Source organism: Rugamonas sp. GW822-FHT03B10 (genome assembly GCF_058801745.1).
Genome location: NZ_JBXANP010000026.1, coordinates 1 through 50,484 on the forward strand (window position 1 = coordinate 1; position 50,484 = coordinate 50,484).

The 50,484-nt window shown below is 64.3% G+C and carries 47 protein-coding genes and 1 pseudogene; 29 read left to right on the forward strand and 19 right to left on the reverse strand.

Annotation, left to right across the window (positions count from 1 at the left end):
* The 5 genes and pseudogenes from AC1RQG_RS25400 to AC1RQG_RS25420 all read left to right on the forward strand — a co-directional run.
* A pseudogene (locus AC1RQG_RS25400) lies at positions 1-208 on the forward strand (hypothetical protein); the annotation flags it as partial.
* Positions 208-696, forward strand: coding sequence for a type II secretion system protein (locus tag AC1RQG_RS25405; RefSeq protein WP_493135795.1), 489 nt, complete (start codon positions 208-210; stop codon positions 694-696). The pseudogene AC1RQG_RS25400 and the gene AC1RQG_RS25405, both read left to right, overlap by 1 nt.
* Positions 697-701: 5 nt before the next feature.
* Positions 702-1,076, forward strand: coding sequence for a type II secretion system protein (locus tag AC1RQG_RS25410; protein WP_493135797.1), 375 nt, complete (start codon positions 702-704; stop codon positions 1,074-1,076).
* Positions 1,042-1,788, forward strand: a complete 747-nt coding sequence (locus AC1RQG_RS25415; RefSeq protein WP_493135799.1) for a type II secretion system protein — start codon at positions 1,042-1,044, stop codon at positions 1,786-1,788. Before AC1RQG_RS25410 ends, AC1RQG_RS25415 begins: the two co-directional genes overlap by 35 nt.
* Before the next feature lie 219 nt (positions 1,789-2,007).
* A complete protein-coding gene (locus tag AC1RQG_RS25420) occupies positions 2,008-2,487 on the forward strand; it encodes an FxDxF family PEP-CTERM protein (protein ID WP_493135801.1) in 480 nt (159 codons plus the stop codon).
* Between the two features lie 69 nt (positions 2,488-2,556).
* Here AC1RQG_RS25420 and murJ read toward each other — a convergent pair whose 3' ends face one another.
* Entirely contained in the window at positions 2,557-4,107 is a 1,551-nt protein-coding gene (murJ, locus tag AC1RQG_RS25425) for a murein biosynthesis integral membrane protein MurJ (protein ID WP_493135803.1), read from the reverse strand.
* Positions 4,108-4,395: 288 nt separating this feature from the next.
* Here murJ and rpsT point away from each other — a divergent pair, with 288 nt between their 5' ends.
* The gene (gene rpsT / locus AC1RQG_RS25430; RefSeq protein ID WP_182161499.1) at positions 4,396-4,662 is read left to right on the forward strand and encodes a 30S ribosomal protein S20; all 267 of its coding nucleotides are present in this window, start codon (positions 4,396-4,398) and stop codon (positions 4,660-4,662) included.
* Between the two features lie 192 nt (positions 4,663-4,854).
* On the opposite strand, the gene AC1RQG_RS25435 is transcribed toward rpsT, so the two are convergent.
* Together AC1RQG_RS25435 and AC1RQG_RS25440 are read right to left on the reverse strand one after the other, a co-directional pair.
* Entirely contained in the window at positions 4,855-5,169 is a 315-nt protein-coding gene (locus AC1RQG_RS25435) for a hypothetical protein (protein WP_493135808.1), read from the reverse strand.
* A 65-nt stretch (positions 5,170-5,234) separates the two neighbouring features.
* The gene (locus AC1RQG_RS25440; protein WP_493135810.1) at positions 5,235-5,807 is read right to left on the reverse strand and encodes a pseudouridine synthase; all 573 of its coding nucleotides are present in this window, start codon (positions 5,805-5,807) and stop codon (positions 5,235-5,237) included.
* A gap of 218 nt (positions 5,808-6,025) precedes the next feature.
* Here AC1RQG_RS25440 and icd point away from each other — a divergent pair, with 218 nt between their 5' ends.
* Positions 6,026-7,279: an NADP-dependent isocitrate dehydrogenase gene (gene icd, locus AC1RQG_RS25445; protein WP_493135812.1), complete on the forward strand. Its 1,254-nt coding sequence runs from the start codon at positions 6,026-6,028 to the stop codon at positions 7,277-7,279.
* A gap of 173 nt (positions 7,280-7,452) precedes the next feature.
* On the opposite strand, the gene cspE is transcribed toward icd, so the two are convergent.
* Positions 7,453-7,656, reverse strand: coding sequence for a transcription antiterminator/RNA stability regulator CspE (cspE, locus tag AC1RQG_RS25450; protein ID WP_008446468.1), 204 nt, complete (start codon positions 7,654-7,656; stop codon positions 7,453-7,455).
* A 323-nt stretch (positions 7,657-7,979) separates the two neighbouring features.
* Between cspE and clpS the strand changes: the two genes are divergently transcribed.
* From clpS to AC1RQG_RS25465, 3 genes are all read left to right on the forward strand, one after another.
* Positions 7,980-8,282, forward strand: a complete 303-nt coding sequence (clpS, locus tag AC1RQG_RS25455; protein WP_182156907.1) for an ATP-dependent Clp protease adapter ClpS — start codon at positions 7,980-7,982, stop codon at positions 8,280-8,282.
* Complete coding sequence (gene clpA / locus AC1RQG_RS25460; RefSeq protein WP_493135814.1) at positions 8,279-10,579, forward strand: ATP-dependent Clp protease ATP-binding subunit ClpA; 2,301 nt, start codon at positions 8,279-8,281, stop codon at positions 10,577-10,579. The genes clpS and clpA overlap by 4 nt, the downstream gene beginning before the upstream one ends.
* Positions 10,580-10,745: 166 nt before the next feature.
* Positions 10,746-11,366, forward strand: coding sequence for a serine acetyltransferase (locus tag AC1RQG_RS25465; RefSeq protein WP_493135816.1), 621 nt, complete (start codon positions 10,746-10,748; stop codon positions 11,364-11,366).
* On the opposite strand, the gene AC1RQG_RS25470 is transcribed toward AC1RQG_RS25465, so the two are convergent.
* Positions 11,285-11,794, reverse strand: coding sequence for a DUF6328 family protein (locus tag AC1RQG_RS25470; RefSeq protein ID WP_493135818.1), 510 nt, complete (start codon positions 11,792-11,794; stop codon positions 11,285-11,287). The genes AC1RQG_RS25465 and AC1RQG_RS25470 overlap by 82 nt on opposite strands.
* Positions 11,795-12,044: 250 nt before the next feature.
* Between AC1RQG_RS25470 and AC1RQG_RS25475 the strand changes: the two genes are divergently transcribed.
* Entirely contained in the window at positions 12,045-12,629 is a 585-nt protein-coding gene (locus AC1RQG_RS25475; RefSeq protein WP_493135820.1) for a LysE family translocator, read from the forward strand.
* A gap of 9 nt (positions 12,630-12,638) precedes the next feature.
* Complete coding sequence (locus AC1RQG_RS25480) at positions 12,639-14,105, forward strand: aminotransferase-like domain-containing protein (protein WP_493135822.1); 1,467 nt, start codon at positions 12,639-12,641, stop codon at positions 14,103-14,105.
* A 93-nt stretch (positions 14,106-14,198) separates the two neighbouring features.
* Here AC1RQG_RS25480 and AC1RQG_RS25485 read toward each other — a convergent pair whose 3' ends face one another.
* Positions 14,199-14,894 (reverse strand): VIT1/CCC1 transporter family protein, encoded by a 696-nt coding sequence (locus tag AC1RQG_RS25485; RefSeq protein WP_493135824.1) that lies wholly within the window; start codon positions 14,892-14,894, stop codon positions 14,199-14,201.
* A gap of 75 nt (positions 14,895-14,969) precedes the next feature.
* A complete protein-coding gene (prpR, locus tag AC1RQG_RS25490) occupies positions 14,970-16,709 on the reverse strand; it encodes a propionate catabolism operon regulatory protein PrpR (protein ID WP_493135826.1) in 1,740 nt (579 codons plus the stop codon).
* A 277-nt stretch (positions 16,710-16,986) separates the two neighbouring features.
* Between prpR and prpB the strand changes: the two genes are divergently transcribed.
* The 7 genes from prpB to AC1RQG_RS25525 all read left to right on the forward strand — a co-directional run bounded on the left by prpB (position 16,987) and on the right by AC1RQG_RS25525 (position 28,993).
* Entirely contained in the window at positions 16,987-17,874 is an 888-nt protein-coding gene (gene prpB, locus AC1RQG_RS25495; protein WP_493135828.1) for a methylisocitrate lyase, read from the forward strand.
* A gap of 70 nt (positions 17,875-17,944) precedes the next feature.
* Positions 17,945-19,099, forward strand: coding sequence for a bifunctional 2-methylcitrate synthase/citrate synthase (gene prpC, locus AC1RQG_RS25500; RefSeq protein WP_182161519.1), 1,155 nt, complete (start codon positions 17,945-17,947; stop codon positions 19,097-19,099).
* A 12-nt stretch (positions 19,100-19,111) separates the two neighbouring features.
* A complete protein-coding gene (acnD, locus tag AC1RQG_RS25505) occupies positions 19,112-21,706 on the forward strand; it encodes a Fe/S-dependent 2-methylisocitrate dehydratase AcnD (RefSeq protein WP_493135830.1) in 2,595 nt (864 codons plus the stop codon).
* Between the two features lie 79 nt (positions 21,707-21,785).
* Positions 21,786-22,976, forward strand: coding sequence for a 2-methylaconitate cis-trans isomerase PrpF (gene prpF / locus AC1RQG_RS25510; protein ID WP_493135832.1), 1,191 nt, complete (start codon positions 21,786-21,788; stop codon positions 22,974-22,976).
* A gap of 218 nt (positions 22,977-23,194) precedes the next feature.
* On the forward strand, positions 23,195-23,503 hold the full coding sequence (locus tag AC1RQG_RS25515) for a DUF485 domain-containing protein (RefSeq protein WP_493135834.1): 309 nt from the start codon (positions 23,195-23,197) through the stop codon (positions 23,501-23,503).
* The gene (locus tag AC1RQG_RS25520) at positions 23,500-25,164 is read left to right on the forward strand and encodes a cation acetate symporter (protein WP_493135836.1); all 1,665 of its coding nucleotides are present in this window, start codon (positions 23,500-23,502) and stop codon (positions 25,162-25,164) included. Before AC1RQG_RS25515 ends, AC1RQG_RS25520 begins: the two co-directional genes overlap by 4 nt.
* 190 nt (positions 25,165-25,354) lie before the next feature.
* Positions 25,355-28,993, forward strand: a complete 3,639-nt coding sequence (locus tag AC1RQG_RS25525) for an EAL domain-containing protein (protein WP_493135838.1) — start codon at positions 25,355-25,357, stop codon at positions 28,991-28,993.
* A gap of 22 nt (positions 28,994-29,015) precedes the next feature.
* Here AC1RQG_RS25525 and xth read toward each other — a convergent pair whose 3' ends face one another.
* Positions 29,016-29,780: an exodeoxyribonuclease III gene (gene xth / locus AC1RQG_RS25530; protein WP_493135840.1), complete on the reverse strand. Its 765-nt coding sequence runs from the start codon at positions 29,778-29,780 to the stop codon at positions 29,016-29,018.
* Positions 29,781-30,281: 501 nt separating this feature from the next.
* Here xth and AC1RQG_RS25535 point away from each other — a divergent pair.
* The 4 genes from AC1RQG_RS25535 to AC1RQG_RS25550 are packed head-to-tail and all read left to right on the forward strand — an operon-like array spanning position 30,282 to position 31,871.
* Positions 30,282-30,692 carry a phiTE_015 family protein gene (locus tag AC1RQG_RS25535; RefSeq protein ID WP_493135842.1) on the forward strand — a complete coding sequence of 137 codons (411 nt, stop codon included), beginning with the start codon at positions 30,282-30,284 and terminating at the stop codon, positions 30,690-30,692.
* A 5-nt stretch (positions 30,693-30,697) separates the two neighbouring features.
* On the forward strand, positions 30,698-30,886 hold the full coding sequence (locus AC1RQG_RS25540; RefSeq protein ID WP_182161535.1) for a DUF1653 domain-containing protein: 189 nt from the start codon (positions 30,698-30,700) through the stop codon (positions 30,884-30,886).
* Between the two features lie 4 nt (positions 30,887-30,890).
* On the forward strand, positions 30,891-31,376 hold the full coding sequence (locus AC1RQG_RS25545) for a CreA family protein (protein WP_493135845.1): 486 nt from the start codon (positions 30,891-30,893) through the stop codon (positions 31,374-31,376).
* Positions 31,377-31,418: 42 nt separating this feature from the next.
* On the forward strand, positions 31,419-31,871 hold the full coding sequence (locus AC1RQG_RS25550) for a hypothetical protein (protein WP_493135847.1): 453 nt from the start codon (positions 31,419-31,421) through the stop codon (positions 31,869-31,871).
* A gap of 69 nt (positions 31,872-31,940) precedes the next feature.
* Here the strand turns inward: AC1RQG_RS25550 and AC1RQG_RS25555 are convergent, their stop codons facing one another.
* The gene (locus AC1RQG_RS25555) at positions 31,941-33,434 is read right to left on the reverse strand and encodes a leucyl aminopeptidase (protein WP_493135848.1); all 1,494 of its coding nucleotides are present in this window, start codon (positions 33,432-33,434) and stop codon (positions 31,941-31,943) included.
* 111 nt (positions 33,435-33,545) lie between these two features.
* Between AC1RQG_RS25555 and lptF the strand changes: the two genes are divergently transcribed.
* The 3 genes from lptF to AC1RQG_RS25570 are packed head-to-tail and all read left to right on the forward strand — an operon-like array spanning position 33,546 to position 36,222.
* Complete coding sequence (gene lptF, locus AC1RQG_RS25560) at positions 33,546-34,679, forward strand: LPS export ABC transporter permease LptF (RefSeq protein ID WP_493135850.1); 1,134 nt, start codon at positions 33,546-33,548, stop codon at positions 34,677-34,679.
* Complete coding sequence (gene lptG / locus AC1RQG_RS25565; protein ID WP_493135852.1) at positions 34,676-35,845, forward strand: LPS export ABC transporter permease LptG; 1,170 nt, start codon at positions 34,676-34,678, stop codon at positions 35,843-35,845. Before lptF ends, lptG begins: the two co-directional genes overlap by 4 nt.
* On the forward strand, positions 35,845-36,222 hold the full coding sequence (locus AC1RQG_RS25570) for a sirohydrochlorin chelatase (RefSeq protein ID WP_493135854.1): 378 nt from the start codon (positions 35,845-35,847) through the stop codon (positions 36,220-36,222). Before lptG ends, AC1RQG_RS25570 begins: the two co-directional genes overlap by 1 nt.
* 52 nt (positions 36,223-36,274) lie before the next feature.
* Here the strand turns inward: AC1RQG_RS25570 and AC1RQG_RS25575 are convergent, their stop codons facing one another.
* From AC1RQG_RS25575 to AC1RQG_RS25605, 7 genes are all read right to left on the reverse strand, one after another.
* Positions 36,275-37,051 carry a glutaminyl-peptide cyclotransferase gene (locus AC1RQG_RS25575; protein ID WP_493135856.1) on the reverse strand — a complete coding sequence of 259 codons (777 nt, stop codon included), beginning with the start codon at positions 37,049-37,051 and terminating at the stop codon, positions 36,275-36,277.
* A gap of 113 nt (positions 37,052-37,164) precedes the next feature.
* Positions 37,165-37,935: a uroporphyrinogen-III C-methyltransferase gene (gene cobA, locus AC1RQG_RS25580; protein WP_493135857.1), complete on the reverse strand. Its 771-nt coding sequence runs from the start codon at positions 37,933-37,935 to the stop codon at positions 37,165-37,167.
* Between the two features lie 12 nt (positions 37,936-37,947).
* Positions 37,948-39,261, reverse strand: coding sequence for a sulfate adenylyltransferase subunit 1 (locus AC1RQG_RS25585; RefSeq protein WP_493135859.1), 1,314 nt, complete (start codon positions 39,259-39,261; stop codon positions 37,948-37,950).
* Positions 39,261-40,205, reverse strand: coding sequence for a sulfate adenylyltransferase subunit CysD (cysD, locus tag AC1RQG_RS25590; protein WP_493135861.1), 945 nt, complete (start codon positions 40,203-40,205; stop codon positions 39,261-39,263). The genes AC1RQG_RS25585 and cysD overlap by 1 nt, the downstream gene beginning before the upstream one ends.
* Before the next feature lie 43 nt (positions 40,206-40,248).
* Positions 40,249-40,965, reverse strand: a complete 717-nt coding sequence (locus tag AC1RQG_RS25595; protein WP_493135863.1) for a phosphoadenylyl-sulfate reductase — start codon at positions 40,963-40,965, stop codon at positions 40,249-40,251.
* An 11-nt stretch (positions 40,966-40,976) separates the two neighbouring features.
* Positions 40,977-41,567 carry a DUF934 domain-containing protein gene (locus tag AC1RQG_RS25600; RefSeq protein ID WP_493135864.1) on the reverse strand — a complete coding sequence of 197 codons (591 nt, stop codon included), beginning with the start codon at positions 41,565-41,567 and terminating at the stop codon, positions 40,977-40,979.
* On the reverse strand, positions 41,560-43,251 hold the full coding sequence (locus tag AC1RQG_RS25605; protein ID WP_493135866.1) for a nitrite/sulfite reductase: 1,692 nt from the start codon (positions 43,249-43,251) through the stop codon (positions 41,560-41,562). Before AC1RQG_RS25605 ends, AC1RQG_RS25600 begins: the two co-directional genes overlap by 8 nt.
* A gap of 256 nt (positions 43,252-43,507) precedes the next feature.
* On the opposite strand from AC1RQG_RS25605, the gene AC1RQG_RS25610 reads away from it, so the two are divergent.
* The 3 genes from AC1RQG_RS25610 (at position 43,508) to AC1RQG_RS25620 (ending at position 46,406) form a co-directional block, all read left to right on the forward strand.
* The gene (locus AC1RQG_RS25610; RefSeq protein ID WP_493135868.1) at positions 43,508-44,449 is read left to right on the forward strand and encodes a CysB family HTH-type transcriptional regulator; all 942 of its coding nucleotides are present in this window, start codon (positions 43,508-43,510) and stop codon (positions 44,447-44,449) included.
* A 40-nt stretch (positions 44,450-44,489) separates the two neighbouring features.
* Positions 44,490-45,140, forward strand: a complete 651-nt coding sequence (locus AC1RQG_RS25615) for a class I SAM-dependent methyltransferase (protein WP_493135870.1) — start codon at positions 44,490-44,492, stop codon at positions 45,138-45,140.
* A 192-nt stretch (positions 45,141-45,332) separates the two neighbouring features.
* Positions 45,333-46,406: a porin gene (locus AC1RQG_RS25620; protein ID WP_493135872.1), complete on the forward strand. Its 1,074-nt coding sequence runs from the start codon at positions 45,333-45,335 to the stop codon at positions 46,404-46,406.
* A gap of 89 nt (positions 46,407-46,495) precedes the next feature.
* Here AC1RQG_RS25620 and AC1RQG_RS25625 read toward each other — a convergent pair whose 3' ends face one another.
* The 3 genes from AC1RQG_RS25625 to AC1RQG_RS25635 form a co-directional block, all read right to left on the reverse strand.
* Entirely contained in the window at positions 46,496-47,671 is a 1,176-nt protein-coding gene (locus AC1RQG_RS25625; RefSeq protein WP_493135874.1) for a PAS domain-containing sensor histidine kinase, read from the reverse strand.
* A gap of 96 nt (positions 47,672-47,767) precedes the next feature.
* Positions 47,768-48,529 (reverse strand): LytR/AlgR family response regulator transcription factor, encoded by a 762-nt coding sequence (locus tag AC1RQG_RS25630; protein ID WP_493135876.1) that lies wholly within the window; start codon positions 48,527-48,529, stop codon positions 47,768-47,770.
* An 83-nt stretch (positions 48,530-48,612) separates the two neighbouring features.
* Positions 48,613-49,932: a sensor histidine kinase gene (locus AC1RQG_RS25635; protein WP_493135878.1), complete on the reverse strand. Its 1,320-nt coding sequence runs from the start codon at positions 49,930-49,932 to the stop codon at positions 48,613-48,615.
* Positions 49,933-50,484: the final 552 nt, after the last annotated feature.

A 50,484-nucleotide genomic window follows, 5' to 3' on the forward strand; every position in this document is an offset into this window, starting at 1 on the left:
GGCCGGCGCGGCCAACGTCGTCGCGCCGCAGCCTGGGCCCGCCGCCGTGGCCGCGCCTGCGCAGATGGTGTCGCCGCCGCCTTCGCAAGCGCAGCCGGGGCCACTGCCGCCGTCGGCCGCGCAGCCGGTGCCGGTGGCCGTTCCCGTCGCCGTGCCCGTGCCGGAGACGGCGCCGCCGGCCGTGCCGGCGCGCGCGCAGGGACAGTGATGGCTTCCATGCGGCCCGCGCGGCGCGGCGGCTTCACGCTGATCGAACTGCTGGTCACGCTGGCCATCCTTGGCCTGCTGGGCACCCTCGTGATCCCGGCCGCGCAGGTGACGATACAGCGCCGCCAGGAACAGGACTTACGCTACGCGCTGCACGAGATCCGCGAGGCGATCGACGCCTACAAGCAAGCATACGACGATGGCCGCATCGCCAAGACGATGGCCTCGAACGGCTATCCGAAGACGCTGGAGGTGCTGGTCGATGGCGTGCCCGATCTGCGCAATCCCAAGCGCAGCAAGATCTACTTCCTGCGCCGCGTGCCGCGTGATCCGTTCAATCCCGACACGGCCGCCAGCGACGCCGCGTCCTGGGGCAAGCGCAGCTACGCCAGCGAGGCGGACGAGCCGAAGGAGGGCGAGGATGTGTACGACGTGTACAGCACCAGTGAGCGGGTGGGCCTGAACGGCATCCCGTACCGCAAATGGTGAGCCGCATGAAGCGCGCGGCCGGCTTCACGCTGATCGAGCTGCTGGTGGTGCTGGGCATCGTGGCGCTGATGCTGACGCTGGCCGTGCCGCGCTACTTCCCCAGCATCGACAAGTCCAAGGAGATCGTGCTGGCCGATAACCTGCGCAACCTGCGCGGCGTGATCGACCAGTATTACGGCGACACCGGCCGCTATCCGGACTCGCTGGAACAACTGGTGGAGAAGAAGTATCTGCGCGAGATGCCCGTGGACCCGATCACGGACAGCACCACCACCTGGATCGTGCTGCCGCCCGAGGATGGCAGCAAGGGCGGGGTCTACACCATCAGGAGCGGAGCGCCCGGCAATGACCGCAGCGGCAAACCATACAGCGAGTGGTAGCGGGGCGGCCGCGCAGGGCGGCTTCACCTACCTGAGCGTGATCGTGCTGGTGGCCATCATCGGCCTGGTCACGGCCACCACGCTCAAGGTGGGCAGCGTGCTGCAACGCAGCCGGGCCGAGCGCGAGCTGCTCTACATCGGGGCCGCGTTCAGCGATGCGCTGCAAAGCTATGCGGGCGCCACCCCGTCCGGCCAGCCCGCGCAGCCGGCCTCGCTCAAGGATTTGCTGAAGGACCCGCGCTTTCCCGGCACCCGCCGCCACCTGCGCAGGATTTTCGTCGACCCCATCACCGGCAAGGCCGAGTGGGGCCTGGTGCGGCTGGGCGATGCCGAAGGCAAGGGCGATGGCAAGGGCGGCATCGTGGCCGTGTACAGCCTGTCGGACGCGCGTCCCGTCAAGGTCGGCAACTTCCCCACCCGGTTCCAGGCCTTCGAGGGCAGGGCGCACATTTCGGACTGGAAATTCACGTTGACGGGCAAGCCGGCCACCGCCGCGCCTGTGGCGCCCGCGCAACCTTCGATTCCGCTCAAGCAGGGCTACGGCCCGGCCAGCGGCCAGCCGGCCGCGTCGGCGCCCTCGGCGGCACCGTCCGCCGCGCCGTCCGCAGCGCCGGCCCCGGCGCCGCCCTCCGACAACGGCGCGCCGGTGGCGCCGGCCGAACCGCCTGCGGCGCCGGCGGAAGCGGCGCCGCAAGCGGCCGACCATCAATAACGTTCACGCGGCAGGTCCGTAAAAATCACCTATTGTCACGAAAGTAGTGCGCTATAGAAATGCTTTTCTCGCCATACGATATGTTGACAAAAAATAATCCAAAATGGAAAATTTACAAGATGAATTAGTGCAAATATGCTACTATTGCGAACAGCGGTACCCCATTAACCCATTGGTTGGCGCAAGCGCAACCAAGTTCATTTTTTAGGGATTTTCCTCATGAAATTGAAATATATCGTTGCAGGCTTGTTAGCCGCAGCCTCGTTCTCCGCTTCGGCCGGCGACCAGACCCTGAGCATCATCGCTGACGGTCAGACCCACGTTTTCACGGCCGACGTCGGTGATGGCATCCTGTCCGGTGGTCACGACCTGATCACCCTGGGCAACCTGGGCGCTGGCACCTACAACATCGGCCTGACCGTTTCCGGCCAGAACCTGAGCTTCGATGCCGTCAACTCCAACCTGAACGGCACGCTGGGCCAGACCTTGTCCATCGGCAGCCTGAAGTTCTTCGGCGTGGAATACAACGGCGTTGGCCCGTTCGTGCTGGACCTGGCAGGCACCGCTTATGCAGGCGCCAACTACAGCGGCACCTACAACGTGTCGGCCGTCCCTGAACCAGAAACCTATGGCATGCTGCTGGGCGGCCTGGCGCTGATGGGCGTCGTGGCCCGCCGCAAGGCCAAGAAGTCGGCTTGATACGCCGCAAGCTGCAATAAAAAAAACCCGCCGCGGCGGGTTTTTTTGCGTCCGGCGTCCGGCCGCGCCTCAGCGCGTGATGCGCTTGAAGTCGCGCAGGCGGAAGCCCATGGCCAGCAGGGCGCCGAAATAGACGGCGCCGCTGACGCCGATCACGAGCGCCAGGGCGCCGGCGCGCAGCAGCACGTGGTGTTGCATGCCCAGCCAGTCCACCAGGCTGGCGCTGTACCAGGCGGTCGCGCCCATGACGGCGCAGGCCAGCGCCACGCGCACGAAGAACCAGCCCCAGCCCGGCAGCGGATGGTAGATGCCGCGCCTGCGCAAGCCCGTGTACAGGAAGCCGGCGTTCACGCACGCGCCCAGCCCGATCGACAGCGCCAGACCGGCCACGGCGATGTAGGGCACGAACAGCATATTCATCGCCTGGGTGGCCACCAGCACGCCGACGGCGATCTTGACCGGGGTGCGGATGTCCTGGCGCGCGTAGAACGCCGGCGCCAGCGTCTTGACCAGGATGATGCCGAGCAGGCCGACGCTGTAGGCGATCAGCGGGCGGGCCGACATGACGGCCGCGTGGTCCGAGAACTTGCCGTAGTGGAACAGCGTGGTGATCAGCGGTTCGGCCAGCGTGGCCATGCCCACGGCCGACGGCAGCGCCAGCAGGAAGGTCAGGCGCAGGCCCCAGTCGAGCAGGTTCGAGTATTCCGCGGTGTCGCCATCGGCGTTGGCCTTGGACAGGCTGGGCAGCAGGATGGTGCCCAGCGCCACGCCCAGCATGGCGGTGGGGAACTCCATCAGCCGGTCCGCGTACGACAGCCAGGAAATGCTGCCCTCGGCCAGCCGCGAGGCGATGCTGGTGTTGATCATCAGGCTGATCTGGGCCGCCGACACGGCGAACACGGCCGGCCCCATCTTCTTGAGCACGCGGCGCACGCCGGGGTCGCCCAGGCCGGCGGCCGGGTTCAGCGACAGGCGCGGCAGCATGCCGATGCGCACCAGGGCCGGGATCTGCATGCCCACCTGCAGCACGCCGCCGACGAACACGGCGATGGCCATGGCGTAGATCGGTTGCGCCAGATGCGACTGCAGGAACAGCGAGGCGGTGATGAACGACAGGTTCAGCAGCACCGGCGTGAAGGCCGGTATCTTGAACTCGCGCCAGGTGTTGAGGATGCCGCCGGCCAGCGCCACGAAGGACATGAAACTAATATAAGGGAACATCAGGCGCGTCATCCACACGGCCGCGTCGAAGGCGCCCGGTTCGGCGCGCAGGCCGGTGGCGATCAGGTACACGAACACAGGGGCGCCGAGGATGCCGGCCACGCTCACCAGCAAGGTGGCCCACACCAGCGTGTTGGCCACGTGGTCGGCCAGCGTCTTGCTCGCCTCCTGGCCGTGCTGGGTCTTGTACTCGGACAGGATGGGCACGAACGCCTGCGAGAACGCGCCCTCGGCGAACAGGCGGCGCAGCAGGTTGGGGATGCGGAAGGCGACGATGAAGGCGTCGGTGTAGGCGCCGGCGCCGAAGGCGCGCGCGAACAGGGTTTCGCGCAACAGGCCAGTCACACGCGAGAGCAGGGTCATGCTGGAGATGCCAGCCAGGGTTTTGAGCAAGTTCATGGGCCGAGATTATAACGGTTGCAATAGTGCCCACGCGCATGGCGCGCTAGAATAGTTGGCGTTGGCGACCCCGGTTGGCTCGTGGCGTCATGCAATTTTCTGATTTTTTGAATTGCTCCGGTTGAAAAACATCGCTATAATCGAAGGCTGTACAGAATTCTGTTACGCAGACACTAATGTTTGGCAGGCAGTAGTTTGACTCACATGGTTCGGCAGCTGCACTGAACGCACCTGTTTGGCAAACAATAATGTTTGCAAACGCACTTTGACCCTGATTTAGGAAATTCCATGGCAAATACCGCACAAGCGCGCAAACGCGCTCGTCAAGCAGTTAAGCAAAACGCACACAACTCGTCCCAGCGTTCGACCCTGCGCACCGCGATCAAAGCGGTCCGCAAGGCCATCCAGGGTGGCGACAAAGCGGCTGCGACCGCTATCTTCCAGGCATCCGTGTCGACCATCGACAGCATCGCCGACAAGAAGATCATCCACAAAAACAAGGCCGCTCGCCACAAGAGCCGTCTGGCAGCTGCCCTGAAAGCACTGTCCGCTTAATTTCCTGCTGCTTGCGGCCGCGGCCGCAACAGGGAGTACAGCAAGAACCCGCCTGACCTCCGGTCAGCGCGGGTTTTGTCGTTTGCGCGCGCAGTTCATGCGCGATGGTGGTGCGCGTCGCAGTGTTGATGCGCCGGCGACGGGCGTAAAAAAAGGCAGGACGCGCCTGCCTTTTTGATGGAGCCGGAAAGATTACTTGGCGGCTGGTGCCGAGGCTTCAGCGGAAGCCGATGCTGCAGCTGCTTTCTTGGCTTTCTTGGCTTTCTTGGCTTTCTTCGCAGGCGCAGCGGCTTCAGCCGAAGCGGATGCCGAGGCAGCGGAAGCCATAGGAGCGGAAGCGGCAGCGGACGCCGATGCTGGTGCAGCGGCGAAAGCGGAAGCGGCGAACAGGGATGCAACCAGAGCAGCGATGATTTTAGACATTTCAGTTCCTTTGGCGGTTGAAGAAAACAGGGATTCAAGTGAATCTGCTCTCCTTAACGGGGCCGGGAAATTGTCGGTTGACATGATTTTTCAAAATAATTGCAGATTCTCTGAAAATTTTTTGTTGCACCGCATGATGACCGGCACGCTCAGCGTGGGTCCGCGCCGGTCAGTTCGGCCGGCGTCACGGCCCGCCATTCGCCCGGCATCAGCGGATGGCTGGCCAGCGAAATGGCGCCGATGGCGCTGCGCACCAGCCGCAGCGTGGGCAGGCCGACGGCCGCCGTCATGCGCCGCACCTGGCGGTTCTTGCCCTCCTGCAGCGTGATGGCCAGCCAACTGGTGGGCTGGTCGGCACGTTGGCGGATCGGCGGATTGCGCGGCCACAGCCATTCCGGCTCGGCGATGCGCACGGCCTTGCACGGCTGGGTGGTGAAGTCGCCCAGGTCGATCGGCGCCTGCAGCCTGGCCAGGCTGTCCGCGTCGGGCACGCCGTCCACCTGCACCAGATAGGTCTTCGGTTGCTTGTGGTCGGGGTGGGCGATGTCGTGCTGCAGCTTGCCGTCGTCGGTCAGCAGCAGCAAGCCTTCGCTGTCGGCGTCGAGCCGGCCGGCCGGGTAGATGTTGGGGATGTGCAGGTAGTCGGCCAGGGTCGGGCGTCCTTCCTGCGGCGAGAACTGGCACAGAACCTGAAACGGCTTGTTGAATAGTATCAAAGACATATTTATTTGAGGATCGATTGTGGTGTAGGCTTAGTCGCCGGCGACGAAAAAGCCATAGCGCCTGGCAAAATACTGGTGCATAATGTGAAACGCCTGTCTTATGTCTTATAGAAGACTGAGAAAAAACCGTTGTAAATTGGTAAGAAATCAGATTGCAGATCATGCCCTGGAAGCGCAACGACGTTGTCGCTTGCCGAGCGTCCACTTCGGAGAACACGATGTATCAACATATCAAAGTACCTGCTGACGGCCAGAAAATCACCGTCAATGCCGATTTTTCCCTGAATGTACCAGATAACCCCATCGTTCCCTACATCGAGGGTGACGGCACCGGCGTCGACATCAGCCCCGTGATGATCAAAGTGATCGACGCGGCCGTGGCCAAAGCCTATGGCGGCAAGCGCAAGATCAGCTGGATGGAAATCTACGCCGGCGAAAAGTCGACCTCCGTGTACGGCCCCGACGTGTGGCTGCCGGAAGAGACGCTGCAAGTGCTGAAAGATTTCGTCGTGTCCATCAAGGGCCCGCTGACCACGCCGGTCGGCGGCGGCATCCGTTCGCTCAACGTGGCGCTGCGCCAGCAGCTCGACCTGTACGTCTGCCTGCGCCCCGTGCGCTACTTCACGGGCGTGCCTTCGCCGGTGAAAGAGCCGGAGAAGACCGACATGGTGATCTTCCGCGAAAACTCGGAAGACATCTACGCCGGCATCGAGTGGGCCGAAGGTTCGGACAGCGCCAAGAAACTGATCGACTTCCTGGTCAAGGAAATGGGCGTGACCAAGATCCGCTTCCCGGAAACGTCGGGCATCGGCATCAAGCCCGTGTCGCGCCAGGGCACCCAGCGCCTGGTGCGCAAGGCGATCCAGTACGCGATCGACAATGACAAGCCATCGGTGACCATCGTTCACAAGGGCAACATCATGAAGTACACGGAAGGCGGCTTCCGCGACTGGGCCTACGAACTGGCCCAGAAGGAATTCGGCGCCGAGCTGATCGATGGCGGCCCATGGTGCAAGTTCAAGAATCCCAAGACCGGCCGCGAGATCACGGTCAAGGATTCGATCGCTGACGCATTCCTGCAACAGATCCTGCTGCGTCCGGCCGAGTACAGCGTGATCGCCACGCTGAACCTGAACGGCGACTACATCTCGGACGCGCTGGCGGCCCAGGTGGGCGGCATCGGCATCGCGCCGGGCGCCAACCTGTCGGACTCGGTGGCCATGTTCGAAGCCACCCACGGCACCGCGCCGAAATACGCGGGCAAGGACTATGTGAACCCCGGTTCGCTGATCCTGTCGGCCGAGATGATGCTGCGCCACATGGGCTGGACCGAGGCGGCCGACCTGGTGATCGACTCGATGCAGAAATCGATCGCCTCCAAGCGCGTCACCTACGACTTCGCGCGCCTGATGGAAGGCGCGACCCAGGTGTCGTGCTCGGGCTTCGGCGACGTGATGATCGCAAACATGTAACATCGGCGCGTCGGCGCGGTCCGCGCCGTACCGCCCGCAAGCCCCGTCCTCGCGAGAGGCGGGGCTTTTTGCTGGGCGCGGGGAGGGGACGTGACGCCGGCGCAACAACCGGCCCGGCGGCGGGACGAAAAAAAACCCCGCTGGGCGGGGTTTTCGACTTCCGTAGTGGGCGCTTACGCCGACTGGATGTTGGAAGCTTGCTTGCCTTTAGGGCCTTGCGTGACTTCGAACTGAACTTTTTGACCTTCTTTGAGGGTCTTGAAACCGTTCATGTTGATCGCGGAGAAGTGAGCGAACAAATCCTCACCGCCGTCATCTGGAGTGATGAAGCCAAAACCTTTGGAATCATTGAACCACTTAACAGTACCTGTTGCCATAAAAAGAACTTTCAAATAAAAACTGATCACACGAGCCATAAAGGCAAGAAGCTTCTTGCCCCCTCCTCACGCCTCACTTCTTATCAACTTGTACAGTTCTGCACAGAGTCGATAACGCATTGTTAGCGCGTGGATTTTTAAAGTCAAGCGCTTTCGAGGGGCTTTTGCTATTTTTAAGACAATTGGCACAAAAACAACTCTTGAATTCCACGCCCCGGGCGCCATCTGCGCGGGGATGAGAAAGCGCGTAAGATGGACAACAATTGGATATGCGCTGAGAAATGCGCATTGCATCAAACCCGAAAGCATTAGAATATAAGCGTATGGCAACCAAGCATGACACTGAAACCCTGCTGGAGCGGCAAACGCTGAAGCCGCCACCTCTCTACCAGGTGGCGCTGCTCAATGATGACTACACGCCGATGGAATTCGTCGTCGCCATCATCCAGGAGTATTTCAACAAGGACAGAGAGACGGCCACGCAAATCATGCTCAGCGTGCACCAGCACGGCAAGGGCGTGTGTGGCGTGTTTTCCAAGGACATAGCCTGTACCAAAGTGGAGTTCGTTTTAACGCATGCGCGCAAGGCAGGCCACCCCCTGCAGTGTGTGATGGAGGAAGTATGATCGCGCAGGAATTAGAAGTAAGTTTGCACATGGCGTTTGTCGAAGCCCGACAGGCACGGCATGAATTCATCACCGTCGAGCACTTGCTGCTGGCGTTGCTGGACAACCCGTCGGCGGCTGAAGTGTTGCGCGCCTGCGCCGTCAACATCGAGGACTTGCGCAAGACGCTGACCAACTTTATCGGCGATAACACGCCCACCGTGCCGGGCACGGGCGAGGTGGACACCCAGCCCACGCTCGGTTTCCAGCGCGTGATCCAGCGCGCCATCATGCACGTGCAGTCCGCCTCCAACGGCAAGAAGGAAGTGACGGGCGCCAACGTGCTGGTGGCCATCTTCGGCGAGAAGGACTCGCACGCCGTGTACTACCTGCACCAGCAGGGCGTGACGCGGCTGGACGTGGTCAACTTCATCTCGCACGGCGTGCGCAAGGACCAGGCATCGGAGAGCGCCAAGGCGTCCGAAGGCGTGGAAGAGGGCGCGCCATCCGATGGCCAGCAGAAGGAAAGCCCGCTCGACCAGTTCACCCAGAACCTCAACAAGGCCGCCGCCGAGGGCAAGATCGATCCGCTGATCGGCCGCGAGGACGAGGTCGACCGCGTGATCCAGGTGCTGTGCCGCCGCCGCAAGAACAACCCGCTGCTGGTGGGCGAGGCCGGCGTGGGCAAGACCGCCATCGCCGAGGGCCTGGCCTACCGCATCACGCAGAACGACGTGCCCGACATCCTGCAGCACGCCGTCGTCTATTCGCTCGACATGGGCGCGCTGCTGGCCGGCACCAAGTACCGCGGCGACTTCGAGCAGCGCCTGAAGGCCGTGCTCAAGCAGCTCAAGGACAACCCGAACGGCATCCTGTTCATCGACGAGATCCACACCATCATCGGCGCCGGCTCGGCCTCGGGCGGCACGCTGGACGCGTCCAACCTGCTCAAGCCGGCCCTGGCCAACGGCCAGCTCAAATGCATCGGCGCCACCACGTACACGGAGTTCCGCGGCGTGTTCGAGAAGGACCACGCGCTGAGCCGACGCTTCCAGAAGGTGGACGTGAACGAACCGACCGTCGAGCAGACCGTGCAGATCCTGCGCGGCCTCAAGTCGCGCTTCGAGGAGCACCACGGCGTCAAGTATTCGTCGTCGGCGCTGTCGACGGCGGCCGAGCTGGCGGCCCGCTTCATCAACGACCGCCACCTGCCCGACAAGGCCATCGACGTGATCGACGAGGCCGGCGCCGCGCAGCGCATCTTGCCGAAATCGAAGCAGAAGAAGACCATCGGCAAGACCGAGATCGAGGACATCATCTCCAAGATCGCGCGCATCCCGCCGCAGACCGTCAACCAGGACGACCGCAGCAAGCTGCAGACCATCGACCGCGACCTGCGTAACGTCGTGTTCGGGCAGGACCCCGCCATCGAAGCGCTGGCCTCGGCCATCAAGATGGCGCGCGCGGGCCTGGGCAAGACCGACAAGCCGATCGGCTCCTTCCTGTTCTCCGGCCCCACCGGCGTCGGCAAGACGGAAGTGGCCAAGCAGCTGGCCTTCATCCTCGGCATCGAGCTGATCCGCTTCGACATGTCCGAGTACATGGAGCGCCACGCCGTGAGCCGCCTGATCGGCGCACCGCCCGGCTACGTGGGCTTCGACCAGGGTGGTTTGCTTACCGAAGCCATCACCAAGAAGCCGCACGCCGTGCTGCTGCTGGACGAGATCGAGAAGGCCCATCCGGACATCTTCAACATCCTGCTGCAGGTGATGGACCATGGCACGCTGACCGACAACAACGGACGCAAGGCCGACTTCCGCAACGTGATCATCATCATGACCACCAACGCGGGCGCCGAGAGCTTGCAGAAGACGTCGATCGGCTTCACCACCACCAAGCAGGCCGGCGACGAGATGGCAGACATCAAGCGCATGTTCACGCCTGAGTTCCGCAACCGCATCGACGCCACCATCAGCTTCCGCGCGCTGGACGAGGAGATCATCCTGCGCGTGGTCGACAAGTTCCTGATGCAGCTGGAAGAGCAGCTGCACGAGAAGAAGGTGGAAGCCATCTTCACCGAGAAGCTGCGCAAGTTCCTCGCCAAGAAGGGCTTCGACCCGCTGATGGGCGCCCGCCCGATGTCGCGCCTGATCCAGGACATGATCCGCAAGGCGCTGGCCGACGAACTGCTGTTCGGCCGTCTGGTCACGGGCGGCCGGGTGACGGTGGACCTGGACGACAAAGACCAGGTCAAGCTGGAATTCCCGGAATCGGACGCCGCGCCGACGCCGCCGCCGGAGACGGTGGAAGTGGAATAATCTTTCCTATAAATGGCCATTCAGTTTCCGCCGCCCGGCCGGGCGGCGGGCTGAGTGGCCGTTTGCCTTGTGCACGGCCCGACCAAAAGCGGCCACCGGCGTACCATCTCCACCGATGCATGAAATGCTATAATTATTATGTTTTGAATAATTTTGCAGGGGACGCATGCCGACAGAGACGCCATTTCTCGCTGAACGCGAACGACGCGGAGTGCAATGGTTATTGCAGTCCGACACCTTTCGGAAGACCGGCGTAAGGCGCTGGTTTCAAGTTTGCAAGGGCGCGTTGCTCAACCGCACCTTGCGCCCCGTTTTGACTTTGCGTTTATGCCAGGCCCTGGCGGGCGGCCCAGCAGTCATCCGTTGGGCCCTGCCGTTGATGTTGCTCGTGCATCGATTCGCCACCCACCTCGCGGCAATGGACTTTCCTTGGCGAACTCAAGTTGGTGCGGGGTTGTGCATCACCCATGGCTGGGGGCTGGTGGTGAGCGAAGGGGCGCGGATCGGACGAAACGTGACGCTGTTTCATGGTGTGACGTTGGGCCGTAAGGACCGCATCGCTGCCGATGGCAGCCGCGTCGTAGGCTATCCGATTATCGAGGATGACGTCTGGATTGGTCCCCATGCGGTCATCGTTGGCGGTGTGACGGTGGGGCGTGGCAGCCGTATTGCCGCAGGCGTCTTCCTGACCGAGAGCGTGGCCCCTTATAGTCTGGTGATCGGTAATCCGGCGTCGGTCGTGAAATGCCCCTGCGAACCCGATGTCATGAACCCGGTTGTTGAATAAGCCCTTTGCTGGTGACGCCGCCGACGGGCATGAAGCGGGAAACCGAACCACAGTCCCAGCAACAGCGCCAGCGTGCCGGCGGCACCCGCGGCGCTGCCCCAATAGGATGGAACGACCAGGTAGAGCACCACAGCCATATCGAGCGACAGCCCGCCCGCCAACGGCGCCAGCGCGGCGCAGATCAGCCACGAGCACACGCTGACGGTGCGTTCCGACACCTGGTGCGATTCGACGATGCGATGATAGGCCGCTGGCGCCATCGCCAGCGCGATGGACAGCACCACCAGCGCCAATGCCAGCAGGTGGCAGATTTGCATCGCGTCGGGCAGGTCGAGGAAGCGCTGGTTGAACACGGCAATCGTCTGGAACCCGAACAGCGCCTGTATGCCGGGCAGCACCATGCGCGCCTCCTCGATCACGTTGCGCATCTGCTCTTTCAGCGAATTGGGTTCATATAGGCTTTGCATCGCGCCCCGGCTTCATTGGCCCGCACGATGCGCACGGACTCGCCTCTTTAGCTTAGGCCGCGCACGATTGAAGGCCAAGCTGTGACAGGCGTCCGCCGCTGTAGCAGTCGTTCGACTGATACAGCATGTGCTTGCAGGCGCCGCCTTGTGCCTTGTCCGTGCTGTGCGGCGCTCCTAGACTGGGGCCTTCTCAACGCTGCCACCGCATACCATGACCGAACTCCTTCCCCTGATGAGCTATTGCTTTGTGATGTCCGCCACGCCCGGGCCGAACAACGTCATGCTTGCCACCACCGGCGCCAATTTCGGCTATCGCGGTGCGCTGCCGGTGATCCTCGGCATCCAGGTCGGGATCTTCGTGCAGACCATGCTCATGTGCGTGGGGCTGGGCAGCGTGTTCGTCGCGTACCCGCTGGCGCAGCAGGTATTGCGGATCGCAGGCGCGCTGTACCTGATGTTTTTGGCCTGGAAGTTGACGGGCACCTCGGTGGCGGGAGCCAGCGCGCCGAGGGCCGTGTCGTTGATGCAGGCCGCACTGTTCCAGGCGCTGAACCCCAAGAGCTGGCTCAAGGCGATCACCATGGCCTCGGTCTTCATGCCCGCTCAGGGCAACATGTTCGCCAGCGCGCTGCTGGTGTCCGTGATCGGCACCATGGTCGGCATGCCGTGCAATGCCATGTGGGCACTGTTCGGCGTCTCGATCCGCAGCGTGCTGCAAGCGTCCCGCAACCAGCGCATATTCAATCTGACGATGGGGGCCGTCCTGCTGTTCCTCGCCGTGATGTTTTTACGCTAGACTTCCGCCATGCTCCCCATCGACCGCTCCTCGCCCATCGCCCTGTTCAAGCAGATCGAGACCGCTTTGCGCCAGCAGATCGCGCAACGCATCCTGCCTGGCGGGGCCAAGCTGCCGTCGATCCGTCAACTCGCCACGCAGCTCGCGGTGAGCACCAACACCGTGGTGGTGGCATATGACAGGCTGGTGGCGGCAGGCGTCATCGGCACGCACGGCACGGCGGGCTTCTTTGTCTGCGCAACACCTGACAGCGACCGCGCCATTCCCGACGAGGTGGCGCTGGAAGCGGGCCAGGAGCAGGAGCCGGTCTGGCTGATCCAGCAAGTCAACGACCAGCGGCCGGGTGTGATCCTTGCCAGCAGCGGCGCCTTGCCGCCCACCTGGCTGCAGGAGGCGCTGCCGGCGGCCGCCGTGCAACGTGGCCTGGCCCGCAGCGCGGCCGGCATGGCCTCGCGTTGTCCGCCGCAAGGGCTGGCCGAACTGCGCGAGCAGATCGCGCTGCTGTTGCGCGGCATCGGCATCGCCGCCGACGCCGGCCACATCCTCACCACGTTCGGCGCCACCCATGCCATCGATCTGATCTGCCGCACGTTCCTGCAGCCCGGCGATACGGTGCTGGTGGAAGACCCCGGCTATTTCCTGATGTTCGGCAGGCTGCGCCAGGACGGCGTGCGCCTGGTGCCCATCAAGCGCCGCCCCGATGGCCTCGATCTGGACGAACTGGAAGCCGCCTGCCGCGCCCACCGTCCGCGCCTGCTGTTCGTGCAGACGGCGCTGCACAATCCCACCGGCTGGAGCAGCAGCGCCGCCAACCTGCACAAGGTGCTGAACATGGCGCAGCAGTATGGCTTCCTGATCGCCGAAGACGACGTGCACGGCCATTTCCAGCAGGGTCACAGCGCGCGGCTGGCATCGCTGTCCGGACTGGACGGCGTGATCTACTACTCCAGCCTGTGCAAGGCGCTGAGCCCGGCCCTGCGCATGGGCTATCTGGCTGCGGCGCCCGCGCTGCTCAAGCTGCTGATGCGGACCAAGATCCACGCCATCATGACCTTGCCTGCGCTGAACGAATACGTGCTGCTGGAAGTGCTCAAGGCCGGCAACCTGCGCAAGCACCTGGACCGACTGCAACGCAAGATCATGGCGGCGCGCAATGCCAGCACGCGGCAACTGAGCGCGGCCGGCGTGCTGTTCGAGCAGCCCGGCGACGCGGGGATTTTCCTGTGGGGCACCATGCCCGAAGGGCTGGACGTGGACTTGCTGGTGCAGGACGCCTACCGCAACAAGATCCTGCTGATGCGCGGCGCCGCGTTCTCGGCCAACGACACGCCCGACCAGCACATCCGTTTCAACGTCGCCTTCAGCCAGCATCCCCGCGTGAGCGCCTACCTTGAGGAACGCCTGCGCGCGGTGGCGGGCGCGCGCTCAAGCCTGGCCCGCGCCAGCGGCGCCGCCAGCATCGCGGACAAGTCCTGAATGTCAGAGCAAGTTCGCAGGGTGTTGGTGTCAGGCGGCGGAATCGAGGTCGCTATCCCAACCGGGAAACATCGGCCCAAGACTTGCAGTGGTCTATACGACAGTACCGAGTAAAGTCCCTATTCCGGCGGATAGGGCCATCGATAAAGCGCTCCAAAAAGTGACCCTCGCGACGCCAGTGGTGATGCGTGCGCCACCAGCATAGGCCGCAAGGCCACCCAGCAGCGCCAGGAATACAAGCGACGCCACGACCACGCCAGGAATTAAGCCATAGGAGGGCAGTAACAGTGTCGCAATGAGCGGCATGAGTGCGCCAGCCGCGAAGCTGGCGGCGGAAGCGAAAGCAGCCTGAAGCGGACGTGCGCTCATCGATTCGGTGATGCCCAGTTCGTCCCGTGCGTGGGCGCCAAGTGCGTCATGCGCCATGAGCTGCTCCGCCACCTGCTTTGCGAGTGGCGCATCCAAACCGCGCGCGACGTAGATGGCAGACAGCTCGAGAAGTTCGCTGGCAGGGGTGGTATGGAGCTCATGCTTTTCTGTTTCCAGTGCGGCAGCTTCAGTGTCTGCTTGTGATTGCACCGAGATGTATTCACCAGTGGCCATGGACATGGCACCTGCCACGACACCCGCCGCGCCTGCAATCAAGATACTGGACTGGTTGGCGTGCGAGGCAGCGACGCCCAATATTAAGCTGGCCGTCGATACAATTCCGTCGTTCGCCCCTAATACTGCCGCGCGTAGCCATCCAATATTCTCAAGCTTGTGCTGTTCCCGGTGCACTCTGCGCATAGATGTCCTTTCGGCTGTGATTCATCTGGCAGCGTCTGCCAGGTGAATTCATGCTACTTCAACTTGACCGGTTTCTCATACTTCCCGGCCGCTCTCCGCGCGCAGCTTGCGCCACAGTGTGGTGCGGCTGATGCCCAGGTAGTCGGCGGCGGCGTCGCGCCGTCCGCCGAAGCGGGCCAGTACGGCCGTCGCCGATTCCGCCGGGATAGGTGAGGGTGTCGGGAGGGGCGCGGTGAACGGCGCGGCCGGGCCGGAGCCGGGCAGCACGGCATGCGGGACGGCGCCGTGAGCCGGCATCAAGGCCGGATGCATTGCCTGTGGAAGCATGGCGCCATCCAGCCCGCCTCCTGTTCCCGTGCGCGGCAGCAGTTCCGGCGCCACGTTCTGCACGAAGGTGGGCGTGAGCGCCTGCAACGGTTCGGCCGCCAGGAACAGGGCCAGCCGTTCCGTCAGGTTGCGCAGCTCGCGCACGTTGCCGGGCCAGTCGTACTGGCGCAGCAGCGGCGCGCAGGCCATGATCTCGGCGTGCAGATTGGGATGCGGCCGCGCACCCAGCGCCGCCAGCGCGTTCTTGAGCGACCATTCGGCCAGGCCGATCACGTCGTCCCCGCGCGCGCGCAGCGGCGGCAGCGACAGCCGCAGCACGGCCAGCCGGTAGAACAGGTCGGCCCGGAAGCGCCCGTCGCGCACGCGCTGTTCCAGGTCGCAGTGGGTGGCGCTGATGATGCGCACGTTGACGGCGATCGGACGCGTGCCGCCCACCCGCACCACTTCGCGTTCCTCCAGCACCCGCAGCAGCCGCGTTTGCAGCGTGAGCGGCATTTCGCCGATCTCGTCGAGGAACAGGGTGCCCCGGTTGGCCGCCTCGAACAAGCCCGCGTGGCCGCCCCGGCGCGCGCCCGTGAACGCGCCTTCCTCGTGGCCGAACAGTTCGGACTCCAGCAGCGATTCGGCGATGGCGCCGCAGTTGACGGCCACGAACGGCCGGTTCTGGCCCAGGATGCGCGGGCTTTCGCGGTGGATGGCTTGCGCCACCAGTTCCTTGCCGCAGCCCGTCTCGCCCTGGATCAGCACCGTGGCCGGCGACTTCGCGTACAGCACCACGGTCTGGCGCAGCGCTTCCATCGCGGCCGACTCGCCGCGCAGGTCGTTGATGCCATGCTTGGCGCGCAGCGTGTCGGCCACCACCACGCGCCGGCTGCGGTTCGCTTCGAGCTGGGTCAGGCGGGCCATCTCCAGCGCGTCGTCGAACGCCTGCCGGATCGAGGCGGCCGAGTAGACGAACACGCCGGTCAATCCCGCCTCCTCGGCCAGGTCGGTGATCAGGCCCGCGCCGACGATGGCCTGGATGCCGGCCGCTTTCAGTTCGTTGATCTGCGCACGCGCATCCTCCTCGGTGGCGTAGGTGCGCTGCACGATGTCGAAGCCGAAGGTGGCGGCGAATTCGGCCAGCTCCGGCATCGGTTCCTGGTAGGTGATCACGCCGATGCGCTCGGACACCCGGCGTGCGCGCGCCAGCGCCTGCATCACATCGAAACCGCTGGCCTTGGCGATCACCACCGGCACCGACAGCCGGCCTTTCAGGTAGGCGGCGTTGGAGCCGGCCGCGATCACGGCGTCGCAACGCTCGGTGGCCATCCGTTCGCGGATGTGGCGGGCCGCTTCGTCGAAGCCCAGGTTGATCGGTTCGATGGTGGCCAGGTCGTCGTATTCGAGCGTGATGTCGCGGAACAGGTCGAACAGGCGCGACACCGACACGGTCCAGATCACGGGCTTGTCGGTGTTGTCGAGGGGCAGGGGAGTGGAGTGGCGCATGCGGCCATTGTACGCCAATCGCGTTCCAATGTTTCACTGTGAAACGATTTGAAACGTGCGCGCAACGCCGCTGCAACGCCAGATGCTTGCATACTCAAGCATCTGGCGTCCAGGCCTGGCGCCAAGTGTTTGATTTTGCTGGGTTTTCGCTGCGGCGCGCCGCCCCGATGCCCGTTGGCACGTCCCTTGCAATACCTGTTCGCAACGCGCCAACGCGCAACTAGCCGCAAGCAACCGCAACCAACCGCAAGCACACACGCACAACGAAAGGTCTGACATGAGCCAATATTCCGCCGGTGCCGCATTCCGCAAAGCCGTACAAGAAGAATCCCCGCTGCAGGTGGTGGGCGCCATCAACGCCAACCACGCCCTGCTGGCCAAGCGCGCCGGCTTCAAGGCCATCTACCTGTCCGGTGGCGGCGTGGCGGCCGGTTCGCTGGGCCTGCCCGACCTGGGCATCACCAATCTGGACGACGTGCTGACCGACGTGCGCCGCATCACCGACGTGTGCGACCTGCCGCTGCTGGTGGACGTGGACACCGGCTTCGGTTCCTCCGCCTTCAACGTGGCGCGCACCGTCAAGTCCATGATCAAGTTCGGCGCGGCCGCCATGCACATCGAGGACCAGGTCGGCGCCAAGCGCTGCGGCCACCGTCCGAACAAGGAAATCGTCACCAAGCAGGAGATGGTCGACCGCATCAAGGCCGCCGTGGACGCGCGCACCGACGAGAACTTCGTCATCATGGCGCGCACCGACGCGCTGGCCGTGGAAGGCCTGGAATCGGCCCTGGAACGCGCCATCGCCTGCGTCGAGGCGGGTGCCGACATGATCTTCCCGGAGGCGATCACCGATCTGCCGATGTATTCGCAGTTCGCCAAGGCCGTCAAGGTGCCGGTGCTGGCCAATATCACTGAATTCGGTTCGACCCCGCTGTACACGGTGGACGAGCTGCGCGGCGCCGACGTGGGTCTGGTGCTGTATCCGCTGTCGGCCTTCCGCGCCATGAACAAGGCGGCCGAAAACGTCTACGGCGCGATCCGCCGCGACGGCACCCAGAAGAATGTGGTCGACACCATGCAGACCCGCATGGAACTGTACGAGCGCATCAACTACCACAGCTTCGAGCAGAAGCTCGACGCGCTGTTCCAGGCGCAGAAGAAGTAACCGCAGGAATAACAGGCATCGCCTTTCACCGCAATCGCAAACACAAACATAGAACATCTGGAGAGATCAAATGAGTGCTGAACAAGTCGCCACCTTCAAGCCCAAGAAATCCGTTGCCCTGTCGGGCGTGACCGCCGGTAACACCGCGCTGTGCTCCGTCGGCAAGACCGGCAACGATTTGCACTACCGTGGCTACGATATCCTGGACGTGGCCAACACCTGCGAGTTCGAGGAAATCGCCTACCTGCTGGTGCACGGCAAGCTGCCGACGGCCGCTGAACTGAAAGGCTACAAGGGCAAACTGAAATCGCTGCGCGGCCTGCCGCAGTCGGTCAAGTCGGCGCTGGAAGCGCTGCCGGCGTCGGCCCACCCGATGGACGTGATGCGCACCGGCGTGTCCGTGCTCGGTTGCACCCTGCCTGAAAAAGATGACCACAACGTGCCCGGCGCGCGCGACATCGCCGACCGCCTGATGGCATCGTTCGGTTCCATGCTGCTGTACTGGTACCACTTCAGCCACAACGGCAAGCGCATCGAAGTGGAAACGGACGACGACTCGATCGGCGGCCACTTCCTGCACCTGCTGCACGGCGAGAAGCCATCCGAGTCGTGGGTCAAGGCCATGCACACCTCGCTGATCCTGTACGCTGAGCACGAGTTCAACGCCTCCACCTTCACCGGCCGCGTCATCGCCGGCACGGGTTCGGACATCTATTCGGCCATCACCGGCGCCATCGGCGCGCTGCGCGGTCCCAAGCACGGCGGCGCCAACGAGTTCGCGTTCGAGATCCAGAAGCGCTACGAGAACCCGGACGAAGCCGAAGCGGACATCCGCAACCGCGTGGCCAACAAGGAAGTGGTGATCGGCTTCGGCCACCCCGTGTACACCATCTCCGACCCGCGCAACGTGGTGATCAAGGAAGTGGCGCACAACCTGTCCAAGGAAGCCGGTTCGACCAAGATGTTCGACATCGCCGAACGCCTGGAATCGGTGATGTGGGAAGTGAAGAAGATGTTCCCCAACCTGGATTGGTTCTCGGCCGTGTCGTACCACATGATGGGTGTGCCGACCGCCATGTTCACGCCGCTGTTCGTCATCTCGCGCACCTCGGGCTGGGCCGCCCACATCATCGAGCAGCGCATCGACAACAAGATCATCCGCCCGAGCGCCAACTACGTCGGCCCTGACGATCTGCAATTCGTGCCTATCTCCGACCGCAAGTAACAGGAAGCGAATATGAACACTCAATTCCGCAAGAACCTGCCGGGCACCAAGCTCGATTACTTCGACGCGCGCGCCGCTGTCGACGCGATCCAGCCGGGCGCCTACGACAAGCTGCCGTACACCTCGCGTGTGCTGGCCGAAAACCTGGTGCGCCGCTGCGATCCGGCCACGCTGAACGCGTCGCTGTCGCAGCTGATCGAACGCAAGCGCGACCTGGACTTCCCCTGGTTCCCCGCGCGCGTGGTGTGCCACGACATCCTGGGCCAGACGGCGCTGGTGGATCTGGCCGGCCTGCGCGACGCCATCGCCCAGCAGGGCGGCGACCCCGCCATGGTCAACCCCGTGGTGCCGACCCAGCTGGTGGTCGACCACTCGCTGGCCGTCGAGTGCGGCGGTTTCGATCCCGACGCGTTCACCAAGAACCGCGCCATCGAGGACCGTCGTAACGAGGACCGCTTCCACTTCATCGACTGGACCAAGAAGGCGTTCAAGAACGTCGATGTGATCCCGCCCGGCAACGGCATCCTGCACCAGATCAATCTGGAACGCATGTCGCCCGTGGTGCAGGTGAGCGACGGCGTGGCCTATCCGGACACGCTGGTGGGCACCGACTCGCACACCCCGATGGTCGACGCGCTGGGCGTGATCGCCGTCGGCGTGGGCGGCCTGGAAGCGGAAAGCGTGATGCTGGGCCGCGCCTCGTGGATGCGCCTGCCCGACATCATCGGCGTGGAGCTGAGCGGCAAACCGCAACCGGGCATCACCGCCACCGACACGGTGCTGGCGCTGACCGAATTCCTGCGCAAGGAAAAAGTGGTGTCGTCCTACCTGGAGTTCTACGGCGAGGGCGCGTCCGCGCTGACGCTGGGCGACCGCGCCACCATCGCCAACATGGCGCCCGAATTCGGCGCCACGGCGGCCATGTTCTACATCGACGAGCAGACCATCAAGTACCTGAAGCTGACCGGCCGCGACGATGCACTGGTCAAGCTGGTGGAGCAGTACGCGAAACAGACCGGCCTGTGGGGCGACACCCTCAAGGCGGCCGAATACGAGCGCGTGCTCAAGTTCGACCTGTCGACCGTGGTGCGCAACATCGCCGGCCCGTCCAATCCGCACAAGCGTGTGCCGACCTCCGAGCTGGCCGCGCGCGGCATCAGCGGCAAGGTGGAGAACGAGCCTGGCAAGATGCCCGACGGCGCCGTCATCATCGCCGCCATCACCAGCTGCACCAACACCAACAACCCGCGCAACATGATCGCCGCCGGCCTGCTGGCCCGCAACGCCAACGCGCGCGGCCTGACCCGCAAGCCATGGGTCAAGAGCTCGCTGGCGCCAGGCTCCAAAGCCGTCACGCTGTACCTGGAAGAAGCGAAGTTGATGGACGACCTGGAGAAGCTGGGCTTCGGCGTGGTCGCCTATGCCTGCACCACCTGCAACGGCATGTCCGGCGCGCTCGATCCGGTGATCCAGAAGGAAGTGGTGGAGCGCGACCTGTACGCCACCGCCGTCCTGTCGGGCAACCGCAACTTCGACGGCCGCATCCACCCGTACGCCAAGCAGGCTTTCCTGGCCTCGCCGCCGCTGGTGGTGGCCTACGCCATCGCCGGCACCATCCGCTTCGACATCGAAAAGGATGTGCTGGGCCACGATGCGCAAGGCAACCCTGTCACGCTGAAGGACATCTGGCCGTCGGACGAGGAGATCGACGCGCTGGTCGCCTCCAGCGTCAAGCCGGCCCTGTTCAACCAGGTCTACATCCCCATGTTCGCCAAGCAGGCCGACGATGGCGTCAAGGTCAGCCCGTTGTACGCATGGCGCGCGCCGAGCACCTACATCCGCCGTCCGCCATACTGGGAAGGCGCACTGGCCGGCGAGCGCACGCTCAAGGGCATGCGTCCGCTGGCGGTGCTGGGCGATAACATCACCACCGACCACCTGTCGCCGTCGAACGCCATCATGCTCGACAGCGCGGCCGGCGCCTACCTGGCCAAGATGGGCCTGCCGGAGGAGGACTTCAACTCCTACGCCACCCACCGCGGCGACCACCTGACGGCGCAGCGCGCCACCTTCGCCAATCCGACGCTGAAGAACGAGATGGTGCTGGAAGACGGCAAGGTCAAGGCCGGCTCGCTGGCGCGCGTGGAACCGGAAGGCAAAGTGATGCGCATGTGGGAAGCCATCGAGACCTACATGGAGCGCAAGCAGCCGCTGATCGTGGTGGCCGGCGCCGACTATGGCCAGGGTTCCTCGCGTGACTGGGCCGCCAAAGGCGTGCGGCTGGCCGGCGTGGAGGCGATCGTGGCCGAGGGCTTCGAGCGCATCCACCGCACCAACCTGGTGGGCATGGGCGTGCTGCCGCTGGAGTTCCAGCCCGGCGTGAACCGCAACACGCTCAACATCGACGGCACCGAGACCTACGACGTGGTCGGCGAGCGCACCCCGCGCGCCACCCTCACGCTGGTGATCCACCGCCGCGATGGTTCGCAGGTGAACGTGCCCGTGATCTGCCGCCTCGACACGGCCGAGGAGGTGTCGATCTACGAAGCGGGCGGCGTGCTGCAGCGTTTCGCGCAGGACTTCCTGGAATCGTCCAAGGCCGCGTAATGCGCGCCCAGGGCTGATCGTTCGGCACGGCAGGCGGTACGGCGACGTACCGCCTGTCTCTTTTTAGGAATACATCATCATGACCCACGTACCACAGATCAAAGTCCCCGCCACCTACATCCGTGGCGGCACCAGCAAGGGCGTGTTCTTCCGCCTGCAAGACCTGCCCGAAGCGGCGCAAGTGCCGGGCGCCGCGCGCGACGCGCTGCTGCTGCGCGTGATCGGCAGCCCCGACCCGTACGGCAAGCAGATCGACGGCATGGGCGGCGCCACGTCGAGCACCAGCAAGACCGTGATCCTGTCCAAGAGCAGCAAGGCCGACCACGACGTCGACTACCTGTTCGGCCAGGTGTCGATCGACAAGGCCTTCGTGGACTGGAGCGGCAACTGCGGCAACCTGTCGGCCGCCGTGGGCGCGTTCGCCATCAGCGGCGGCCTGGTGGACCCGGCCCGCATTCCGCAGAACGGCATGGCCACCGTGCGCGTGTGGCAGGCCAACATCGGCAAGACCATCATCGCCCACGTGCCGATCACGAACGGTGAGGTGCAGGAGACGGGCGACTTCGAACTCGATGGCGTGACCTTCCCGGCGGCCGAGGTGCAGCTTGAATTCATGGACCCGGCGGCCGACGAGGAGGGCGGCGGCGGCTCCATGTTCCCGACCGGGAACCTGGTCGACGACCTGGAAGTGCCCGGCGTGGGCATGCTCAAGGCCACCATGATCAACGCCGGCATCCCCACCATCTTCGTCAACGCGGAGGCGATCGGCTACACGGGCACCGAGCTGCAGGACGCCATCAACGGCGACGCCAAGGCGCTGGCCATGTTCGAAACCATCCGCGCCCACGGCGCGCTGCGCATGGGCCTGATCAAGGAACTGGACGAGGCGGCCAAGCGCCAGCACACGCCCAAGGTGGCGTTCGTGGCCGCGCCCAAGGACTACGTGTCCTCCAGCGGCAAGCAGGTGGCGGCGGCCGACGTGGACCTGCTGGTGCGGGCGCTGTCGATGGGTAAGCTGCACCATGCGATGATGGGCACGGCGGCCGTGGCCATCGGCACGGCGGCCGCCATCCCCGGCACGCTGGTGAATCTGGCGGCCGGCGGCGGTGCCCGCAACGCGGTGCGCTTCGGCCACCCGTCGGGCACCCTGCGCGTGGGCGCGGAGGCCAGCCAGGTGAATGGCGAGTGGAGCGTCACCAAGGCCATCATGAGCCGCAGCGCGCGCGTGCTGATGGAGGGCTGGGTGCGGGTGCCGGGCGACAGCTTCTAAGCGCTGCACTGCTTCACGCTGCACTGCACCATGGCGCCGCTGTTGCGGCGCTTTTTTTTCGTCTGTGTTTTCAGCGTTTTTTCGCCGGCGTAAATCTATTTGCATGATCCGTGTCATTTTGCTCATTTGGCGTTTCGGCGTAAGCGAACGGTAAGGGAGCGGGGCTAATCTGGATTCAGCCTGATATAAAGGCATCACAAAAAATGAAGGAGACTGCAATGCACGACGATTTGGTTCAAAAGATAAAGGCGGACCCCGGCTACCAGAAGCTGGTCTCGGTCCGTTCCCGCTATGGCTGGACGCTGACCTGGATGATGATGGCCGTGTACTACGGCTTCATCCTGTTGATCGCATTCGACAAGGAGCTGCTGGCCACCCGCATCGGCGACGGTGTGATGACCTGGGGCATGCCCATGGGCCTGTTCGTGATCATCTTCACGGTGGTCATCACCGGCATCTACGTGCGCCGCGCCAACGGCGAGTTCGACGAACATACTGCGGCCATCCGCGCGCGGGTGCAACCATGATGAACTTCAAACGCATGTTGGCCCTGCTGGCCATGCTGGGCGTGACCGGCGCCGCGCTGGCCGCCGGCGCCGACCTGGGCCAGGCTGAGAAGCAGCCGACCAACTGGACCGCCATCACCATGTTCGGCGCGTTCGTCATCTTCACGCTGTTCATCACCAAGTGGGCCGCCGCCAAGACCAAGTCGGCCTCCGACTTCTACACCGCCGGTGGCGGCATCACCGGCTTCCAGAATGGCCTGGCCATCGCCGGCGACTACATGTCGGCCGCCTCCTTCCTCGGTATTTCCGCCGCCGTGTTCCTGAACGGTTACGATGGCCTGATCTACGCCATCGGCTTCCTGGTCGGCTGGCCCGTCATCACCTTCCTGATGGCCGAGCGCCTGCGCAACCTGGGCCGCTTCACCTTCGCCGACGTGGCGGCCTACCGCTTCGCGCAAAAGCCGATCCGCATCTTCTCCGCCTCCGGCACGCTGGTGGTGGTGGCGTTCTACCTGATCGCCCAGATGGTGGGCGCGGGCCAGCTGATCAAGCTGCTGTTCGGCCTCGAATACTGGATCGCCGTGGTGCTGGTCGGTTCGCTGATGATGGTCTACGTGCTGTTCGGCGGCATGACGGCCACCACCTGGGTGCAGATCATCAAGGCGGTGATGCTGCTGGCCGGTGCCTCGTTCATGGCCTTCGTGGTGCTGGGTCAGTTCCACTTCAGCCCCGAGGCGCTGTTCGCCAAGGCCGTTGAAGTGCATGCCAAGAAGGACGCCATCATGGGCCCGGGCACCTTCATCAAGGACCCTGTCTCGGCCATCTCGTTCGGCATGGCGCTGATGTTCGGCACCGCCGGTCTGCCCCACATCCTGATGCGCTTCTTCACCGTGCCTAGCGCGAAGGAAGCCCGCAAGTCCGTGTTCTGGGCCACCACCTGGATCGCCTACTTCTACATCCTGACCTTCATCATCGGTTTTGGCGCCATCGTCCTGGTGTCGACCAACCCCGAGTTCAAGGACGCCGCCGGCAAACTGCTGGGCGGGAACAACATGGCCGCCATCCACCTGGCCAAGGCCGTCGGCGGCAACGTGTTCCTCGGCTTCATCTCGGCCGTGGCATTCGCCACCATCCTGGCCGTGGTGGCCGGTCTGACCCTGTCGGGCGCCTCGGCCGTGTCGCACGACCTGTACGCCACCGTGATCAAGAAGGGCCAGGTCACCAGTTGGGAAGAACTGCGCGTCTCGCGCGCCACCACCGTCGTGCTGGGCATCGTCGCCGTGGCGCTGGGCATCCTGTTCGAGAAGCAGAACATCGCCTTCATGGTGTCGCTGGCCTTCGCCATCGCCGCCTCGGCCAACTTCCCGGTGCTGTTCATGTCCGTGCTGTGGAAGGATTGCACCACCCGCGGCGCCACCATCGGCGGCTTCATGGGCCTGATCACGGCCGTCGTGCTGACCGTGCTGTCGAAATCGGTGTGGGTCGATGTGCTGGGTAACAAGGACGCCTGGTTCCCTTACGCCTCGCCCGCCATCTTCTCGATGACGGCAGGCTTCGTGGGCATCTGGCTGTTCTCCATCCTCGACAAGAGCCCGCGCGCCCGCATCGACCGCGCCGGCTTCGAAGCCCAGGAAATGCGTTCCGAGACGGGTATCGGCGCCGCCGCCGCTTCCGCGCACTAAACAGCGGATCGTCACGCCGACAGCCCCGGTCCGCAAGGTCCGGGGCTGTTTTTTTTATATCGCCGTGAGCGCGCCGGCGCTGAATAGAGGGAAGCGTCGGCTTGCCAAGTGGAAAATGCCGGCAATGTGGTTTATGATCTGGGCATGACGCTGCCGTCGCGAGGGCAGCGTTTTTTACATGGGGCTCCAGGTGTACACGAACCGCGTCTCGACCAACCCTGATTTCGTGGCCGAAGCTTTGCAGCTGATCGGCGTGCCGGCCTGCGCCTGCGACGAAGCGGGCCGGGTGCTGGCGGCGAACGCGGAACTGGCGGCCTTGCTGGGGCGCGACCCGGCGGGCGCGCCCGTGGCCGACCTGTTCGCGCGCCATGTGCGCACCGACAGCGGCGTCCAGCTCGACACGGCGCTGGGCGTGGCCGGCGGCCGCCAGTGGGACAGTTGCCTCAACTGCGCCGGCGGCCAGTACATCGCCGTGCGGGCCTGGGCCAAGCCGCTGCCGGCGGGCGGCGGCGCCACCATCGTGTTCCAGGATGTGAGCGCCGTGCAGCGCGACCACAAGGCCTTGCGCAAGGCGCTGCTCGAACAGCAGGCCATCCTCGACAACGCCGCCGTCGGCATCCTGTTCAGCAAGGCCAGCGTGATCGAGGAGTGCAACCTGCGCTGCGCCGACATGCTCGGCTACGCGCGCCACGAGCTGGAGGGGATGGGGACGATCGTCATTCTCCCTTCCGCGCAGGCCTACCAGGAACTGGGGATCGAGGCCGGCCCGCCGCTGCGCCGCGGCGAATCCTATACGACGGAGCTGCAGTTGCGCCGCAAGGACGGCACGCTGTTCTGGACCCGTTTGTTCGGCCGCGCCGTCGATCCCTGCAACACCGACGACGGCACTGTGTGGATCATCGAGGACATCGACGCGCGCCGCCGCGACGAGGAGAAGCTGCGCCGCACGCTGCTGGAGATGCAGGCCATCATGGACAGCGCGCCGCTGGCCATCGGCTTCCAGCGCGACGACCGCGTGCTGCGCTACAACCAGCGCTTCGGCGAATTCTTCGGCTTCGAGGGCGACAGCGGCATGGGCCGGCTGACCTCCGAACTGTATCCCACGCCCGAGGCGTTCGAGGCCGTGGTGAGGAAGGCGCGTCCCTTGCTCGCGCGCGGCAAGCCGTTCCAGGCCGAGATGGAGATGCGGCGCCAGGACGGCTCGACCTTCTGGGCCCACGCCTTCGGCTACGTGATCAATCCCGGCCGCACCCAGCAGGATTCGATCTGGATCTTCGACGACCGCAGCGCGCAGAAGAAGGCCGAGGAGGCCACCAAGCAGCTGCTGCTGGAGCAGCGGGCGATCCTGGACAACGCCTCGGTCGGCATCCTGTTCTCCAAGGCGCAGCACATGCTCAGTTGTAATCCGCGCCTGGCCGAGATGTTCGGTTACACGCGCGAGGAGATGATGGGCTTGCACGCGTCGATCGTGTTTCCGTCGCCCGAGGCGTATGCGAAATTCGGCCTGGAGGCCAGCCCGCTGCTGGGCTGCGGCCTGCCGTTCGAGCGCGACGAATTCCAGTTCAGGCGCAAGGATGGTTCGCTGTTCTGGTGCCGGGTGCGGGCCAAGGCGGTGGACGCGGAACACAGCGACGGCGGCACCATCTGGATCCTGGAGGATGTGAGCGAGAGCCGCGAGACCAAGATGGAGGTCGAGGCCATCATGACCAACGCCTCGATGGCCATCCTGTTCACCAAGAACCGCGTCATCACGCGCTACAACCGCGGCTTCGGCGAGATGTTCGGCTACCGTGCCGACCAGGCGCTGGGCCTGCCGGGGCGCGCGCTCTATCCGTCGCAGCAGGCCTACGAAGAACTGGGTGCGGCCGCCTCGCCGCTGCTGTCGGTGGGCAAGCCGTTCCAGACCGAGGTGGAGATGCAGCGCCAGGATGGCAGCGTGCTGTGGGCGCAGCTGATCGGCTACGTGGTCAATCCGACCGACCCCACCCAGGGCACGATCTGGATCATCGAGGACCGCAGCGAGCAGCGCCAGGCCGAGGAGACGCTGCGCAACGCGCTGCTGGAGAACCAGGCCATCCTCGACAGCGCCGTGCTGGGGATATCGGTGGTCGAACATGGCCACAACCTGCGCTGCAACACCAAGATGGAGGAGCTGTTCGGCTACGAGCCGGGCGGCATGAACGGCCTGTCGGTGCAGGCGTTCTACGCCGACAAGGCGGCCTGGCAGCGGGCCCGGGCCGAGACGGCCGACGACTTCCTGGCCGGGCGCGTCAACATGTCCGAATACCAGCTGGTGCGCAAGGACGGCAGCACGTTCTGGGCCCGCCTGTCGGGCCGGCCGTTCGACCTGGGCAATCCGCGCGGGCGTTCCGTGTGGCTGGTGGACGACATCACGGCGCGGCGCGAGGCGGCCGAGGCGGTCAGCCGCGCGCGCGACGAGCTGGAGGTGCGGGTGCTGGAGCGCACCGCCGAACTGGCCGGCGCCAACGCGCTGCTGCAGGGCGAGATCGTGGAGCGGCGCCAGGCCGAGGCGCGCGTGCACCACATGGCCTACCACGACAGCCTGACCGGCCTGCCCAACCGCGCGCTGCTGGCCGACCGGCTGGACCGGGCCATGCTGGCGGCCCAGCGTTCCGAGCGCAAGCTGGCCGTCATGTTCATCGACCTGGACCGCTTCAAGACCATCAACGATTCGCTCGGCCACATGACGGGCGACCAGTTGCTCAAGGAGGTGGCCAGCCGCCTGTGCCGCGCCGTGCGCGCCAGCGACACCGTGGCCCGCCTGGGCGGCGACGAATTCGTGGTGCTGGTGCCCGGCATCCGCAACGTGGACGAGGCGGTGCAGGTGGCCGAGAAGATCATCGAGGCGCTGGCCGGCGCGTTCCCGCTGGAGGGGCGCAACCTGCACATCACGCCGTCGATCGGCATCTGCGTCTATCCGGACGACGGCGGCGACGTCGAGACGCTGATGCGCCACGCCGACGCGGCCATGTACCACGCCAAGGCCAGCGGCAGGAACAATTACCAGTTCTTCACCCAGACCATGAACCTGGCGGCGGCCCGCCACTTCGAACTGGAAAGCAGCTTGCGCAGCGCGCTGGCGCAGGACCAGTTCGAACTGCACTACCAGCCCATCATGGACATCGGCACGCGCCGCCTGCACGCGATGGAGGTGCTGCTGCGCTGGCGCCGCCAGGACGGCGAGCTGGTGATGCCCGACCACTTCATCCCCATCATCGAGGAGAACGGCCTGATCGTGCCGATCGGCGAATGGGTGATGCGGACGGCGTGCCGGCAAAGCATGGCGTGGCAGCGCCAGGGCTTGCAGCCGGTGCCGCTGGCCGTCAACCTGTCGGCGCGCCAGTTCATGCACCGCGGCCTGATCGACTCGATCCGCGCCATCCTGGACGAGACGGGCATCGCGCCCGGCCTGCTCGAATTCGAGATCACGGAAACGGCGCTGATGCAGCATGGCGAACAGACGCTCGACATCCTGGGCCAGATCAACGCCATGGGCATCCGCCTGTCGATCGACGATTTCGGCACCGGCTATTCCAGCCTGGCTTACCTCAAGCGCTTCCCGGTCAAGAAGATCAAGATCGACCGCGCCTTCATCAAGGACCTGGAGCAGAGCGCCGAGGATGGCGCCATCGTGGACGCCATCATCGCGCTGTCGGGCAGCCTGCAGCTGTCGGTGGTGGCGGAAGGGGTGGAGACGGAGGGGCAGTACACGCTGCTGCAGCGCAGCGGTTGCCAGTACGCGCAGGGCTATCTGTTCTCGCAGCCGGTGCCGCACACGACGGCCCAGCTGCTGCTGCCGCGCGCCTGAGCGGGCGGCGGCGCGCCGGTCTTCAGTCGATGGTCGCGATCACGGGCGCGTGGTCGGACGGCTGCTCCCACTTGCGCGGTTCGCGGTCGATCACGCAGGCGCTGCAGCGCGCGGCCAGCGCCGGCGACAGCAGGATGTGGTCGATGCGCAGCCCCTTGTTGAGGCGGAAGCCGAGCTGGCGGTAGTCCCACCAGCTGAACGACTTGTCGGCCTGCTCGAACAGGCGGAACGCGTCCTTGAGCCCCAGTTCGTTCAGGCGCAGCAGCGCGGCCCGCTCCTGGTCCGACACCAGCACCTGGCCGGCCCAGGCCACCGGGTCGTGCACGTCGCGGTCTTCGGGGGCGATGTTGTAGTCGCCCAGCACGGCCAGTCGCGGGTATTGCTGGGCCTGCTCGTACAGCCAGTCGCGGAACGCGGCCAGCCAGCCCAGCTTGTAGCCGTATTTTTCCGAGTCCACGCTCTGGCCGTTGGGCACATAGGCGCACACCACGCGCACGTCGCCGATGGTGGCGGCCAGGATGCGCTGCTGGGCGTCCTCGTAGTGGGGATTGTTCTTGACCACGTCCGTGATCGGCAGGCGCGACAGGATGGCCACGCCGTTGTAGGTCTTCTGGCCCGTGTACGCGACCTGGTAGCCGGCCGCCTCGATGGCGGCGGCGGGGAACTTGTCGTCGGTCAGCTTGGTTTCCTGCACGCACAGCACATCGACCGGATTGGCCTCCAGCCATTTGAGCACGTGGGGCAGGCGCACGTTGAGCGAGTTCACATTCCAGGTGGCTAGTTTCATGATACGAAGATTCCTTGCGAAGTCGGTGGGGGCGTATGCCGAGCGTGCGCGCATCTTACCGCAACCACGGGCGTCGCGTGCTGCGAACGCGCATCCGTCCCCGTGATGCGGGCCGGCGCGCTGGGGAGTGGCATGAATCTGACAGGTATGCGATGATAATTATCAACAAATTGTTTAACTGTCGTGTTTTACAAAAAAACATCAAAAACCTTTGTGTCTTGACCGTCTGAGGTTCTAGAATGTTGCAAAATCGGGTAAAAGGAAAAATAATTGCCGATTATGCTTCATTGTTATCAAAATGGTACTAGAATCAGTTAACAGTGCGGTCAAACAGCAATATACTTAGACCACCAGCGTTAAAAACTTTTGTTTCCACACAGCAAGCAAATCTGTTGCAAAATAGCGTACACTATATGTTGTTGTGCGTTAATGGATGGTACTATGTGGAAATATTTGTCGTTTAACAGTGAACTATGCGCGAAGCATTTGTAAAGGAAAAAAATGCGTACTGCATTTGAAGCATGGGCGCAGAAGGATGGCCATATTGTCCGCCGGCGCGAAGACAAGCCAGACGAGTATCTGGTCTACGAAACCCAACGTCGCTGGGTCATCTGGCAGGCGGCGCTCGAACACGGCAAGACGCCGGGCGGGCGAAAGACGGCTGCGCAAAAAGCGGCCGCCGCGGAGAAGGCGGCTGTCAGCGCCCGCTCCGCCGTGCAACGGGCGCCGTCCATCAATCCGGACGAGGCCGCCGTGCGCACCCAGGTGCTCAACGAGGTGCTCGATGCGTTCTCCACCCTCGGGGGCGAGCGCGGCATGGAGGACATCCTCAAGGTGATCCAGGGCCTGAAGCAGAAACAGCAGCAGCAAGAAGTGGCCGAGGAACGGATGGCCGTCAAGAAGAACGACTGACGGCCATGCGCTTTCGTCACTACAAAGGGGGCGTCTACGAGCTCGTCTGCGAGGCGACCCTGGAGGCGGACCTGACGCCCATGATCGTGTATCGTGCGGCCGACGGTTCCGTGTGGGTGCGGCCCAAGGACGTGTTCTTTCAGCTGATCGAAGTGGACGGCGTCATGGTGCAGCGTTTTGCGCCCATCAACTGAGCGTATGCGACGCCACGCCCTTGCGATGTCGCTGGCCCTCACCCTGCTGTGCGGGGCCGCCGCCGTGCGGGCCGAGAATGTCGGCTCGGTCGATACGGCCTTCCAGCTGCTGGGCCCCGACCACAAGGTGGTGGTGGAGGTGTTCGACGATCCGCGCGTGGGTGGCGTCAGCTGCTATCTGTCGCGCGCGAAGACGGGCGGCTTCAAGGGCGCCATCGGCCTGGCCGAGGACAAGGCCGAGGCCTCCGTCGCCTGCCGCCAGGTGGGCGAGATTCATTTCAACGGCGAGCTGCCCAAGCAGGAGGAAGTGTTTTCCGAGCGGGCCTCCATCCTGTTCAAGCATGTGCGCGTGGTGCGCATGGTGGACCCCAGGCGCAACGCCCTCGTCTACCTCGTCTATTCCGATCGCCTGATCGATGGCAGCCCGAAAAACAGCGTGACGGCGGTGCCCGTTCCTGCCAATATGCCTGTGCCGCTGCGGCGCAAATAATCCCCTGTCGCGGACCGCGTTCCGCCCTGTTCGAGGCTTACCATGTACCGACCCGCCGCCCGCTTATCCCGGGCCTCGCTGGCGTCGCTGGCCCTGCTGGCCGGCTGCGCCACCCTGACCGAATCGACCCAGCAGGACGTGCTGGTGCAAACCATCCTGGACAACCATGAACTGTCGGGCGTGGGCTGTGTGCTCTACAACGACGTGGGCAAATGGTTCGTCACCACCCCGGCGCGCCTCACCCTCCGCAAGAGCGCGGGGCCGCTGCGCATCGATTGCCGCAAGGACGGCGGCGACTGGGCCTACGAGAAAGTGGAATCGAAGGTCAACGCCACCCTGTGGGGCAACGTGGTGCTGACGGCGGGCGCCGGCTATTTCGTCGACCGCAACACGGGCGCGGGATTCGACTATCCGTCCACGCTGACGGTCACCATGCACAAGGGCGACGCGGGGGAGGGCTTGCCGTCGCCACCGGCCGGCGTGACGGTGTTCTGACGATGCCAACAAAAATGGCGAACCGGCCGGGCCGGTTCGCCATGCGTCACGATGCTACGCGCGGGTGTCTCAGGCGCGGTTGATCAGGAAGTTGCTCAGCAGCGGCACGGGGCGGCCGGTGGCGCCCTTGGCGCCGCCCGACTTCCAGGCCGTGCCGGCGATGTCGAGGTGGGCCCAGGTGTACTTGCGGGTGAAGTTCTCCAGGAACGCGGCCGCCGTGCACGAGGCGCCGCCCGGCGTGCCGATGTTGGCCAGGTCGGCGAAGTTGGACTTCAGCTGCTCGTTGTACTGCTCACCGATCGGCAGACGCCATGCCGTGTCGCTGGCGGCCTTGCCGGCGGCCAGCAGTTCGGCGGCCAGCTTCTCGTGGGCTTCGTCGTCGCGCGTGAACAGGCCGCTGTTGTGGTGGCCCAGCGCCACGATGCAGGCGCCCGTCAGCGTGGCGATGTCGACCACGGCGGCCGGCTTGAAGCGCTCGGCGTAGGTCAGCGCGTCGCACAGCACCAGACGGCCTTCGGCGTCGGTGTTGAGGATCTCGATGGTCAGGCCGCTCATCGAGGTGACGATGTCGCCCGGCTTGGTGGCGCGGCCCGACGGCATGTTCTCGCAGGCGGCGATCACGCCGATCACGTTCAGCTTCAGGTTCATCTCGCCGATGGCGCGGAAGGTGCCCAGCACCGACGCGGCGCCGCCCATGTCGTACTTCATCTCGTCCATGCCGGCGCCGGCCTTGAGCGAAATGCCGCCGGTGTCGAAGGTGATGCCTTTACCGACCAGCACCACGGGCGCGTCCTTGGACTTGCCGCCCATGTGCTTGATGACGATGAATTTCGGCGGCTGCTCGCTGCCGTTGGTGACCGACAGGAAGCTGTTCATCTTCAGCGATTCGAGCTGCTTGCGGTCCAGGATCTCGACGTCGAACTTGTACTCCTTGCCCAGCTTCTTGGCCGTGTCGGCCAGGTAGGTCGGGGTGCAGACGTTGGCCGACAGGTTGCCCAGTTCCTTGGTCAGGTCCATGCCGTTGGCGATGGCGATGGCCTGCGCCAGCGCCAGTTTGGTGCCGGCGTTGTTCGGCACGGCCAGCGCGATCTTCTTCACGCCGGTCGGCGCCGGGTCCTTCTTGCTCTTCTGGCCGTCGGTGCGGAACACGGCTTCATGCGCCGACTGCACCACGTTGCGGATGGCCCACTGCACATCGCGCTCTTTCACTTCCTCCATCGGTAGTGCGATAATGGCGTCGCTCGCGCCCAGCGTGGCGAAAACCTTGAGGGTGGCGCCCACGGCGCTGGCGAAGTTCTTTTCGCTGGCAGTGTCGTCGCTGCCCAGGCCCACCAGCAGCACACGCTCGGCCGCCGCGCCTTTCACGTCGCGCAGCAGCAGCGTGCTGCCGGCCTTGCCCGTGATGTCGCCGGACTTGAGGGCGGCAGTGATTTCACCGGCGCCATCGAGCGCCTTGGCGGCGGCCGACAGCTTCTTGTTCTCGAAAACCGCAACGGCAACGCAGCCGGCCTTGGCCGACGCGATGGTGTTTTTTGTGTCGAATGCTTTTATGCTAAAGTCCATTGGATTCTCCGTGTCGTATGCTTTTCATGCGCGCCTTGTGGGCCGCGGCATCTTACTAAACCTAAGGATGCGTGGTTTCGCATCCTTAACTACCGAATTATAAAGCTTCGAATGATCTTTCAACGTGCCCTTCAACGCGAGATGGCCAGTGCGGCCGGGGCGACCTTCACCGTGTTGTTCAGTATTTCCGTCACCTGGACCCTGATCACCATCCTTGGCAAGGCCGCCGGCGGCAAGGTCGCATCGGGCGACGTGCTGGCCCTGATCCTGTTCGCGGCCTTGAATTATCTGCCAACTATCCTGATCCTCACCAGCTTTATTTCGGTGCTGATGGTGGTCACGCGCAGCTACCGCGATTCCGAGATGGTGGTGTGGTTCGCCTCGGGCCTGAGCCTGACCAAGTGGATACGCCCGGTGCTCAACTTCGGCCTGCCGATGGTGCTGCTGACGGCCATGCTCAGTTTCGTCGCCACCCCGTGGGCCAAGCAGAAAAGCTCGGAATACATCGAGCGCTTCGAGAAGCGCGAGGACCTGCAGAAGGTCTCGCCCGGCCAGTTCCGCGAATCGGCGTCCACCAACCGCATCTTCTTCGTGGAAGGGGCGGACGGCAAATCGCCGGTGGTGCAGAACGTATTCGTCAACACGGTGGACGAGCATGGCACGGCCGTCATCGTGGCGCGTGAAGGGGTGATCACCACGGCCCAGAACGGGGAACGCTATCTGGTGCTGAAGAACGGCCGCCGCTACCAGGGCATGCCGGGGCAGGCCGATTTCCAGACCATGGAGTTCGAGCGCTACAGCATGCGCGTGGCCAACCATGCGCAGGATCTGGAATCCGACCATAGCGCCGACGCGCTCACCACCATGGCGTTGATGAAGCTGACCAGCAACGAGGCGCGCGCCGAACTGTTGTGGCGCATCGCCTCGCCGATGACGTGCCTGGTGTTGATCCTGCTGGCCATCCCGCTCGGCTTCGTCAATCCGCGCGCCGGCAGTTCCGCCAATCTGATCATCGCGCTGCTGGTGTTCTTCAGCTACAGCAACCTGGTCAAGCTGTTCGAGGCCAGCGTCAAGCAGGGCCGCTTCGGCTTCGCGCTGTCGTGGTGGCCGCTGCATGTGATCGCGGCGCTGGCCGTGCTGGGCCTGTTCGCGTGGCGTTTGAACCTGAACCACCGCTACCATCCGCTGGCGCTGCTGGCGGCCTTCAAGCGCGGCGGCGCGCGCAAGGAAGGCGCCGACAAATGAAAATACTGCAGCGTTATTTCGCCGTCTCCATCCTGCAGGCGGTGGCCTTTGTGCTGGTGGCCTTCCTGGCCCTGCAGGCGTTCATGGACCTGACGGGCGAACTGCCGTCGATCGGCAAGAATGGCTACGCGATCCAGCACGCCTTCCTGTATGTGCTGATCCTGTTGCCGGGCCATGTGTACGAGGTGATGCCGCTGGCGGCGCTGATCGGCACCATCTACACGATGGCGCAATTCGCCTCCACCTCCGAGTTCACCATCATGCGCGCCTCCAGCATGTCGACCGGGATGGTGGCGTGGATGCTGGCCAAGATCGGCGTGGTGCTGGTGATCGTCACCTTCATCTTCGGTGAACTGATCGCGCCGCGCACGGCGCCCATCGCCGACAAGATCAAGCTGACGGCGCGCGGCGCGGCCGTCTCGGGCGAATTCCGCTCGGGCATGTGGACCAAGGATATTGTCAAGAGCGACGGCATGACGGGTACGGTGACGGGCTCGCGCTTCTTCAACGTGCGCGAGGTGCGGCCCGACGGCCAGCTGGCCGACGTCAAGCTGTACGAGTTCGACACCAACTTCCGCCTGCGCTCGCTCACGCTGGCCAAGAGCGCCACCTACCAGGGCAACAACACCTGGCGCCTGGCGGACGTGACGGAGAATCTGTTCACCAATTCCGCGCTGCTCAAGCCGGGCAGCGAGGCCAATGTCGAGAACCATTACGCGCAGGCGTCGAGCGCCGTCACCACGCGCCACAGCGACACGCTGGACCTGGTGTCGGAGATCACGCCCAAGATCCTGTCCGTGTCCGGCGCCGATCCGGACCGCATGTCGGCCAACGAGCTGGCCGTGTACACGCGCCACCTGCAGGAGAACAAGCAGGAGACGGAGCGCTTCAAGATCGCGTTCTGGAAAAAGCTGTTCGATCCGCTGGCCATCTTCGTGCTGATGGCGCTGGCGCTGCCGTTCGCCTACCTGCACACGCGCGCCGGCGGAGTGAGCCTGAAGATTTTCGTCGGCATCATGATCGGCGTGAGCTTCCTGCTGATCAACACCCTGTTTTCGCATCTGGGCCTGCTTAGCACCTGGCCCGCCATCGTGACGGCGATCGCCCCGAGCGCCTTGTTCCTGCTGCTGGCGCTGGGCGCCTTGTGGTGGGTGGAGAGACATTGATGACCAAGCGTGCCCTGATCCTGTTCGCCCACGGCGCCCGCGCAGCGTCCTGGGCCGCCCCGTTCGAGCGCCTGCGCGCGCTGGCGCAGGCGCGCATGCCCGACGTGCGCGTGTCGCTGGCCTTCCTGGAATTCATGACGCCGCAGTTGCCCGACCTGGTGCCGGAACTGGTGCGCGGCGGCGTCACGCGGATCACGGTGGTGCCCGTGTTCCTGGGGCAGGGCGGTCACGTGCTGCGCGACCTGCCGCTGATGGTGGAGCAGTTGCGCGCCGCCCATCCGGAGGCATCCATCAGCGTGGCCGAAGCGGCCGGCGAGAACGCGGCCGTGCTCAATGCGATTTGCGACTACTGCCTTAGCGCGCTGGACCAGCCCTGATTCGCGCTGATTCGCGCTGAATTGCGCTGAATTGCGCTGATTTTTTCAGCGCTTATTTGGCGGCGCGGCGTTTTAATGTGATTTCGAACAGCTTGGGCCACTGCTTGCCCGTCACGAACAGGCGGTTGCTGGCCGGGTCGTAGGCGATGCCGTTGAGGACATCGTCCGGCCCCATCTGTTTGCGCTCGGCCCGCAGCAGGGGACTCAGGTCGATCCAGCCCACCACGTTGCCGCTGGCCGGGTCGATGCGGGCGATCACGTCCGTCTGCCAGATGTTGGCGTAGATCTCGCCGTTGACCCATTCGAGCTCGTTGATCTGGTCCACCGGCACGCCGTTCACGGTGATGGCGATGCGCCGCGTTTCGCGCAGCGTGGCCGGGTCGAGCAGGCGCAGTTCGTTGCTGCCGTCGCTCATGATCAGCTGTTTGCCGTCCTGGGCCAGGCCCCAGCCTTCACCCGGATACGAGAACGTGCGTTTGAGTTTGAAGCTGGCCAGGTCGAACACATAACCGACCTGCGTCTGCCACGTGATGCCGACCAGCTCATTGCCCCACACCGTCATGCCTTCGCCGAACACGTCGGCCGGCAGGTTCGCCTGCTGCAGCACGCGGCCCGTCTCCAGGCTCACCTTGCGGATCGACGAGCGGCCGTGCATGCCGGTGCTCTCGTACAGGAAGCCGTCGCGGTACAGCAGCCCCTGCGTGAACGCTTGCGGGTCGTGCGGATAGGTGTGGACGACGGTGATGTCGTAGACGGGAATGGTGTCGGCCAGCGCCGGCGCGGCCACGGGGCCGAGCATCAAGGCCGCGCACAGCAGCCATTTGGACATTGCCGGTTTCAGACCGATTTCACGCACCATACCCACTGCCGCCTCCCAGGCTGAACGAAAGCGCCCATTATACGGGCCGGCGCGGTGTCGGTTAAGTTACGGTGCGGTTAAGTTCAGGCGCGCTGCTGTAACGCGTCGACGGCGGCGGCGATGGCGGCGGCGACGTCGGCCGCCTGATGGCTGCGCATCTTCATCGCGTCGCCCAGCATGACGAGCACGGGGCCGTGGGACGGACCGAGGCCGTGGGCCAGGGAAGCGAGCGTCAGGCGGCGGATGCGCTGGTCGGGGCGGCTGCAATTCTCGATCACCACCACCGGCGTGTCGGGCCGGCGGCCCTGGGCCAGCATGCGGGCGGCGGTGGCCGTCGCCTCGCGTCCACCCATGTACTGCACCAGCGTGTCGGTGTCGGGGATGGCGTCGTGGTCGCTGTGTTCGGGCGCCGTGCTGGAGGTGAAGAAGGCCACGCTGCGGGCCACGCCGCGCTTGGTCAGCGGCTGTCTGGTGGCGGCGGCGGCGGCCAGCGCGGTGGTGATGCCGGGCACCACCTCCACGTCGATGCCGGCTTCCTCCAGCGCGCGCAACTCCTCGTCGGCGCGGCCGAACAGCATCGGGTCGCCGCCCTTGAGGCGCACCACCAGCGCGTGCTTGCGGGCGTTGTCGACAAGTTGCTTGTTGATGAACTGCTGGGCGGTGGAGAGCTGGCCGCAGCGTTTGCCGACCAGGATTTTTTCCGCCTGCGGGCACAGCGCCAGCATCTCGTCCGTCACCAATGCGTCATGCAGCACCACATCGGCCTGCGCCAGCAGGCGCGCGCCGCGCAGCGTCATGAGATCCTGGGCGCCGGGACCGGCGCCGATCAGGTAGACTTTTCCGGGAGCTGGCATGGCTGTGTCTCCTTAAGCTGCGTCGCCCAGGCGGATCATGCCGGCCGCCACGGTCTGGTGGGTCACTTCATCGATCAGGATGAAGGCGCCCGTCGCGCGGATGTCGGCATAGGCGTCGGCCGCCAGCGGCTGCTGCACGTTCACCGAGATGCGGGCGATGTCGTTCAGCTTCAGGCCGTCGGCGCTGTGGCGCTGCTGGGTGTTGATGTCCAGCACCGAGTCGATGGCCGTCACCTTGGCGCCGGTCTGGCGCGTGCCGTGCTTGATCCAGTACTTGCGGCGCAGGTCCAGCGGCTCGTCCGACATCCAGCACACGTCCGCGTTGAGCGTCTTGAGCAGGGTGGCCGGCTGTTCGGCGCCGGCCAGCAGGTCGCCGCGCGAAATGTCCAGGTGCTCGTTCAGCAGCAGCGTGACCGACTGGCCCACCACGGCCGACTGGTGCGAACCTTCCAGCGTGACGATGTCCTTGACAGTGGCGCTCTGGCCCGACGGCTGCACCACCAGCTTGTCGCCCACGCTGACCTTGCCCGCCTCGATGCGGCCCATGTAGCCGCGGAAGTCGTTGGCCTCGTGGCCGTTGTGGCGCGCCACCAGCTGCACCGGGAAGCGGAACGGCGCGTTGTGCGATTCGTCGTACACGGACAGCGATTCGAGCAGCTCGATCAGGGTCGGGCCCTGGTACCAGGCCAGCTTGTCGCTCTTTTCCACCACGTTGTCGCCGGTCAGGGCCGACAGCGGGATGGCGGTGATGTCCTTCAGGCCCAGCGTGGCGGCGAACTCGCCGTAGGCCTTGACGATGCGGTCGTAGACGGACTGGTCGTAGTCCACCAGGTCCATCTTGTTGACGGCCACCACCACGTGCTCGATCTGCAGCAGGTGGGCGATGGTGGAGTGGCGCTTGGTCTGGATCAGCAGGTCCACGCCGCCGTCCTCGCGCAGCTTGACCTTGGACACGTCGATCAGGATGATGACCGCGTCGGCGGTCGAGGCGCCCGTCACCATGTTGCGCGTGTACTGCTCGTGACCCGGCGTGTCGGCGATGATGAACTTGCGCTTGGGCGTCGCGAAGTAGCGGTAGGCCACGTCGATCGTGATGCCTTGCTCGCGTTCCGCCTCCAGGCCGTCCGTCAGCAGCGACAGGTCGACCGTGTCGCCCACGGTGCGTTTGTGCTTGGAGCGCGACATGGCGTCCAGCTGGTCGGCGAAGATGCCTTTGCTGTCGAACAGCAGGCGGCCGATCAAGGTGCTCTTGCCGTCGTCGACGGAACCGGCGGTGATGAAGCGCAGCAGTCCGCGTTCGTTCAATTTATCAGTGTTTGCGTTCATCAGAAATATCCTGCTTTTTTACGTTTTTCCATCGAGGCTTCGGAGGTCTGGTCGTCCATCCGGGTGGCGCCGCGTTCGGTGATCTGGGTGATGGCCGTCTCGGCGATGATCGCCTCCACCGTCGCCGCGTCCGAGGACACGGGGCAGGTGCACGAGATGTCGCCCACGGTGCGGAAGCGCACCACCTGGGTTTCCACCGTCTCGCCTTCGCGCGGCGGGGTCAGGTCCGTCAGCGGCACCAGCAGGCCGTTGCGCGGGATGACCTGGCGCTCGTGGGCGAAATAGATCGGCGGCAGTTCCAGCTTTTCGCGCGCGATGTACTGCCACACGTCCAGTTCGGTCCAGTTCGAGATCGGGAACACGCGCATGTTCTCGCCGGGGTGGACTCGGGTGTTATACAGGTCCCACAGTTCGGGGCGCTGCGATTTCGGATCCCAGGCGCCGAATTCGTCGCGGAACGAGAAGATGCGTTCCTTGGCGCGGGCCTTTTCCTCGTCGCGGCGGGCGCCGCCGATGCAGGCGTCGAATTTGTGTTCGGCGATGGTTTCGAGCAGCGTGACGGCCTGCGCGGCGTTGCGCGAATCGGTGGCCGGGTTACGCAGGCGCACCGTGCCGCGCTTGATGGAATCCTCCACCGAGCCGACGATCAGGCGTTCGCCCAGTTCGGCCACGCGCTTGTCGCGGAAGGTGATCACTTCCGGGAAGTTGTGGCCGGTGTCCACGTGCACCAGCGGGAACGGGAATTTACCGGGGCGGAAGGCCTTCTCGGCCAGGCGCAGCAGCACCACCGAGTCCTTGCCGCCCGAGAACAGCAGGGCGGGGTTGGCGCATTCGGCCGCCACTTCGCGCATGATGTGGATGGCTTCCGATTCGAGCGCATCGAGGTGGCGCGCATTGACGTCGCCGAGGCCGCGCACGGCGGTGTTATCAACTAGAGCATTCATTAGACTGTGCCTATCTTCTTGATTCTGTGTCTGTCTGTGTGGCTTATGCGGCCACGGATTTGATGCGTACCAGCTTGCCGTCCACCAGGTGCAGGCCGCACTCCTTCGAGTCCGGATTCTCCCACCACCAGCGGCCGGCGCGCACATCCTCGCCCGGCTCGATGGCGCGGGTGCAGGGCGCGCAGCCGATCGATGGATAACCCTGGTCGTGCAGCGCATTGTAAGGCACGTTGTTGGCGCGGATGTAATCCCACACATCCTGCTCCGACCAGTCGGCCAGCGGGTTGAACTTGACCATGCCGTGGGCCGCGTCGTCCTCCTGCACGTGCAGCTCGGCGCGGGTGGCCGACTGCGCGCGGCGCTGCCCCGTCACCCAGGCCTTGTTGCCGGCCAGGGCGCGGCCCAGCGGTTCGACCTTGCGGATGCGGCAGCATTCGCGCCGCATCTCGACGCTGTCGTAGAACGCGTTCAGGCCGTTCTGCGCCACGTAGGCTTCCACCGCCTCCGGCTGCGGGCGGTACAGCGCGATCTCGTAGCCGTAGGTGTCCTTGACCTTGTCCAGCATGGCCAGCGTTTCAGGATGCAAGCGGCCGGTCTCCAGCGAGAAGATCCCGATGGGCAGTTTGGCCTTTAAAATCAGGTCGGTCAAGACCATGTCCTCGGCCGCCAGGCTGGACGCGAATACGGCCGGCGTGAACTCGGCGGCGATGCGCGCCAGCGTGGCGTTGGTGGCCGATACGAGGGATGTCAGATCGCTCATGGATTCTCCTGTCAGATGCCGAAACCGACGTCGGTGCCGGCATTGGCCGCGCCCACTTCGCGCAGATGGCGGCGGAACAGCGGCAGTTTCTGGTCCACCGAGGCCTGGTAGGTCTCCGAGAAATCGGTCAGCCCTTTCAGCGCGTCGTGGATGTTGCGGTCGGGGCGGGTGGCGAAGGCGTCAAAGCCCACGCGGTGCATCGAGAACAGCTGGTCGCGCAGCACGTCGCCGATGGCGCGCAGTTCGCCCTGGTAGCCCAGGCGGGTGCGCAGGTTGTAGGCGATCGAATAGCCGCGGCCGTCGGTGAACTTGGGGAAGTCCACCGCCACCAGGGCGAAGCGGCCCAGGTCCTCGCGCAGCGCCTCGGGGCGCTCGTCGCTGGCGATCCAGACGCCGATCTCGCCGGCGGCGGCGCGCGCGGCCAGGGCCTCGCGCTGGGCCAGCCACACGGCTTGCGGCACGATCACTTTGCCGGCCGGGACGGCCACGCTGGCCGGCTCGGGGGCGGTTTCGCCTTCGGCCGCTTCGGTGCGCAGCACGAACCAGTCGTCTTCGACCACGGCGCGCTGTTTGATGATCAGGTTTTTCACAGCTTCAGGCATATTCATCTTCTCCAATCAGTCGGCCGGCGTCGGCAATCGGCGTGGCGTACACGTGTTCCTTGAACGGGGCCACGCCGATGCGCGCCACCGTGTCGGCGAAGTGTTCGTCCTCAAAGCGCTCGCGCAGGTAGACCTGCAGCAGGCGGTCTATCACTTCCGGCATTTGCAGCGCCGAGAACGAGGGGCCGATGATCCTGCCGATGGCCGCGTTGTTGCCTTGCGCGCCGCCGATCGAGACCTGGTACCATTCGCTGCCGTCCTTGTCCACGCCCAGCACGCCGATGCTGCCCACGTGGTGGTGGCCGCAGGCGTTGATGCAGCCCGAGATGTTCAGTTCGATCTCGCCGATGTCGTGCTGGTAGTCGATGTTGTCGAAGCGCTCGGCGATGGCGGCGGCGATCGGGATCGACTTGGCGTTGGCCAGCGAGCAGAAGTCGCCGCCGGGGCAGCAGATCATGTCGGTCAGCAGGCCGATGTTGGGGGTGGCCAGCGCGTGCGCCTTGGCTTCCTGCCACACCTTGAACAGCTGCGATTGCTCGACGTCGGCCAGGATGATGTTCTGCTCGTGCGTGACGCGCAGCTCGCCGAAGCTGTAGCGGTCGGCCATGTCGGCCATGAAGTCCATCTGCTCGGCGGTGGCGTCGCCCGGCGGCACGCCGGTCTTTTTCAGCGACAGGATCACGGCCGCGTAGCCGGGCACCTTGTGCGGACGCACGTTGCGCTTGAGCCAGTTGGCGAAGGCCTTGCTGTCCGCATGCTCGGCCTGCACGTCGAGGTTGGGCAGGGTCTTGTAGGCGGGCGGCTGGAAGTAGGCCATCACGCGCGCCATTTCCTCGTCCGTCAGCGTTTCCGGGCCGTCCTTCAGGTCTTGCCATTCCTCTTCCACCTGGCGCGCGAATTCCTCCACGCCCAGCGCCTTCAGCAGGATCTTGATGCGGGCCTTGTACTTGTTGTCGCGGCGGCCGTACTGGTTGTAGACGCGCATCACGGCGGCGGTGTAGGTCAGCAGGTGGCGCCATGGCAGGAATTCGCGGATCACGCTGCCCAGGATGGGCGTGCGGCCCAGGCCGCCACCGGCCATGAACTTGAAGCCGATCTCGCCTTGCTCGTTGCGCACCACGGTCAGGCCGATGTCGTGCACGGCGATGGCGGCGCGGTCTTCCACGGCGCCGTTGATGGCGACCTTGAATTTACGCGGCAGGGCGATGAATTCTGGGTGGAAGGTGCTCCACTGGCGCAGCACTTCGGCGTACGGGCGCGGGTCGATGATCTCGTCGGCGGCCACGCCGGCGAACGGGTCGGACGTGGTGTTGCGGATGCAGTTGCCCGAGGTCTGGATGGCGTGCATCTGCACCGAGGCCAGTTCGGTCAGGATGTCGGGCGTCTGCTCCAGCTCGATCCAGTTGAACTGGATGTTCTGGCGCGTGGTGAAGTGGCCATAGCCGCGGTCGTACTTGCGGGCGATGTGGGCGAACATGCGCATCTGCTTCGATGCCAGCAGGCCGTACGGCACGGCGATGCGCATCATGTAGGCGTGGCGCTGCATGTACAGGCCGTTTTGCAGGCGCAATGGCAGGAATTCGGCTTCGGTCAGCTCATCGGCCAGGCGGCGCCGCACCTGGTCGCGGTACTGGGCGATGCGTTCGCGCACGATGAGGTGGTCGTATTGATCGTATTGGTACATATTCTTCCCAAAAATTTGCTTGCTGGAGTGCCGGCACGTTCAGTGTAGGAGGAAATGCCGCATTTTCGAGCCGGTCACACCGGAAAATCGGTGTCACTCTTGCAACGAAGCCGTACAGCCATCCCCAAACTAGCTGCAATAGTAATAAACTTCGTCTTTATTCCATACGACTTAGTCTTTATTTGCTTATATACGTATTCGGTATAAGCTAGCGCGCACACCACTTTTCGACGCGATTCCGGGGATCCGACCTGCAATGAACCTTCACCAACTGCGCTTCGTGCGCGAAGCCGTCCGCCAAAACTATAACCTGACCGACGCGGCCAAGGCCTTGTTCACGTCGCAGCCCGGGGTGTCCAAGGCCATCATCGAGCTGGAGGAGGAGTTGGGCGTGGACATCTTCACGCGCCACGGCAAGCGCATCCGCGGCTTGACGGAGCCGGGCCGGCTGGTGCTCCAATCGGTCGAGCTGATCATGCAGGAGATCGACAGCCTCAAGCGCATCGGCAAGGAGTACGCGGCCCAGGACAGCGGCAGCTTCACCATCGCCACCACCCACACCCAGGCCCGCTACACCCTGCCCAAGGTGGTGCAGGCGTTTATGCAGAAGTTCCCCAAGGTGCGCTTGTCTTTACTGCAAGGCAATCCGCAGCAGATCGCCGACATGGTGCAGCGCGACCAGGCCGACCTGGCCATCGCCACCGAATCGATCGCGTCCATCAACGGCCTGATCACGCTGCCATGTTACCAGTGGGAGCACGTGGTGGTGGTGCCGCCCGAGCATCCGCTGCTCAAGTCCAAGTCCATCACGCTGGAGGAAATTGCCGCTTTCCCCATCATCACCTACGATAGCGCCTTCGCCGGGCGCAGCAAGATCGACCACGCGTTCACGCTGCGCGGCCTGAAACTGGACGTGCTGCTGGAGGCCATCGACGCCGACGTGATCAAGACTTATGTCGAGCTGGGCATGGGCATTGGTATCATAGCGGGCATGGCGTTCGACGCCGAACGCGACAAGAACCTGCGCGCCATCTCGGCCGGCCACCTGTTCGGCATGAACGTGTCGCGCGTGGCCGTCAAGCAGGGCGCCTATTTGCGCAGCTACATCTACACGTTCATCGAACTGCTCACGCCCACGCTCAACCGCAAGTTGATCGAGCAAGCCATGAGTGGCGAAAAGGACAATTACGAACTGTGAAATACCAGCATCACCTGAAATTTGAGAAAAGAGCTTCAATATGATTACCAATCAGCTGGCCCAATACTACGCCGTCAACGCTGACAATTACGACCAGGTCTACGCCGACGAGGCCCGCTTCGACGACCTTGACGATCTGCAGGAGATGATCGCCGAGCTGCTGGAAGGGCACACGGTGCTGGAACTGGCCTGCGGCACCGGCTACTGGACCGAGCTGATCGCCGACGTGGCCGCCTCGGTGCACGCCACCGACGTGGTGCCGGAGATGCTGGCGCTGGCGCGCACGCGCGAACTCGACGACGAGATCGTCAGCTTCGGCGAGCTCGACGCGCTGAACCTGCCCGACAGCGTGGGCCAGTACACGGCCGTGTTCGCCGCCGGCTGGTGGTGCCACGTGCGCCGCGAGGACCAGGACAAATACCTCAAGCAGCTGCGCGCCAAGTTCGGCAAGGATGTGCTGCTGGTGCTGCTCGACAGCAGCTATGTGGACGGCAGCACCACCGTCATCGCCCGCACGGACGCGGAGGGCAACACCCACCAGATCCTGACGGCCGACGATGGCCAGCGCTACGAGGTGTTGATGAACTATCCCAAGGACAGCGCGCTGCGCAAGCGCCTGGCGCCGCACGCGCGCGAAATCCGCATCGAGCGGCTCGAATATTACTACCTGCTGAGCTGCCGCCTGAAGTAAGCGCCTAGCACGCTTTATCCCGGCAAAAAAGCCGCTGACGCTCCGCGCAGCGGCTTTTTTGTTGTCAACCGCGTAAATGACGTGAAATTACAACAAAATAGCCGATGTCACATTGTTGAAGTATTTGGCGGGCAAGATTCGCCCCGTGGATTCATTTACCCCCACTCTTTCAACTTACATAGAGAACTTCAAGTGAAAAAACTTACTCTGGCAGCAATGATCATCGCCGGCTTCGCGGCCACCGCGCACGCCCAATCGAACGTCACCGTCTACGGCCTGGTTGATGCCGGTCTGGTCAGCGAGCGTGGCGGCGCCGCCGGCAGCGTGACCAAAGTGACCAGCGGCATCGGCAGCCAGTCGCGTCTGGGCTTCAAGGGCACCGAGGACCTGGGCAGCGGCCTGTCGGCCATCTTCCAACTGGAAACCGGCGTCAAGATCGACGACGGCCAACTGGACAGCAGCAACGCCATCTTCAACCGCCTGGCCTACGTCGGCCTGAAGTCGAAGGAAGCCGGCGCCCTGACCCTGGGCCGCCAGTACACGATGCTGTACAACGCCATGAGCCAGGTGGCCGACCCGTTCGGCGCCGGCTATGCCGGCAGCATCAAGAACCTGTTCGCCGCCAAGGGCGCCAACACCCGCACCAGCAACGCCATCGTGTACGTGTCGCCTAACTTCGACGGCTTCTCGGTCGAAGGTCTGTATGCGCTGGGCGAGCAGGCCGGCAGCACCACCGCCGGCCGCCAGTTCGGCCTGGGCCTGAACTATGCCAACGGCCCGCTGACCGCGCGCCTGGTGTACAACAACAAGAACACCGACGTGGTGGGCAAGCCGACCATGGACACCTCGCGCAACACCCTGTTCGCGGCCAACTATGACTTCCACGTCGTCAAGGCCTTCTTCGCCTACGGCGCCGACAAGGGCCCGTTCAGCGCCGAGCTGCCAGTCGCCAACGCCTTCGGCTACAAGACCGCGCCCGTGGCCAGCAAGGACAGCAACGAGCTGCTGATCGGCGCCCAGGTGCCGGTGACGGCCAACGACGTGATCATGGCGTCGTACATGCGTAAGAACGACAAGACCGTTCTGAACCAGGATGCGGACCAGTGGGCCATCGGCTACTCGCACCTGCTGTCGAAGCGTACCAACGCCTACGTTGCCTACGCCAAGATCAAGAACAAGAACGGCGCTGGCTACACCGTTGGCAACAACAACGAAGCCGGTTCGGGCGACAAGGCCTTCAACGTCGGCATCCGTCACGCGTTCTAAGCAGCTTGGCTGAAGGTGGGCGGGCCGGCATGGCCGCCCCCTTTGCATGCTGACGCGCCGCCCGGCCCAGGCCCGGCGGCGCGTTGCGTTTACGCGGGCAGCGGCAGGCTGATGTCGATGTGGGTGCCGCCGTTGCTGGTGATGGCGATGTCGCCGTCAATGGCCCACACCCGCTCGCGCATGCCGATCAGGCCGAACGAGGAGGCCTTGTCCATGTCCTGCTCGGCGATGCCGCGGCCATCGTCCTGGATGGCGATGCGCAGGGTGTCGTTGCGCCGGCGCAGCATCAGCGAGACATTGCGGGCCTGGGCATGGCGCACGATGTTGGTCAGCGCCTCCTGCACGATGCGGAAAATGGCCGTGCTGACGTTATCGTCCAGCACCAGTTCCTCCTCGCTGGCGTCGAGCGTGCAGGCGATGCCGTGGCGGGCCACGAAATCCTGGCGCATGCTGTCGAGGGCGAAATACAGCCCGCCTTCGTCCAGCGCGCGCGGGCGCAGGTTGCTGGCGATGCGGCGCAGCGAGGTGATGGCCGACAGCAGTACCTCGTCCATGCTGGTCAGCAGCCTGCTGGCGGCGTCGTTGGCGGGCGGTTGTTGCTGGAGCAGGGTCAGGTCCATGCGCAGCGTGGCCAGCAGCTGGCCCAGGTCGTCGTGCAGTTCGCGCGCGATGTGGGTGCGCTCCTCCTCGCGGATGGTTTGCAGGGCCGCCGACAGTTCACGCAACTGGGTGTAGGACTGTTCCAGCTTTTGCTGCACCTGTTTGCGCTCGGTCACGTCGCGCAGGATGATGGTGTGGATCTGGCGCCCGTCTTCCGTCAGGCTGGACAGCGAGCCCTCCAGCGGGAAGTATTGACCGCTCGCCTTGAGGCCGGTGACGGCATAGTCGCTGGCACGTCGGCCTTTCATGCGCAGCCGGATGCCGGTGGCGCCGAAATACTGGAGTTGCGGACCGTCGGGCAGGGCGCGCTGTTCGCGCGGGATGAACTGTTGTAGCGAGGCGCCTTCCATCGCCAGGACGGTGGTGCCGAACATGGCGGCGGCCGAGGGATTGGCCAGCACGATGGTCTGGTCGTCGTCGGTGGAAATGATGGCGTCGCTGGCGTGCTGGATGATGCTGCGGCTGCGGTTGCCGGCATCGGCCGCCGGCCGGCGCGACTGGCGCAGCGGCACGGCCATCCGCCGGGCCAGCCGCGCACCCAGCAGCAGCAACGCGGCCAGCGCGGACAGGGCCAGGGGCCAGGGGGTTTTTCCGGTCATGTTCATGGCGCGCATCCTTGCCGCCGGAGAGGGCGGCCGTGCGTGTCACACTAATACAGGGTGGGCCAGCGGTGTTGAGCTGACGCAGAAGGACGCGGCAGCCTACATTTGCTTGAACAGGTGCAGGAAGCTGCGGCTCACTTCCAGCTTGTCCGGCTTGCCCTTGATCATGACCAAGTGGCGGCCGCGGATGTCGCGCGTGACGCCTTCGATGGCGTTGACGTTGACCAGCGTGGCGCGGTGGATCTGCCAGAACAGCGACGGATCGAGCTCCTCGGCCAGGTCGCGCACGGGTTTGCGGATCAGCGCTTCATAGCGGTCGGTCTGCACGCAGGTGTATTTCTCGTCGGAGCGGAAGAACAGGATTTCTTCCACCGGGATCATGCGCAAGTCCTGGCCGATGCTGGCCTGTATCCACTGCAGGTAGCTGGGCTTGGGCGCCGTGATCTTTTCGGCCAGCTGCGACAGCATGGCCGTCACGCTGGCGTTCATGTCGGATTCCGGCTTGGACAGCCGCGTCTTCAGGCGGTCGACCGTGATCTGCAGGCGCTCGGGTTCGGGCGGTTTGAGCACGTAGTCGACGGCGCCGCGCTCGAAGGCCTCGACGGCGTAGGCGTCATAGGCCGTCACGAACACGATGTGGCTTTTGTTGCCGATGGCGCTGGCCGCTTCCATGCCGGTCTTGCCGGGCATGCGGATGTCGAGGAAGGTGAAGTCGGGCTTCATCTGGTCGACCAGTTCGATGGCTTCCTCGCCGTTCTTGGCTTCGCCGATAATGTCCAGCTCGGGCCACACCTGGTTCAGGCGCATGCGCAGCTGGTCGCGCATCAAACGTTCATCGTCGGCAAGGATTGCGGTTGGCATGATGGTGAAGTTGTAAAATTAAGGTGTTAATTATTCAACGAAACGATGTAAGAATCAATCGTCGCCGTCTTTCGTGTTGCCCTTTATTTCGCTAACTGGTAGGGCACTTCAATGGTCGCGATCACGCCGGTGGGGCTGTTGGCGGCGATCAGCAGCTGGGCCTGGTCGCCGTGCAGCAGTTTCAAGCGTTCGCGGATGGTCATCAGTCCCAGGCCGGTGCCGTCGCTGGGGACGGCGCCAAAGCCGAGCCCATCGTCGGTGACGATCACGCGCAACTTGTTGTGCGCCACTTCCGCCCGCACTTTCAGCGTGCCGCCCTCGGGCTTGGCTTCCAGGCCGTGCTTGATGGCGTTCTCCACCATCGATTGCAGCATCATGGGTGGGAAGGCGGCCGTGCGCAAGCCATCGGGGATGTCGAAGTCGACCGTGAGGCGCTCCTCCATCCGCATTTTCAGCAGGTTCAGGTAGGCGAGCACCATGTCCGCTTCGCGGCCGAGGTTGGTGATCAGGGTGTTGTCGCGCATTTGCGGCAGCACCGCGCGCAGGTATTTGATCAGGCTGCGCTGCATGGCCGAGGCGCGCGGCGGGTTGGTCTCGATCAGGTGTTCGACCGAGGCCAGCGTGTTGAACAGGAAGTGCGGCTCGACCTGGGCCTGCATCATCTGCATCTTCGCCTCGCTGAGCTGGCGCTGCATGGATTCGCGCTCGGCCGCCGCGTTGGCCGTCATGGTTTGCGCTTCGGCGCGTTTCTTGCCGCCCATCAGCGCCTTGGTGCCGAACAGCGCCAGGACCAGCAGCGACACGAAGCTCTTGAACCAGGTGGAGGCCTGGCGGTGGTAGCGCGTCACCTTTTGTTCGGCCGCGTCATCCACCGCTTCTTCGATCGCGTTCGACAGCTCCTCGCCGATCTGGGGCGGCAGGTCGATGTGGACTTCTTCACCGGGGAGCGCGGGCAGGGCGGGCGTGGCCGATGCGGATGACTTGGCGTGCTTGCCCGTCCTGGCCGGCGGCGCGGGTGGGGCGGGTGGTTCGGCCGATTCGGCAGGTTCGGCAGGCTGCGGCGGTTCCGGTGTTTCGGCGGGCGCCGGCGCGGTTGCGCTGGCGCCATCTTTCCGCAACTTGCCGCGCGGGTTGAAGTGGATGCCGCTGTCGTCGATCAGGATATTGGTCTCGCCGTTCTTTCGGTTGGGGCGCTTGGGGGTGTTGACCACCACTTCCTCGTCCGGGTTCGATGAGAACAGTTCTTCCTGGAGGATGGATCCTGCGATCAGCATCAGCGCAGCGAACATCAGGAACTTCCACCATGACAACTGGGTTACCCATGTCGCGGTCGCATCGAAGCTGCGGTGCAGCCATGCGGCGACGCTTTTCAGGAGTTCTTGGACTTTGGGCAATGTCAGCATGTGGCACTTTCGGGGAGCAATGGGTCAAGCATGGAGCTAGTGTAGCGAAACCCTATCTCTTAACGCCATGCAATTGCGACAGCCTGCAGGAAAAGGGGATTGAAACGAAGCGGCACGGGCCGGGCTGCATGCGGTGCGAAAAAAGGTCTTGCCAAGTTCGCGGCGGCTTTGCTATAGTTCGCCTCCCCGCTGAAACGCACGCAAAATAACGCTGTAGCGAAGTAAGTCGAGGCGCTGATAAAACAGTGTAGTAGTTGACGAAATAAGCGAAGTGCTTCATACTCTTCTTTCTCTGCAGCTGACAAACAAAACGATTTGTCGAATAAGGCAGAGGATAGTACCGAATAAAGTTCTTTAACAATTCACAGTCGATAAGTGTGGACGTTTGATGGAAGTGCACACGAGGCTAGCCCTCGTGATACTTAAAATATCAAATGTTCACAAGAAGTAATGAAATAGGATACTCGCAAGAGTAGCCTGTCAGTATTTTGAGTGAGCGACCCGCTAGCAATAGCGGTGCGAGAAATCGCAAACAAACAGAGATTAAACTGA

Coding starts and splice junctions, on each gene's coding strand:
- cysD (WP_493135861.1), bottom strand. CDS start 40,205: ATGAATGCTCTAGTTGATAACACCGCCGTGCGCGGCCTCGGCGACGTC.
- AC1RQG_RS25515 (WP_493135834.1), top strand. CDS start 23,195: ATGCACGACGATTTGGTTCAAAAGATAAAGGCGGACCCCGGCTACCAG.
- AC1RQG_RS25570 (WP_493135854.1), top strand. CDS start 35,845: ATGACCAAGCGTGCCCTGATCCTGTTCGCCCACGGCGCCCGCGCAGCG.
- AC1RQG_RS25420 (WP_493135801.1), top strand. CDS start 2,008: ATGAAATTGAAATATATCGTTGCAGGCTTGTTAGCCGCAGCCTCGTTC.
- AC1RQG_RS25635 (WP_493135878.1), bottom strand. CDS start 49,932: ATGCTGACATTGCCCAAAGTCCAAGAACTCCTGAAAAGCGTCGCCGCA.
- prpF (WP_493135832.1), top strand. CDS start 21,786: ATGACCCACGTACCACAGATCAAAGTCCCCGCCACCTACATCCGTGGC.
- lptG (WP_493135852.1), top strand. CDS start 34,676: ATGAAAATACTGCAGCGTTATTTCGCCGTCTCCATCCTGCAGGCGGTG.
- AC1RQG_RS25615 (WP_493135870.1), top strand. CDS start 44,490: ATGATTACCAATCAGCTGGCCCAATACTACGCCGTCAACGCTGACAAT.
- AC1RQG_RS25470 (WP_493135818.1), bottom strand. CDS start 11,794: ATGCGCAACGTGATCGAGGAGGCGCGCATGGTGCTGCCCGGCATACAG.
- prpR (WP_493135826.1), bottom strand. CDS start 16,709: ATGCGCCACTCCACTCCCCTGCCCCTCGACAACACCGACAAGCCCGTG.
- AC1RQG_RS25605 (WP_493135866.1), bottom strand. CDS start 43,251: ATGTACCAATACGATCAATACGACCACCTCATCGTGCGCGAACGCATC.
- clpS (WP_182156907.1), top strand. CDS start 7,980: ATGGCAACCAAGCATGACACTGAAACCCTGCTGGAGCGGCAAACGCTG.
- AC1RQG_RS25575 (WP_493135856.1), bottom strand. CDS start 37,051: ATGTCCAAATGGCTGCTGTGCGCGGCCTTGATGCTCGGCCCCGTGGCC.
- AC1RQG_RS25485 (WP_493135824.1), bottom strand. CDS start 14,894: ATGCGCAGAGTGCACCGGGAACAGCACAAGCTTGAGAATATTGGATGG.
- cspE (WP_008446468.1), bottom strand. CDS start 7,656: ATGGCAACAGGTACTGTTAAGTGGTTCAATGATTCCAAAGGTTTTGGC.
- prpB (WP_493135828.1), top strand. CDS start 16,987: ATGAGCCAATATTCCGCCGGTGCCGCATTCCGCAAAGCCGTACAAGAA.
- cobA (WP_493135857.1), bottom strand. CDS start 37,935: ATGCCAGCTCCCGGAAAAGTCTACCTGATCGGCGCCGGTCCCGGCGCC.
- AC1RQG_RS25520 (WP_493135836.1), top strand. CDS start 23,500: ATGATGAACTTCAAACGCATGTTGGCCCTGCTGGCCATGCTGGGCGTG.
- AC1RQG_RS25585 (WP_493135859.1), bottom strand. CDS start 39,261: ATGAACGCAAACACTGATAAATTGAACGAACGCGGACTGCTGCGCTTC.
- icd (WP_493135812.1), top strand. CDS start 6,026: ATGTATCAACATATCAAAGTACCTGCTGACGGCCAGAAAATCACCGTC.
- AC1RQG_RS25535 (WP_493135842.1), top strand. CDS start 30,282: ATGCGTACTGCATTTGAAGCATGGGCGCAGAAGGATGGCCATATTGTC.
- AC1RQG_RS25405 (WP_493135795.1), top strand. CDS start 208: ATGGCTTCCATGCGGCCCGCGCGGCGCGGCGGCTTCACGCTGATCGAA.
- AC1RQG_RS25410 (WP_493135797.1), top strand. CDS start 702: ATGAAGCGCGCGGCCGGCTTCACGCTGATCGAGCTGCTGGTGGTGCTG.
- AC1RQG_RS25480 (WP_493135822.1), top strand. CDS start 12,639: ATGCTCCCCATCGACCGCTCCTCGCCCATCGCCCTGTTCAAGCAGATC.
- clpA (WP_493135814.1), top strand. CDS start 8,279: ATGATCGCGCAGGAATTAGAAGTAAGTTTGCACATGGCGTTTGTCGAA.
- AC1RQG_RS25435 (WP_493135808.1), bottom strand. CDS start 5,169: ATGTCAACCGACAATTTCCCGGCCCCGTTAAGGAGAGCAGATTCACTT.
- AC1RQG_RS25630 (WP_493135876.1), bottom strand. CDS start 48,529: ATGCCAACCGCAATCCTTGCCGACGATGAACGTTTGATGCGCGACCAG.
- lptF (WP_493135850.1), top strand. CDS start 33,546: ATGATCTTTCAACGTGCCCTTCAACGCGAGATGGCCAGTGCGGCCGGG.
- AC1RQG_RS25555 (WP_493135848.1), bottom strand. CDS start 33,434: ATGGACTTTAGCATAAAAGCATTCGACACAAAAAACACCATCGCGTCG.
- AC1RQG_RS25415 (WP_493135799.1), top strand. CDS start 1,042: ATGACCGCAGCGGCAAACCATACAGCGAGTGGTAGCGGGGCGGCCGCG.
- xth (WP_493135840.1), bottom strand. CDS start 29,780: ATGAAACTAGCCACCTGGAATGTGAACTCGCTCAACGTGCGCCTGCCC.
- acnD (WP_493135830.1), top strand. CDS start 19,112: ATGAACACTCAATTCCGCAAGAACCTGCCGGGCACCAAGCTCGATTAC.
- AC1RQG_RS25610 (WP_493135868.1), top strand. CDS start 43,508: ATGAACCTTCACCAACTGCGCTTCGTGCGCGAAGCCGTCCGCCAAAAC.
- rpsT (WP_182161499.1), top strand. CDS start 4,396: ATGGCAAATACCGCACAAGCGCGCAAACGCGCTCGTCAAGCAGTTAAG.
- AC1RQG_RS25550 (WP_493135847.1), top strand. CDS start 31,419: ATGTACCGACCCGCCGCCCGCTTATCCCGGGCCTCGCTGGCGTCGCTG.
- murJ (WP_493135803.1), bottom strand. CDS start 4,107: ATGAACTTGCTCAAAACCCTGGCTGGCATCTCCAGCATGACCCTGCTC.
- AC1RQG_RS25545 (WP_493135845.1), top strand. CDS start 30,891: ATGCGACGCCACGCCCTTGCGATGTCGCTGGCCCTCACCCTGCTGTGC.
- AC1RQG_RS25475 (WP_493135820.1), top strand. CDS start 12,045: ATGACCGAACTCCTTCCCCTGATGAGCTATTGCTTTGTGATGTCCGCC.
- AC1RQG_RS25440 (WP_493135810.1), bottom strand. CDS start 5,807: ATGTCTTTGATACTATTCAACAAGCCGTTTCAGGTTCTGTGCCAGTTC.
- AC1RQG_RS25600 (WP_493135864.1), bottom strand. CDS start 41,567: ATGCCTGAAGCTGTGAAAAACCTGATCATCAAACAGCGCGCCGTGGTC.
- AC1RQG_RS25540 (WP_182161535.1), top strand. CDS start 30,698: ATGCGCTTTCGTCACTACAAAGGGGGCGTCTACGAGCTCGTCTGCGAG.
- AC1RQG_RS25625 (WP_493135874.1), bottom strand. CDS start 47,671: ATGAACATGACCGGAAAAACCCCCTGGCCCCTGGCCCTGTCCGCGCTG.
- prpC (WP_182161519.1), top strand. CDS start 17,945: ATGAGTGCTGAACAAGTCGCCACCTTCAAGCCCAAGAAATCCGTTGCC.
- AC1RQG_RS25465 (WP_493135816.1), top strand. CDS start 10,746: ATGCCGACAGAGACGCCATTTCTCGCTGAACGCGAACGACGCGGAGTG.
- AC1RQG_RS25595 (WP_493135863.1), bottom strand. CDS start 40,965: ATGAGCGATCTGACATCCCTCGTATCGGCCACCAACGCCACGCTGGCG.